Genomic DNA, 41,176 nt, shown 5'->3' on the forward strand with positions numbered 1-41,176 from the left:
TGCCTGTCACGCAGGAGATCGCGGGTTCGATTCCCGTCGGGACCGCCATTTTATTTTTCCTAAAATAGAATATTTGGCTCAGTAGCTCAGTCGGTAGAGCAAAGGACTGAAAATCCTTGTGTCGGCGGTTCGATTCCGTCCTGAGCCATCCTTTTATAAACGCCTTTCTTTTAGGGCGTTTTTTGTTTTGCTTCCAGATGTATTTTGAATGAAATCTTGTTAATAGATTGTTAACGATTTGTAATATACCAATTTTGGCCAGTTCGGCATATAACTCGCTTTTAACCTTACTGGGCCTAGGCCCACTCCTTTTTCTGCAGTTTATTGAACTTACCCCGTTCCTATATTTATTGGTACATGTTGTCACCATTTATACAGTTCCATTACATTATGAAGTCTGTTTCTTGTTTTTTTTCTTAATATGGTAGAGTTATGAGTGATAAAAATCATTATAGAAATCAGTCATATGCATGTGGATATTTAAATTGGACTAATAATTCTTGAAATAAAATTGATTAGTTTCTTAATTGGTGACTGAGCCGTTAAGGAGGACAATATATGTTTAGCTCAAAAGGCAAGGGTATCATCTTGTTGACGGTTTCCGTCATTTTAATGCTTGCAGCAAACCGGGCAACTGCTGCTGGGATATCGGAAACTACAACCACCATTCAGCATGTTTATCTTAACGATGAGTTCGTTGGAAGTGTTACGGATGAAACGGAAATCGAAAAGATCGTAGCTGATAAGGTAGAGGCAGCACAGGAAGATTATCCGGAATTTACATTCGATAAAGAGACACAGCTGATGTTTGTACCTGAAGAGGTATTCGATGAAGAGGTAAAAGAGGATCAGACTGTTAAGGGAATTCAAGATCGGTTGAATGTGAAGGCAGAGGCGTATGAAATCGACATAGATAATCAGGCGGTCGCTTATGTTGCGTCAAAGGAAGATGCCGAGGACGTTATGGAGAAAATCACTCTATTATATGTGAATGAAGAGGAATACGCTGAATATGAATCAGGTAAAAAGGAAAGTGAAAAAGATGCAGATCCGTTAAAAGAGCCGGGAAGTAGAATTCTGGACATCGAATTTTCACTACCCGTCACGTTTAAAGAGACAATGGTATATCCAGACGAAATCAAGAGCGTCGATGAAACCCTTTCCATGTTAGAAGAAGGAAAGGAAGGGACGATGATCTATGAGGCTAAGGAAGATGAGGATCTTGAAGCCATTGCCACTAGGCATGATATGGACCTGGATCAACTGCTGGAGCTAAATCCGGGACAGGATGAGGACAAAGGTGTTAAAGAGGGTGAGCGGCTCTATGTGACCCAACGTATGCCCTATGTGAACGTAAGGGTAGAAAGAGAAATATATAAGGAAGAGAGGATTCCTTTTGAAAAGAAAGTGAAGGAGGATGCCGAACTTCCAAAGGGCGAGCTCATTACTGAACAATTAGGGAATGAGGGGATTCTTTCGTTCACCTATAATGTATCCGAAACAAATGGAAAGAAAATCAGTGAAACGATCGCAAAAAAAGAAGTCACGGAAAAGGCCAAAGCAGAAATTACCAGAAAAGGAACCAAGGTCATTCCTTCACAGGGCAGCGGTACATATTCCTGGCCTGCAGATGGGGGCTATATTTCCAGTAAGCAGGGTCAGCGCTGGGGGAAACTGCATAAAGGTATAGATATTGCCCGGCCAACCACCAGGACGATAACGGCAGCAGATCATGGGATAATCGAAAGTGCCGGAAACTCCGGAGGCTATGGAAATAAGATAACGATCAATCATAATAACGGGTATAAGACAGTGTATGCCCATTTGGAATCAATAGATGTACAAACAGGACAAAAGATTGAAAAAGGCATGAAAATTGGCATGATGGGTTCAACGGGGAACTCGACTGGTGTCCACCTCCATTTTGAAATATATAAAAACGGGTCTCTCGTTAATCCTCTAAACTATATAAGCCAGTAATCGATGGAAGTCTTCGAAATTTATTCGAAGACTTCTTTGCTTCATACATAGATGAGAATAATAGGAAAAAGGTGATTTAATGCCTATAAAATGATAAAGTAGAATAGAGACAATTTGCTTTCATTCCGGTGTTCAGCCCCCCTTTTATTGGGTATATATATGTAACTTTGCTTAAAATTAGGTTGCCGGCGTTGTGCAAGCAGAAGGAAAAGTGAATAAGGTCCCGGATAAGGACATGGTTTTTAATAGATTCAGTTCAGTTATTATAAAGGAGATAAGTACATGGATAAAAAGATTCTGGTAGTGGATGACGAAAAGCCAATTGCTGATATATTACAATTCAATCTGAAAAAAGAAGGCTATGAAGTTTTTTGTGCTTATGATGGCAATGAAGCCCTCAAAATGGTAGAAGAACGGCAACCCGATTTGATTTTACTTGATATCATGCTACCGCAGCGCGATGGCATGGAAGTTTGCCGGGAAGTAAGGAAGAAGTATGAAACGCCAATCATCATGTTAACGGCAAAAGATTCAGAGATTGATAAGGTCTTAGGGTTGGAGCTTGGTGCAGACGACTATGTGACAAAGCCATTTAGTACCCGGGAAATAATTGCCCGCGTTAAGGCGAACCTAAGACGTCAGCAAGCTGTTCCGGTTCCTGATCAAGAAAATGAACCGAAGGAAATTACGATAGGAACGCTCACTATCCATCCGGATGCCTATGTAGTATCCAAGCGGGGCGATACGATTGAATTAACGCATCGCGAATTTGAGTTGCTTCATTACTTAGCGAAGCACATCGGTCAGGTCATGACAAGGGAGCACTTATTACAAACCGTGTGGGGCTATGATTATTTTGGTGATGTGCGGACGGTCGATGTAACGGTGAGACGTCTTCGTGAGAAGATTGAAGACAATCCAAGCCATCCTGGCTGGATTGTAACTAGAAGAGGGGTCGGTTATTACCTGCGTAACCCTGAACAGGAGTAGTTTCTATGAAAAAGGTTGGTTTTTTTCGCTCAATTCATTTTAAATTTGTTCTGATTTATGTATTGCTCATTTTCGTAGCTATGCAAATAATCGGGGTATATTTTGTTGGGGAATTGGAAGAAAATCTTGTCGGGAACTTTACGAAATCAATAAAAGGTCACGTTAACCTGCTTACCTACAGTATTGGTGAAGAAATGGAAAAAGAGAGGGGAGAGGAAGATCCGACCCTCGAAGAAGCGATTGATACGATATTGAAAGACCGGGATAATTCATCGAATGATATTTCGGAAGTACGTGTCATCGACACCCGCAGCAGACGCGTGATCGGGACTTCAGCTCCAAGTAACCAGGATATTGTAGGGAAGAAGACAACGGAGGTCCTTATTAAGAATACGCTCATTTATGGAAAAGAAGATAGTGATATATTTCGGGACAAGAAAACAGGCAGGCGGCTCTGGGTCCTTTCGACACCCATTGAAGCAAATGAGGAGGTCATTGGCGCCGTCTATGTAATAGCAGAGATGGAAAATGTCTTTGAGCAGATGGATGAAATCAATAGCATCTTCATGACGGGTACGGCCATCGCCCTAGCCATTACGGCAATCTTGGGGATCCTGCTCGCACGAACGATCACAAGGCCGATGTCCGATATGAGAAAACAGGCCCTGGTGATGGCGAAAGGGAATTTCTCCAGAAAAGTTAGGGTATATGGCGATGATGAAATTGGCCAGCTTGCCGTCACTTTCAATAATTTGACCAAAAAGCTTCAAGAGTCGCAATCAAGCACAGAAGGAGAGCGGCGCAAGCTTTCTTCTGTACTTTCCAATATGACCGATGGCGTAATTTCAACGGACAGGCGCGGTCGGGTGAACTTGATTAATGAACCGGCTGCACAATTATTGGATGTCTCGAGTGAAACCGTCATGAACCAACCGATCATTGAGGTTTTGGGTCTTGAAGAAGAATATAAATTTGAGGATTTACTGGAAGAGCGAGATTCCGTAATCCTTGATTACAGCAAAAAAAATCGGCCTTTCATTTTGAGGGGGAACTTTTCGGTCATTCAAAAGGAAACGGGATTCGTCAATGGATTGATTACTGTTTTGCATGATATAACAGAGCAGGAAAAAATCGAGGGCGAACGCAGGGAGTTTGTTGCCAATGTATCACATGAACTGCGAACTCCGTTAACGACGATGAGAAGTTACCTGGAAGCATTGGCTGAAGGTGCATGGAAGGACGAGGAAATCGCTCCATCCTTTTTAAGTGTGACCCAAAATGAAACGGAGCGAATGATCAGGCTTGTTAATGATCTGTTGCAGCTTTCGAAAATGGACAGTAAAGATTACAGGCTTAAAACGGGCTGGGTCAATTTCAATAAATTCTATGACCACATCATCGATCGTTTTGAAATGACGAAAAATGATGACATCACGTTTAAACGTGATTTGCCGAAGGAAGCCTATTTTGTGGATATTGATGAAGATAAAATCACCCAGGTTCTCTATAATGTAATCTCCAACTCCTTAAAGTACTCACCTGAAGGGGGTCAAGTGACTTTCCGCGTCAGGGCATCCGATGGCTTTATCATTGTGAGCATTACAGATCAAGGAGTGGGTATCCCGAAAAACGTCATTGATAAAATATTCGACCGTTTCTACCGTGTGGATAAAGCAAGGGCCCGTAACTTAGGCGGGACAGGGCTTGGTTTAGCCATTGCAAAAGAGATGGTCGTGGCGCATGGCGGGAAAATATGGGCGGAAAGTGTGGATGGAAAAGGAACTACCGTGTTCTTTACACTTCCTTACGAACAGGAAGAAGAGGATGATTGGTCATGAATTTTGAACGTGCAAAAAGTATCATACTGATTATTTTGGTCGGGACAAGCATTTTTTTGACATGGAGCATTTGGACGTACGAGCCTGAATATGATCAATTTGATCAATCGAATTATATAAAGATTAAAAGCGATGTCCAGATTGTCAGTGATGTCATTAAACCAGTCAGTATCCTTTTCCATGGAAATGGGCAGCATTTCCAGACTTCCAATCCGGCAGAAATGAATGAAATGGAAAAAGAATTTTCGCAATGGCGTTTCAGAGGCTTAAAAGAGGTATCCGTAAAAAGGCTGCAAAGGAAATTTGACGATTTTGTCCATGAAGATGGGTCGATTGAAATCGAATTTTCCGATGATATACCCATCGCTCTTTATAAAACGGTATTGAATATAACGGATAAGGAAGTGCCTGAATTTTCATTTGATCGAATGATCATTAAACAAAAGGATATCAGCGGTAAGGAATCTCCCGTTTATTTTGTTTCCTATGATCATGAGAAGATTTATCAAGGTATAGTCGACACTAAAAAACTAAGGAATTTCATGGATTCATTTTATAAGGGTTCATACGATAAGCACCCTGAATATATGGCCGAAACGATAAACAGCAAAAGGACGCTGTTCGTCCCGGAAAACCCAGTGGAGATCAACAGACTTGAATATTATATTGACGATTTGGATATTGGAAACTTGAAAAATGCGTTATTTAATTATCCGAAGTTCGTACGCCAGGAATCCGTTTCGGTCGGTGAGGAATACACGGATGGAACAAGACTTATGACGGTCAATAAAGAGAATTACTTAATTTCTTATATCAATCCAGCACAAAAGATCAAGCTATTTGGCCGTTCCAGTGACCTTTTGCAAAAAAGCATCGATTTCATCAATGATCATGCCGGCTGGGAAGATAACAATTACCGCTTTGCCTATATGTCGGAGAATGAACAACGAGTGGTATTCCGCTTATTCATAAACGGTTATCCGGCCTTCAATGAATCGGGAATGACAGAAATCGAGCAAATTTGGGGGAAAGAAGAAATTTATAGTTATGACCGCCCATACTTTTCACTTGACTCAGTCCTCCCGTCAAAAGGAGCGGCAGTGATCTTACCAAGCGGAAAAGAAGTATTGAATAAGCTGAAATCGAAAGATAATATCGATTTCAAAAGCGTGGAGGACATCTCGATTGGTTATAGATTGAATAAATCCCTCGATTCCAAACTTGTAACACTAGTTACACTCGATCCCACTTGGTATTATCGTATCGGCGATAAATGGTTTATTGTGCCTTTTGAAGAAGGAGGCGATCAAAGTGGATTGGAATAATACAAAGTCGATTTTCATCATGGTATTCTTCGTTTTGAATATTTTTCTTCTTTATCAATTCCTTGAAAAGATTAATGACTCCCAATTAGAAAGCTTTACGGAGCCCCTTACGGATGAACTTTTGAAAGAAGACGAGATTTCAATAGAAATACCACTTCCAAAACAAAAGTTGAAGGATCAATTCCTGATTGCCCAAAGCAAGAATTTCGAGAAGAAGGATATACAGCACCTGAAAAACCAAAAAGCAAAAATCATCGATGATAAGAAGCTTGTGGGTACATTTAAGATACCAGTTAGCATGAAATCGGAAATTAATGCTGCAGACCTTGATATATTCCTGAAGGAGTATATTTTAAAAGGTAGTGAGTATCATTTTTGGAGCTATGATGAAATCAGCCAGACCATCATCTGCTATCAAGTGGCAGATAAAAAGATGTTTTATAATAATAGTAAGGGGAAGGTCACTTTATATCTGAATAAGAAGGGTGAAATCGTTTCCTATGAACAGATGTATTTGGAGGGAATTGAAAAATTCAATAAACCTAAAGAATTGGTATCTGCTTTAAATGCTATTGGAGAATTGTATCAGAATGGCGATATTGATCCAAAAAGCAAAGTCACGAATGTGCAACTGGGTTTTTATAATTCGCTGCAGACGACATCTGTGTCACATTTACTTGTGCCAACATGGTGGGTGGTCATTGATGATGAAACGGATCTCTTCGTGAATGCCTTTGATGGAGAGGTCATTGAATTGAATACAGAAGAAAAAATACTGGAGTGAGTAAAGATGACAATGCATTTTAGTGTTCTCGCAAGCGGGAGTACAGGAAATGCCCTTTTCGTGGAAACGGGGGATCAATCATTCCTTGTCGATGCCGGCTTAAGCGGTAAAGCCCTGGAAGCATTGTTTCAGGATATTGGCCGTGATATGTCGAAGCTATCCGGTATCCTCGTTACCCATGAACACAGCGACCATATTAAAGGTCTTGGCGTGGTTGCCAGAAAACATAAACTCCCGATATATGCGAATGCAAAAACATGGAATGCCATGGATCGATCAATCGGTGAAATTGCAACAGAACAAAAATTCACATTTGAAATGGAACAGGTCAAAACGTTCGGCAGTCTTGATATAGAATCTTTTGGCGTTTCACATGATGCGGCAGAGCCGATGTTTTATGTCTTTCATCATGAGGATAAGAAACTTGTGGTCATCACCGATACAGGGTACGTAAGTGATCGGATGAAAGGAATCATCTCGAATGCCGATGCTTATGTATTTGAAAGTAACCATGATGTGTCCATGCTGAGGATGGGAAAATATCCATGGAGCATCAAGCGCCGGATTTTAAGTGATGTCGGACATGTTTGTAATGAAGACGCTGCCCTTGCAATGAGTGAAGTGGCCGGTGATAAGACCAAGCGGATTTACTTGGCCCACTTAAGCCTTGATAACAATATGAAGGATCTAGCAAGAATGTCGGTGGAACAGACGTTAAAAACAAAGGGGATCATCGTTGGCGAACAATTTTCCTTATATGATACTGATCCGAAAAGACCAACGGAACTTGTTACGTTATAAATAAAAGGAATGGACGAGGGGTACCTTGTTCATTCCTTTTTTGTTTTTAAAAAATTCGATTCGCAAGTTACGAATCGGATTAAAAGGGGTATCGTTTGGTTAGAACTGTATAAGTAAAAGGAAAATGGCTGTATACCCTAAAAAAAAGCATACATTTTTTTAGAAAAAATTCGGTAATTGAGTATAATTGAGGGAGGATGCCAAACAATAGAATTGCTATAATTCATTCCTAAAATGAGAGGATGGGGCGGTCTTGGGTTATTATGATCAGAATGATGAGAACCAAAATAAACGGAAAAAAGGCCAAATGGGCTATTTCCTAGCAGGCTTGGGGGGCGTCATCATCGGGGCCTTACTTATTTTACTGGGAAGTGGGCTGTTAAATAACGATGATAACGAAATTACAACGGAGAAATCAACGGAGAATGGGCATGCGGAGCAGTCACAGCAAAACCTTACCCTTGATGTAACAAGTGCTGTCACCAATGCTGTTGATAAGGCCAGTGACGCAGTGGTCGGGATAACTAACATTCAGGAAACGAACTTCTGGGGTCAAGGGAGCAAAGCCGGGGACAGTTCGGCAGAAGCCGGCACTGGTTCTGGAGTCGTCTACAAAAAAGATGGGGGCAAAGCTTATATCGTCACGAATAATCACGTCATTGAAGGCGCTAATGAACTGGAAGTGACATTAAGTGATGGAACTAAATTGCCAGCTGAACTGCAAGGTAGTGACCCATGGACAGATTTAGCTGTCATTGTCGTGAATGGTGATAAAATCAAAACCATTGCCGAATTCGGAAAATCCGGCAAATTGAAACCTGGTGAGCCTGTAATTGCCATTGGCAATCCATTAGGCCTCCAATTCTCTGGATCGATCACACAAGGAATCATCTCAGGTTTGGAGCGTACGATAGAGGTGGATATCAATGAGGACGGGCAAGTCGATTGGAATGCGGAGGTCATCCAGACCGATGCGGCGATTAACCCGGGTAACAGCGGGGGGGCACTCGTTAATATGTCAGGGCAGGTCATCGGAATAAATTCGATGAAGATTGCGGAAAATGCAGTGGAAGGAATCGGTCTTTCCATTCCGATCGATTCAGTTATACCAATTATTAACGATATAGAGGAATTTGGTGAAGTGAAACGTGCCTTCTTGGGTGTGAACTTGGCATCTGTAGAAGAGATTTCCCAATACCATCAACAAAATACATTAAAGTTACCAAGGAAAGTTACATCTGGCGTTGCAATAACAGGCGTTCAAAGCAATTCTCCAGCATCCAAAGCAGGATTGAAGGAATTTGACGTCATTGTTGGAATGGATAATGAAAAAATTCATGACGTCGTGGAATTACGAAAATACCTTTACAACGAAAAGAAAATCGGAGATAAAGTTAAAATCATTTATTACCGTGACGGAAAGAAAGAAACTACGGAAGTCAAACTTTCAAGCAGCGAAATTTAAAAGCAAAAAGGACAGGGGGAAAAATGACCCCTGTCCTTTCTATTTCCTTGCGATTTTCTTATTTTTTGTTACGATTACCTGTGGATATATACTTAAATTAAAGATCTCAAGTAACTTGTGGATAATTGGGAATAGAAGCATTGGGAATAATGAGTGGGAAAGGAGATATGAAAGATGAAATTATATTGCTGTCAGGAACACGTGGACATGGCGCTGGATGAAGTGGTATACGAATGTGAAACTTATCCTGTCTTAACACTGGTTCCAGAAGAAAATCAGTTATCAACAACCTGTGAATATTGTCGAAACGTGGCAATATATCTAGTAGGGAACTAGTATTCCCATACAAGATGTGGATAGATTTTGTGGATATGTGGATAACTTTTGTGGATAACATGTTCGTAACCTGTTCTTAACATGTTCTTAACATTTTCCGAAGAATGAAGCGGCGGGTGGGATGGTTTAGATTCGAGCTTTTGGTTGTATGAAAATCAACATAATTCTTCATCGGATCTGAACTAAGTCCGCTCAATTTCTTCAATACACATTAAAAAATAATGAAAGTTACCGTTGCCGCTTTCAGGGGCAGCGGTTTTTATTATAAAAGCATTAAAAATTGGAAAGGATATGCTTGTTTTGCTTATAGGTCACTGTAAGGTATGATAATAGGTAGGCAAATCCAACAATTGATAGTAAAAACATAATGAAAGCTAGAGGATATATATGAAAATAACGATTATTACTGTTGGCAAGCTAAAGGAAAAATACTTAAAGCAAGGAATTGCTGAATATACAAAAAGGTTAAGCGCCTATGCTAATATAGAACTTGTCGAAGTACCGGATGAAAAAGCTCCGGAGAACCTGAGTGCAGCGGACATGGACATTGTTAAGCAAAAGGAGGGTGAACGAATCCTGGCGAAAGTCAGCCCGGACACCTATGTAATTACGCTTGAGATCACTGGAAAACAGCTTACTTCAGAGCAGCTGGCCACTCATTTGGATCAGCTCGCCACCTATGGAAAGAGCAAAATTGCGTTTATTATTGGCGGGTCGCTTGGGCTTGGCACCGAGGTGTTATCAAGAAGTGATTATGCCCTTTCCTTCTCGAAAATGACCTTTCCGCACCAATTAATGAAACTGGTTCTAGTGGAGCAGATATATCGGGCTTTTCGGATAAATAGAAATGAACCATATCATAAATGAACTGAACTGATTCCTGGGGAATTCCCCGTAAGGGTAATGGGATAACATTTTAAATCTTAATGTAATGAAAAGAGGGTAACGAATGAATAAAGAGTCCATTTATGGTTTAACATTCGAACAATTGACAGCGTGGCTTTCGGACCATGGCCATAAAAAATTCAGAGCTTCCCAAGTCTGGGAGTGGCTTTATAGAACACGTGTGACAAGTTTCTCTGAAATGACGGATGTTAATAAAGAGTGCATAAAATTACTTGAAGAGCACTTTGTCATCCAGACTTTGACTGAACACGTCAAGCAAGAATCAGCGGATGGCACGATTAAGTTCTTGTTTAAATTACAGGATGGAAACCTTATCGAAACGGTCATGATGAGACATAAATACGGAATATCGGTTTGTGTCACCACCCAAGTGGGCTGTAATATTGGCTGCAGTTTCTGTGCCAGTGGATTATTGGCCAAAAGCCGTGATTTATCCAGCGGGGAAATAGTGGAACAGATCATGAACGTTCAACTTCATCTGGATAAATTGGAACATGAGGATGTTGTAAGCCATGTTGTTGTAATGGGGATTGGCGAACCGTTCGATAACTTTGAAAATATGTTAGACTTTTTGAAGGTGCTCATGGACCATAAGGGCCTTGCTATAGCGGGCAGGCGCATTACTGTTTCGACGAGCGGTCTTGCCAATAAGATTTATGAATTCACCGATACCCAATTACAGGTGAATCTGGCCATCTCATTGCATGCGCCGAATAATGAGCTCAGGACACAGATCATGAAAATAAACCGAGGTATCCCGATAGAAAAATTGATGAAATCTCTTGATTATTATTTAGAGAAAACGAATAGGAGAATTACGATTGAATATATCCTATTAAAAGATGTCAATGACCACCAAGAAGAAGCCGAGCAACTCGCCACTCTTCTTGAGGACAAAAAACATCGGCTCTATGTCAACCTGATTCCCTATAATCCTGTAGATGAGCATAGTCAATACCAAAGAAGTGAAAAAGAGTCCGTTCTCGCATTTTATGATACGCTGAAAAAGAGAGGCGTAAATTGTAAAATCCGCCAAGAACATGGAACGGATATTGATGCAGCTTGCGGCCAGCTTAGAAGCAAGCAAATCAAGAAAGCTGAAGCCCAGTAATTCACTAAGAGAAAACAACAAAAGAGGCCGCATATTTTGCGGCCTCTTTTTGTTTTATTATTTAGCTATTTCCTTTACCGAGGCGACTTCATACGTTGTAAGCTCGCTGCCTAGAATTGGAGATTCTTTTTTTGCTTCACCGGAACCTGGCTCAGGCCGTTTATGTGCAGCTTTGAATGCATCGCTATTTCTCCAAGCGGTAAAGTTATCAAGGTTTTCCCAGTACATATTAACGCTCAGTTCATCGTGGTCCGACAAATTCTGCGTTAATAATACTTCAACTTTTACGAAGCCTTCCGTAGTATCAAGTGGACCTGGTGCAGTAAATCCTGGGGCCATGACTGCACCCATCCCTTTTTTGACTCTGATTCTATTCGTTACGATTATCATAAATCAGCACTCCTTTTGGACTTCAGTTTAGAAACTACACCCTATTTCGGCTTTTATATCATACATATTTTAGCATATTGAAAGAAGCAGGGTCCATTTTGAATATCTCAGATCATGATATCCTGATGACCATTGTTTTAATGAAGACGAACGTTTCATTATATTGAAATAAGGCAATTGAATTGGGTTATTACAAGGTTTATCGATGCATATCGCGTATAATAGAACCTTGTATAAGGAAATTACGATTATGGAAACAATAAAGCAACATACTAAACAACAAAAGAGGCTGTCATATGAATGAATTGAGTTTTACTGATTATACATTAAGCGATGAAATTGTAAGGGCATTAGAAAGCTTGGGATATCAACGTCCAACAGAAGTACAGCGTGAGGTGATACCAGTGGCGCTGGAAAAGAAGGATCTTGTCGTTAAATCCCAAACGGGAAGTGGCAAGACCGCTTCATTCGGCATACCGATCTGCGAAATGGTCGATTGGGAGGAGAATAAGCCTCAGGCGCTTATTTTAACACCGACACGTGAGTTGGCTGTACAAGTAAAAGAGGATATTACGAATATAGGCAGATTTAAAAGGATAAAGGCAACTGCGGTTTATGGAAAGCATCCTTTCGCACTGCAAAAAGCGGAATTGAAACAAAAGAGCCATGTAGTCGTCGGAACCCCGGGGCGTGTCCTGGATCATATCGAGAAAGGGACATTTGCCTTGGAACGCTTAACTCATTTGGTCATTGATGAAGCTGATGAAATGCTGAATATGGGCTTCATCGAACAAGTGGAAGCCATTATTAAAGAGCTTCCGAAAGATAGAGTAACCATGCTGTTCTCTGCTACGTTACCTGAGAGTATAAAAAAGCTATGCAAGCAATATATGAAAGATCCCTTGGATATTGAAATCAAAGCAAAGGGTGTAACGACGGAGAAAATTGAACATGCTCTTATTGAAGTGAAGGAAGACGATAAGTTTTCCCTGCTTAGAGACGTCACCATCACGGAAAACCCTGATAGCTGCATCATTTTCTGTCGGACGAAGGATAGGGTAGACCAAGTATGTGAACAGCTGCTGGAACTGGAATATCCGTGTGATATGATTCACGGCGGTATGCTTCAGGAAGATCGCCTTGCAGTGATGAATGAATTCAGAAGAGGTGAATTCCGCTATTTGGTTGCGACAGATGTTGCTGCCCGTGGAATTGACATCGACAATATAACCCATGTGATTAACTATGACCTGCCAATGGAAAAAGAAAGTTACGTACATCGAACTGGAAGAACGGGCCGTGCCGGTAAAAAAGGAAAAGCAATTACTTTTGTGACGCCGTACGAAGATAAATTCCTTGCTGAGATTCAAGAATATATCGGTTTTGAAATCCCTAAGATGACTGTTCCTTCAAAAGAGGAAGTCTCCAATAAAAAAGTGGAATTCGAAGCGAAACTGGAAGCTCGTCCAAAAATCAAAAAAGATAAAAGTGAACAGTTGAATAAACAAATCATGAAACTGTATTTTAATGGCGGCAAGAAAAAGAAACTCAGGGCAGTAGATTTTGTCGGAACCATCGCAAAGATTGATGGAGTGAATGCAGAGGATATCGGGATCATTACGATCCAGGACAATGTGTCTTATGTGGAAATATTGAATGAAAAGGGACCGCTTGTCTTGAAAGTGATGAAAAATACGAAAGTAAAAGGGAAACTTTTGAAGGTTTCAGAGGCTTTTAAAAGGTAAGGTGTTGAATGGAAGGAAGCGGGAAGACCGAAATATCGGTCTTCCCGCTTCTTTTTTATATGTTTTTCTTTCCGTCCCCAGTGTTTCAAAACGAATTCGACCTACCCCAAAATAATTTTACCTACCGTGAAGTTTCTTTTTCTGAATTCTGTTTATCCGTCAAAATAGAGTGGTATATGAGGAAGGATGACGCAATTATTTCGAATCAAATAATACATACAACACGATTTAATCTGAATTCTTAGACATGGAGGGGAATGAGTGGGATGACAAAAGCAAATGAAAACGGAAGAATCGATGAGCAAAGTAAGCAGAGACAGCTGGATCAATATCGAGTGGACGATAATGGGAAAAAGATGACGACTAACCAAGGTTTGCGCATTTCTGAGGATGAGCATTCTTTAAAGGCGGGCACACGTGGTCCAACGTTGATGGAGGACTTTCATTTCCGGGAAAAAATGACTCATTTTGACCATGAGCGTATTCCTGAGCGAATTGTCCATGCCCGTGGATCTGGTGCTCATGGATATTTTCAAGTATATGAACCGATGGCCGAATATACAAAGGCCAAGTTTCTTCAAGACCCTTCAGTCAAGACACCGGTATTCGTTCGTTACTCCACGGTGGCAGGTTCCCGTGGATCGGCAGACTCGGTCCGTGATGTAAGGGGATTTTCGACAAAATTTTATACGGAGGAAGGGAACTATGATTTGGTCGGAAATAATATTCCGGTATTTTTTATCCAGGATGCCATTAAGTTCCCTGATTTAATTCATGCGGTTAAACCGGAGCCTCATAACGAAATACCTCAGGCTGCGTCTGCCCACGATACTTTTTGGGACTTCGTCGCCAACAATGAAGAAACGGCTCATATGGTCATGTGGCATCTTTCTGATAGGGCCATACCAAGAAGTTTCCGGATGATGGAAGGGTTTGGTGTCCACACATTCCGTTTTGTAAATGAACAAGGCGTGGCCCATTTCGTTAAATTCCATTGGAAGCCTGTACTGGGAGTTAAATCCCTTGTCTGGGATGAGGCACAGAAAATTGCAGGGAAGAATCCTGACTTTCACCGCCAAGATCTATGGGAAGCGATAGATACCGGAAATTATCCTGAATTTGAATTTGGGGTGCAAATGATTAAAGAGGAAGATGAATTCAAATTCGACTTTGATATCCTTGATCCCACTAAACTATGGCCGGAAGAACAAATCCCGGTGAAAATAATCGGAAAAATGGTTTTGAATCAAAATACGGATAACTTTTTTGCAGAGACAGAACAGATAGCATTCCATCCGGGGCATGTCGTACCGGGTATTGATTTTTCAAATGATCCGCTGCTCCAGGGACGTTTATTCTCATACACCGATACCCAGCTATCCCGATTGGGAGGACCTAATTTCCATGAGCTTCCGATTAATAGGACGGTTGCCCCCGTTCATAATAATCAACGCGATGGCATGCACCGAATGTCTATTAATCCAGGGCAGGTCAGCTACCACAAAAATTCCCTTGCAGACAACTATCCCGAACCTGCTTCAGAAAAAGAAGGCGGCTATGCACATTATCAGGAAAAAGTCGATGGCAGGAAGGTCCGACAACGCAGTGAAAGCTTCAAGGATCATTACAGCCAGGCTAAATTATTTTGGAATAGCATGACGGAAGTGGAGAAGGAGCATATTATTCAGGCTTTCCACTTTGAAGTGGGAAAAGTGAAAAGTAAGGACGTTCAGCAGCAAATCGTCGAGATGTTCAGCAATGTAGATGTCGAGCTGGCTAAAACGATCGCTATTGGAGTGGGCGTGAATCCTCCAGCCAACAAAAGTGAGGTCAAAATGGATTTGGCTTCTCCGGCTTTAAGCCAGGAGCAAATGAAAGTGAACACGGCCGCAACAAGGAAAGTGGCAATCTTGGCTGCAGATGGTTTCAACGGGTCAGAGGTTAATCAAGTCTTGGAATCATTTAAATCAGCAGGGATAACGGCTGAAATCATCAGTCATAATCGTGGATTGATTACAAGTTCTGAAGGACAGCAGGCCGAGGTGAATCAGACATTCTTGACAGCCGATTCGGTACTTTTCGATGCTGTATATGTGGCAGGAGGCCAGAAGAGTGTCGATGCTCTAAAGGCATCCAAGGAACCAATTTACTTTATCGATGAAGCCTACAGTCATTTCAAAGCGATTGGTGCAGGAAAAGAAGGTGCCGAGATCTTATCGAAGGCAGGCATCGTTTCCAATGATCCAGCTTCAGGCATTGTAGCCGTTACGGATAATAATAGTGGTACTGTCTTTATCGAGGCAATTGCCAAGCACCGTCACTGGAATCGCGCTTAATATTGGATGAAAAACCCCCAGACTTTTGGTCGGGGGTTTTTCAATAAAGGCATTTCTATCAAGCTACTTTGCTTTTTCTTCAAAAAGCGATGCAATGCCGACGATCACCTTGGTGGCCAGGATCATATTATCGACGGAAATAAATTCATATTTACCATGGAAGTTCTCCCCGCCCGTAAAGATGTTGGGGGTTGGCAGGCCCATATACGATAATTGAGAACCGTCCGTACCACCGCGTATTGGCGAAATTTTCGGTTTTATATCGAGTTTCTCCATTGCCTCGTGGGCAATATCCACGATTTCCTTCACGGGCTCGATTTTCTCCTTCATGTTGAAGTATTGGTCGTGTAATTCAAGCTGAATACGGTTTTGCCCATATTTTTCTTTTAAATCTTCGATTACTTTTGTTATATATTCCTTGCGTTCAATGAATTTTTGGCGGTCGAAATCCCTGATGATATAAGAAAGCTTGGTCTCTTCCACATCACCGTTAAAAGAAATCAGATGATAAAATCCTTCATAACCTTCCGTATATTCCGGTGCTTCTGCCAATGGGAGTTTATTATGGAATTCCATGGCGATTTTGGCGGAGTTGACCATTTTTCCTTTAGCCGTACCAGGGTGAATATTCGTCCCTTTGATCAGGATTTTGGCAGATGCCGCATTGAAGCTCTCATATTCAAGTTCTCCAAGTGGTCCACCGTCCACGGTGTAGGCAAATTGGGCATCAAAAGCATCTACGTCAAACTTATGGGGTCCCCTGCCGATTTCCTCATCGGGAGTAAAAGCAACCCGGATTTTTCCATGCTTGATTTCCGGATGCTGGATCAAATAATCCATGGCAGTCATGATTTCGGCAATTCCAGCCTTATTATCGGCTCCCAACAGGGTTGTCCCATCCGTTGTAATCAAGGTATGCCCTATATAGTTCTTAAGCGAAGGAAAATCATCAGGTGAAAGAACGACATCCAATTTTTCATGTAAAGTAAGATTGTTGCCATCATAGTTGTCAACGACTTGCGGTTTTACATCTTTTCCAGTGAAATCCGTTGCTGTATCGACATGGGCCAAGAAACCGATTGTCGGGACATCCTTACTTGAATTGGCTGGCAAGGTTGCCATGACATATCCGTTCTGATCAATTGTCACTTCCTTCATCCCAATGGATTGAAGTTCCTTGACCAATGCATTTGCCAAGGTCAACTGTCCGGGTGTAGAGGGGCATGATGGATTTTCTTCATTCGATTGGGTATCCACTTTCACATAAGAGGTGAATCTTTCAATGATTTCATTTTTCACTTTTCCTTCAACTCCTTTTTCCCTTATCTTACCATGATTGAACGAAATGGAAAAATTATCTTTACCTATGTGAGACATACAGACTTATTTTCCAAATCTTCAACGGTGGTGTCCTCAGCAAAGAACAGCATATCCGAAATGGCATGCCGTTCTTTGCTTTCCTTTTTAAAGTGGATTATTCAAGGCCCATACCGATACGCTTTTCCCATGAACGGGGAAGGTCGCGAAACCATCTTCTTCAATGATGATGTGGTCATCTCTATGACAAGTTAAATCACTCCAGATTTCACCAGCACGATGTTCACCGACGAACATCCTTTTTTCACTGTTGTGATCTCCATTCGAGATTATGACGGCGCACCCCGAGCCATTCAGCTCTTCAACTCCGTGCCGGACCCAGCCTATCGTATTTGGATCATCAAAGTAGTCCGTCTGTTCTCCGTAAGCTTTTTCATATCTAGCATATAATAGGCGATCTAGAATGTCCTTTTTCCCAGGCACCGGAGAAGGCCCGCCGATTCCATAATAGTCCCCGTAAAAGACACATGGATAACCGCAAAGTCTAAGCAAGGTAAGTGCATATGCTGATGGTTTGAACCAGTCCTTTACCCAAGATTCCAGTGATTCATGAGGCTGGGAGTCATGGTTGTCGACAAAAGTGACGGCCTGTGCCGGATTGGTTTGGACGAGGGTATCATTAAAGATGGTTGAGAGGTCGAAGTCAGTTCCTGCGTTTGAGGCCTCATGAAATTTATAATGCAGGGAAACATCGAACAAGTTGAGGTCATGATTGGTTTGCTCTAAGTATGTTTGACAAGCTTTAACATCAGCCTTCCAAAATTCGCCGACCATGAAGAAATGTTCCTTTGTATAAGGGATGAGATCTTGGAGAAATTCATTGATGAATTCATAATCGATATGTTTAACGGCGTCCAAACGAAAACCATCACACTTTAACGTATCAACCATCCATTTTCCCCAGCTAATCATTTCCTGACGAACTTCCGGCAGGCTGTAATCGATGTTGGCAAACATTAAATAATCATAGTTTCCAAATTCATCGATGACATGCTGATTCCAGTGCTTGTTTTCGCCTGTGATTCGATATACACCCATTTTGTCGTTTTCGGCATCATAGTCTGTACCATTAAAATGAGTATGGTTCCACTTAAAATCAGAGTATTTATTTTTACGGCCTGGAAAATCGAATTTTGTCCAGCCTTCCATTTCAAATGGTTCTGAGATATCTTCCATACGGTTTTCTGGATTGACTTCAATCACTTCAAATTTTTCGGTTCCATCGGCTCCTGCTTTATGGTTCATGACTAAATCGATATAAACGCAAAGCCCGTAGTTATGACAGGTGGCTATTGCTTGCAGCAATTCATCTTTGGTCCCGTATTTGGTACGAACTGTACCTTTTTGGTCAAATTCCCCCAAATCGTATCCGTCGTATATTCCATATCCATTATCCCCAACTGATTGCCCTTTCGTAACTGGCGGAAGCCAAACGCAGTCAATTCCTATATCTTTCAACTTGGAGGCTGCAAATTTCAATCTCTCCCAATGAGAACCATCTGCTTCAAGATGCCACTCAAAAAATTGCATCATCGTATGATTTCTTTTCATCCGTTTCCCCCCTGACACCGACCCGTTTTTAACAAAAGTGAAACTGTACGATCGGATAAAGTAATAATGAAAATCTTTACCCCCTAAATTCAATTGATAAACAAGTGAATAACCCTCTTGATTGAGGGTCATTTACCTCTCTATTTTACTATTTTATACCAAATAAGGGTATTTTATATTGATTAGCAGCTAAAAATTAATCAAATGTGAAGGAATAACCCGGAAGAGGCCATACGCCAATTCAATAAAAAAGGTATCCCGAATATTTTGGGATACCTCAGACTATAGAGAATTCGAAGAAAAGCAGTTTGCCTACCGTTTTCTTTAAAGGCTATTTCTCATACTTTGTTGCTATTTACCAAGTAAAGCGGTGTGGTTGATTTCCCCTCCAGATGCTCGCTTTCCGCCGGGCGGGCGGTGGGCATCCTCGGCGTAAACGCCCTGAACTTATCCCTGTGATAGAATCCCCCTGTTTTTTGCCTCAGGATTTTATTGTCAAAGTTATCGAAATGAACACTATGAATTAAATATTTCCATCTAGCCCATGGGGATCAAGCCTCATGAAGTTTTGCAGATTATCCGCTTTGGTGATTGCAAGTTTGTGTTCCCGCCTTCCTTTTAAACCGTTCATTGTCGTTCCACCTTTTCCATGATCTTTGACTGCGTTCAGCTTATAAACAGACTCTTAATAAAACCTTAAAAACATTTTTTATATTCAATAGATAAATAGAGAACAGGCCCCAGTTTTAACCTTTTCTTAATTTTATTGGAATTTAATAGCAGAAAAATGAGTGAATTTACTCATTGAGAATAATTATCATTATCAGTAAAATGAATTCCATGATAATGATAATTATTCTCAATTAATTCAATGCATGGAGGTTCACTATGGTAACGAACACGCTTACGAAAAATGATCAACTATTGGAGCAACAAAATACAAGGGAATCAAATGCCCGATCATATCCTAGAAGATTACCCATGGCGATTGATCAAGCGGAGGGAATTTACTTAACAGACATGGATGGAAAACGATATATTGATTTTCTTGCGGGGGCTGGAACATTAGCGCTTGGGCACAATCATCCGGCAGTGCTGGAGGCAATGGAAAAAATTCTTAAGGACAAGCGTCCTTTGCATACATTGGACTTTACGACGCCGATCAAAGAGCGGTTCGTCGATGAAATTTTTGAATGCCTGCCTGAGGAATTCAGGAGAAATGCAAAAATTCAATTCTGTGGTCCTACTGGAGGAGACGCCATTGAGGCGGCACTTAAACTGGTAAAAACAGCGACAGGCAATAGAAGCATTTTATCCTTCCAAGGTGCTTACCACGGGGCAACGCATGCAACCATGTCAATCAGCGGCAATACAAAACCAAAGGAAAAAATACAAGGGTTAATTCCAGACGTACAATTCCTGCCGTATCCTTATCAATATCGCTGTCCCTTTGGAATAGGCGGAGAAGAAAGCCATAAAATCAGCAGCCAGTATATCGAAAATCTATTGAACGATCCTGAGTCCGGATTATTGCCGCCTGCAGGAATGATTTTAGAGGCAGTACAAGGCGAGGGAGGCTCCATTCCAGCTCCAATTCCATGGCTTAAGGAAATCAGGAGAATAACAAAAGAGAAGGGCATTCCGCTAATTATCGACGAAGTTCAATCAGGCATCGGCCGTACAGGGAAAATGTTTGCCTTTGAACATGCAGGAATCATTCCGGATGTTCTTGTACTATCCAAAGCAATAGGCGGGAGTCTTCCATTATCGGTGGTGATTTATAACAAAGGGCTTGACCTATGGTCACCAGGTGCACATATCGGTACGTTCCGCGGAAATCAAATGGCAATGGCGGCAGGAACAGCTACTTTAAAATACATGAAAGAGACGAATCTTGTGGAGCATGCCGCTAAAATGGGAGAAATCTTAAAGGATATTCTTAAAGATTTGCAAAAAGATATTAAGCAGATCGGTGATGTCAGGGGCCGGGGATTAATGGTCGGTGTGGAAATGATCAATCCTGAAGAACCGCAAAATGCGAATGGAAGCCATCCTGCTGATTCGCCACTTGCCAGTGCCATTCAACAGGAATGTTTTCAAAGAGGGTTGATACTGGAAGTTGGCGGCAGACATGGAAGTGTAGTGAGGTTCTTGCCTCCGTTGATCGTAACGGAATCGCAGCTTCGCGAAGCCACAGCAATTTTTGAACAAGCTGTTCGTGCAGCTGTTGCAAGAGGGTGAATGATCAATGATCGAAATGATAAATAAAACGGATTTTGCTTATTCTCGATTGTTCTTGAATAACGAAGAAGGTTTCAATAACTATAGCCAGTCATTAAAAGTCATTGAAAAAAAGCTGACGGACTTTTTAAAAGGGAATGATTTACCATACTCCGGGAAAAAACCGCATGAAATCGAAGCAAGATTAAATGAGCTGTCCCTTGCTTCTCTAAAGGGGAAGACAATGGAAGCGGTAGCGGATGAGCTGGCAGAGTTTGTTATTAACGACAGCATCAATGTACACAGCCCCACTTGTATCGGACATTTGCATTGCCCGACATTAATACCTGCCGTGGCTGCCGAAATGATTATAGGTACGTTGAATCAATCCATGGATTCATGGGATCAAAGCTCGGCGGCAACTTTCGTTGAAGAGCGTTTAATAGATTGGCTGTGCAGCCAGGTGGGGTTGCCTGAACAAGCGGATGGGATTTTCACAAGCGGTGGAACCCAATCTAATTATATGGGACTGCTATTGGCGAGGGACGCTTATTGTAAGCGTTTCTGGGGTGTGGATGTTCAGCAGCAAGGTTTGCCAGTCGAGGCAAAAAAATTGCGGATCTTATGCTCCGAGGCTGCCCACTTTACGGTCCGTAAATCAGCGGCACAGCTGGGGCTTGGTGAACAGGCTGTAGTCACGATTAAAACGGATTCAAATCACCGTCTGCCCATAGATGAATTAAATCATCAAATGTCGATTTTAGTGGAACAGGGTTTACTGCCATTTGCCATCGTTGCAACTTGTGGAACAACGGATTTCGGTTCAATCGATCCATTACACGAATTGTCCGAAGCGGCAAGGAAGAATGGGATATGGCTGCATGTGGACGCCGCATATGGAGGCGCGATGATTTTAAGTAAGGATTACAAAGAGTTAATCAGCGGAATGGAACGGGCCGACTCGATTACGGTTGATTTTCACAAATTATTCTATCAACCCATCAGTTGTGGTGCTTTTCTTGTCTCTGACAGCAGCTCATTTCAATATATCCAGCATCACGCCGATTACCTGAATCCTCAGGAAGATGAAGCCGAGGGCATGGTTCACTTAGTCAATAAATCGGTTCAAACGACGAGAAGGTTCGACGCATTGAAACTCTGGATGTCATTGAAGGTCGCTGGACTGGATACCTTTGCGGAAATGATCGACTATACTTGTCATCTTGCACGTGAAGTGGCAGCGAAGATCGATAAGCAGGAAGGGTTCACAGTATTAAATAAGGAACCTGAATTGAATGCGGTTGTATTCCGTTATAATCCCGAGGGAGAAAGTGATCAGTTAGTAAATCTATTAAATAAACAGATTCAGCAAGAATTACTGAAAAGCGGACGGGCGTTTTTAGCAAAAACGCGTTTTGACGGACAGGTATATTTAAAAATGACACTATTGAATCCAATGACAAGCCTTGAACACATAGAAGGAATTTTAGACGAAATCCGAGTATTAGGTGAAATGTTCAAGATAATGGAGGAATGAAGATGAATGGTAAGCAAATAGCTGAAAGGGCGACAATGCAAAGCTTTCTGAATTGTTATTTCCGGGAAACCGGAAATTACAGTTTAGAAGAAACGAAAAACTGGCCGAATTTGGAAGGGGCCATTCCGGATTCATTAGTAGTCAGTAAGCTCATGTCCCAAGATATTGCCTTGCTTGTTCCGCTTAAATATTGGTCGGAAACGGGGCGTCATATTTTCAACTTCCCGATTTACTATCAGACGGCATCCAAGCAAGTACATGAATTAGATTACGTGACAATGGTCACGATCGTTTCTAAAGAATTATTGAATGAGCAGGGCCGGACCGATAGTGAAGATGAATTGATGCTGCGTGTCATCCTAAGCAGCCAAAATATTCAACGGTATGTTGAAGCAAGGACGGAAGACATTGATGCACTTCAAAGCCCTGATTTCACCTACATCGAAGCAGAGCAGTCACTTTTATTCGGGCACCTGTTCCACCCGACGCCGAAAAGCAAGCAGGGCATTTCAGAAAAGGAAGAATGGATCTATTCACCCGAATTAAAAGGGGAGTTTCAGCTGCACTACTTCCTGGCAGAACCTTCGATTGTCATCCAGGATTCAAGTGAAGTCCGATCGGCAAGTGAGATCATTAAACAGGAATTAGCCGGTGACTTGGAGATTTCCAGTGAATTCAGAGGCACGTATTGCCAAAAGGAAAGCAAATTTATCATCATCCCGGCACATCCGTTCCAGGCAAAAGTGCTTATCGAAAAAGAAGAGGTCAAGAGGCTGATCGAGCAAGGGACACTAGTTTATGCTGGACCGCTTGGGAAAAAATTCACGGCCACCTCTTCCTTTAGAACGGTATATAATGCCACATCAAGATATATGTACAAATTTTCCGTTCCGGTTAAAATCACGAATTCCTTACGTGCAAATCTGCAAAAAGAATTAGATCGCGGTGTGGAAATTGCTAAATTAATAGATTCTAAAGTGGGCGACGATCTAAAAGAACGGCATCCCTCCTTCCGTATCATCAAGGACCCGGCTTACCTAACGATCAAAACAACCGAGCAAGAATCGGGATTCGATGTCGATATCCGGGAAAACCCTTTTTATGAAAACGATAAACAAGCAAGCCTGATTGCCGGCTTATGCCAGGATAATGCCTATGGTGCACCATCAAGGCTTGGAGCGATCATCCGCAAATTATCAGCTGAAGAAAACCGCAGTACCGAAGAAGTAAGTAAGGATTGGTTCAAAACCTATCTGTCAATGACATTAAAACCGATGCTTTGGCTTTTTGAAGAGTATGGGATTGTTTTGGAAGCCCATCAACAAAACTCCATCATTCAACTTCACGATGGTTATCCAGCCACTTTTTATTATCGTGATAATCAAGGGTATTACTATTGTGAGTCCAAAGTGGACAGGCTGCTGAAGATCTTGCCTGAACTAAGTGAAAAAAGCTTCACGATTTGTTCTGATGAAGTCGCTGAAGAAAGACTGCAATACTATTTCTTTTTTAATCACTTATTAGGCTTAATCAATAATTTTGGTACGGAAGGATTAGTATCAGAGAACAAACTGTTACAGCTCGTTCAGGAACAACTGGAAACATGCAGCAGGGAAAGCGAAGATGAAGGGATGAAACGAGTTGTTTCAAAGTTGCTTCATGCCCGGGAATCATCGTGTAAGGCTAATTTACTGACACGATTCCATGATATGGATGAGCTTGTTGGTTCACTTGAGACACAATCCGTTTATACAACGATTGATAATCCGTTCGCGCAGGGGGTTATGGCCGTCCATGAAAAATAGTTATGAAGAAATGCTGAAGGGCCGTAATCAACAGCTTTCATTTGTCAAAGTTGAATTTGAGAGGGATTTGGATATATTGCATAAATGGATGCATGAAGGTCATGTGATACCCTACTGGAATTTGAATTTCACAAAAGAAAAATTCGCCGTTCATTTAAAAAAGGCATTGGCTGATACACATCAAACACTCTATTTAGGCTGTCTGGACTCCATTCCCATGAGCTATTGGGAATCGTATTGGGTAAAAGGCGATATCATCGAAGATTATTATGAATCCGAAGAGGGAGATCAAGGCATACATTTACTCATAGGTGATCCGGAATATCTAGGAAAAGGACTGGCTTTGCCATTTTTACGTGCAATGGTGAAATACCAATTGCTTTCTGCGAAAACAAAAAAAGTGATGGCTGAACCGGATATTCGAAATGCAAAGATGATTTACTTATTTGAAAAGTGCGGGTTTACCCCAATTAAAGAAATTGAGCTCCCTGATAAAACAGCATTACTTATGTCATGTACACGGGAGAATTTCGAGAGGAAGTGGAAGTATGGAGAAGCAACAATCTATTTATGACCTGGTAGGGATTGGGATAGGTCCCTTTAACCTTGGACTTGCGGCCCTTTTGGAGAAAACCCCGGAGCTGAATGCCGTCTTTTTTGAGAAAAAGCGGGAATTTAATTGGCATGAAGGAATGCTGTTGGAAGGGACAACTCTGCAGGTACCTTTCTTTGCCGATCTAGTCAGCATGGCAGATGTGACAAGCCCATATAGTTACCTGAATTATTTACAGCAGCATGATCGGCTTTATCATTTCTACTTTCTTGAAAAATTCTTGATTCCACGAAAAGAATATAACGAATATTGCCGCTGGACTGCCGATCAACTTGATAGCTGCCGTTTCGGAAAAGCGGTGGAGGCAGTTGAATATATAGGGGATCAAGGTAAACCCTGCTATCAAATCAGTGTAAGGGATGCACAAACACAAAAGATCGAAGTCTATTATAGCCGTCATGTAGTCATGGGAATTGGCAGCGCCCCGACTGTTCCATCGGCCTTTCATCCATATATGGGAGAGAGCATCCTGCATTCGGCCGATTATTTACGGAATAAAGCAAATGTCTTAAAGAAAAAATCCATAACGGTTGTCGGGTCTGGACAGAGTGCAGCAGAGGTCTTTCTGGATCTGCTTAATGAGCAGGGGGAAAATGGCTACCAGCTAAACTGGTATACAAGATCCAAGGGGTTTTTCCCTATGGAATATTCAAAACTCGGTTTGGAATACTTCACTCCGGATTACCTGGATTTCTTTTATCGGCTGCCACAGGAAAAGAAGGATGAAATCCTGCCGAAACAGGATTTATTGTATAAAGGGATCAGTGCTACGACAATTGCAGCAATTTTTGACAAAATGTATGAAAAATCGATTGGAAATGCCGAACTTTCCATTGAACTTCGGGCCATGACGGAAGTTGCAGCCGTTACCCCCGCCGAAAATGGCTGGAGTTTGAAATGCCGACAGTGGGTAGAAGATAGCGAATTTGATGTGGACACAGAGGCGATCGTTTTTGGAACGGGCTATAAATCAGCCCTTCCGGCATTCCTTGAAACCTTGGAGGACCATTTAGTCCGCGATGATTTAGGGCGTCTTGCAATAACGAAAGACTATCGGGTAGGAACGGACATCCCTACACCGAATCACCTCTTCATTCAAAATGGCGAGATACATACACATGGTGTGGGTGCTCCGGATCTAGGCTTGGGAGCATTCCGAAATTCGATTATCATCAATCAATTGGCAGGTAAAGAAGTTTATCCATCCGAGCCAAAGGGTGCATTTCAGTCATTCCGTGTAAAAACACCTGTCATGGCTTACTAAGAGAAGGGAAGGGGAGAATGATATGCAGTTCATAAAAGAGGTGGAACAGGCGGTTTCAGAAAACAATTGGTCGATAGTAAACCAAAACCTGCTGGCCAAGATGATTTCTGAGTATATGTATGAAGATATGATCCATCCAGCAATTCTGAACGAAAATGCAACGGGAAACCTATATGAGTTAAAAATAAATGAGGGGAAATCTTATCAATTTTTGGCATTGCCCCGTCTTTTTGACAGCTATGAAGTACAGGCCGAGTCGATCCAGGTATGTGAAAAGGAAGGCTTTACACAGGCCAATGATGCCATTCAATTCATTTTAGACATCCAGCCATTAATTGGGATGACTGCAGAAACTACAGGACATTTAATCAAGGAATTCCATCATACGCTGCTTGCGGATCTTCAATTGCTATCCAAACCTGAACAAGATGCAGATGGTTTAGTCGAACTGGATTATGCATTACTTGAAGGAGAAATGAGCGGTCACCCTTGGATTGCTTATAACAAGGGAAGAATCGGTTTCGGTTATGATGATTATTTGAAGTTCGCTCCAGAAAACCAGAAGGAAGTTCAGTTATCTTGGATTGCCGTCCATCAAACGAGGGGGGAGTTCAATTCAGTCGAAACGTTATCCTATAAGCAATTGATGGAGAATGAACTGGATGGGGAAACCCAAAAATCTTTTGCAAAGATATTGACGGAAAAAGGGCTGAACGCAGAAAACTATTACTATCTCCCAGTCCATGAATGGCAGTGGAAGAATGTAATCATCCAGAACTTTACGGATGACTTGGCCAAAGGGCTGATCGTAGCTTTGGGAAATGGCCCTGATAAGTATCTGCCGCAACAATCCATCCGGACATTCGTTAATGTATCGAATAAGGATAAACACCACGTCAAGCTGCCGATGAGCATTTTAAATACGCTGGTCTACCGAGGATTGCCAGCTGAACGCACGGTCATTGCCCCAAAAATCACAACGTATATAAAGAACATTTATCAAAATGATTCATTCTTGAAAGAACAATGCAAAGTAGTGCTTCCTGGTGAAGTGGCCAGTTTAAATGTTGATCACCCGTATTATTCCAAACTAGAGAATGTACCCTATCAATATTTAGAGATGCTGGGTGGTATTTGGAGAGAAAGCATATACAGTTATATGGAAGACGGTGAAAAGCCCATTACGCTTGCGTCCCTTTTACATGTGGACAGCAAAGGGAAACCATATGTAGAAAGCCTCATTGAAAAATCGGGATTGACTGCAGATGCCTGGACAGCTCAATTGTTCGACGTCATTCTATCACCATTGCTACATTTTATTTATCAATATGGATTGGTCTTCTCGCCGCATGGTCAAAATACCATTTTAGTTTTGAAGGATTACAAGCCTCACCGTTTGGCCATCAAGGATTTTGTGGATGATGTGAACGTCAGTGATCAGCCGCTTCCTGAATTAAGCAAGCTTCCTAATGATTTAAGGAAAGTACTAAGAAGTGAGACTCCCGAGGGGCTGGTTCAATTCATTTTCACGGGACTATTCATCTGTCATTTCCGATACTTGTCAACACTCCTGATGAAGAGGTCCCTTTTGGATGAGAATGCTTTTTGGGAAGGCGTAGCTCAAACAATCCTTACGCATCAGAAAAAATTCCCTAAGTTACAGGATCGTTTCGATACATTCAATTTCTTTGCGCCAAAATTGACGAAACTCTGCCTGAATAGAAATCGGATGCTTCAATATGGATATAGCGATGGTGAAGACCGTCCGCATGCATCTGAATTCGGGCATGTGAATAATGCCCTTTATGAAAAGTTACCTGCAAAAACGCTATAAAGTTAAACTGGCTCAGACTTTTGGGCCAGTTTTCTTTTGGCTTTTACCAATTGACCGTTGATTTCCGCTCCAGGAACTCGCTTTCCGCGGGCGGTCAGCCCCCGGCTTGCGCCTGCGGTGTCTCCCCTAGACGCGCTTTTCCCGCAGGAGTCTCGTACACCTGTTCCAATCAACTTTGTTATAAAGTTTATAAAGCGGGAATGGTTAATAAATATACGCATAAATAAGATTATGTTATCCTATTTGGTTCGAATTACCTAAAAATTATCTTTGGAATAGGGCTTGCCGTTCATATAATTTGGTGATAAGCTATGTGTAAACGGTTACACAAAATTATTGAGGGTGATATATTGGCAACTATTCGGGATGTGGCAAAGGAAGCTGGGGTTTCTGTGGCAACGGTTTCCAGAGTTATGAATGGCAGTGGTTATGCACATGAGGACACAAAAAAGGTGGTCATGGCGGCTGTTGAAAAATTAAATTATAAACCGAATGAAGTGGCAAGATCCCTCTACAAACGTAAATCCAAATTGGTTGGATTGATTTTACCGGACATTACGAATCCCTTCTTCCCAGAAATGGCAAGAGGTGTCGAGGATTATCTGCAGCAATTTGGATATCGGTTAATTTTTGGAAATAGTGATGAAAAGAGAGATAAAGAAATAGAATATATTGACACTTTTCTGCAAAATAATGTAGTGGGCATGATTGCTTCCACTAGTGTAGAAGCCAATGAAAATTTCGATAATCTGGATATTCCAGTAGTCCTTCTCGACCGTACGGGAGAGAAATTACCAGCTGTTTATTCCGATCAAAAAACAGGCGGTAAACTGGCGGCACGCGTATTGCTGGATAGAGGCAGTACGAATATCGTCCTCATTAGGGGGCCAGTCGAAATAAAGCCTGTATATGAACGGTACATGGCAGCACTGGAGGAATTGAAACAAGCAAAAGTGAACGTGCAAGTCATAGATTCATCCCTAACACTTCAGGGCGGCCAAACTTGCGTGAAGCAGCTGTTCGAGAAATATCCGGAAACGGATGGAATCATTGCTTGTAATGATATTGTTGCAGCTGCCGCACTTCAAGAGATTTTAAAACGGGGAATACGAATACCGGAAGACATACAATTGATCGGCTATGATGATATCTCCTTCACGGCGTTATTGCACCCACCGTTATCGACAATTCGGCAGCCAGCCTATGAGATGGGGGCACAAGCGGCAGAAATGCTAATTAAAAAGATCGATCAAGAAAAAATGGAAGTAACACATAAAAAGCTCCCTGTTTCTTTTGTGGAGAGACAAACAACGAGAAGGAAGGCGGAGAAGACATGATTAGAATTACAGTAGTGGGAAGTTCTTCAATGGATTTAGTGGTGACATCGACTAAGAGGCCAATGGCCGGGGAAACGGTTTTAGGAGAGTCATTTATCACGGTCCCTGGAGGAAAGGGGGCCAATCAGGCTGTTGCAGCCGCACGTCTTGGTGCAGAAGTGTCAATGGTTGGATGTGTAGGGGATGATGTCTATGGAGAGATCATCTTAGAAAACCTGAAAAAAAATCATGTAAATACGGAGTATGTGGAACCGGTTACAGGTTCCGCTTCCGGGACAGCACACATTACCCTTTCGGAAGGGGATAACAGCATTATTGTTGTTAAAGGTGCGAATGATTTCATTACTCCCGAATATGTACAAAAGGCGAAAAAGGTGATAGAGGAATCGGATATCGTGATGGTCCAGCAGGAAATACCAGAGGAAACCGTGGAATATCTGGCTGAAATGTGCAACACGCTTCAAAAGAGATTACTATTGAACCCAGCTCCCGCCCGCAAGCTAAGCGAGGCTGTCATTCAACAGGCGTCATTCCTTACTCCGAATGAGCATGAATTCGAGATTCTATTCAATGGGAGAGATAGAACGAAAGTCTTGACCGAGTATCCAAATAAATTATTCATTACCGAAGGAAAAAATGGTGTCCGTTATTTTGACGGACATGAAGAAAAGGTTGTTCCAAGCTTTGAAGTCGAAGCGGTGGATACAACAGGTGCAGGGGATACATTCAATGCTGCCTTTGCCGTGGCGGTTGCAGAAGGAAAAAGTTTTGACGAATGTTTGTCATTCGCGAACCGGGCAGCCTCCATTTCCGTGACGAAGTTAGGCGCTCAAGGTGGAATGCCGCAAAGGTTAGAGGTCGAGAGGGGCTTTGAAGCATGAAACGTCAAGGAATCATCAACAGTTCAATAGCCAAGGTCCTGGTTGACCTTGGTCATACCGATTATATTGTCGTAGGTGATGCCGGGCTGCCGGTGCCACCAGGAGTTTGCAAGATAGACTTAGCATTGACGCCTGGAACACCATCATTTCAAGATGTCGTCCGGGCGGTTCACGAAGATATGGTTGTTGAAAAAGTTATCGCTGCCACAGAAGTGAAGGTTAAAAACCCGGAACAGCATCAATACATGGAGCAGCAATTCGGAGCAGCGATTGAATATGTTTCCCATGAGGATTTTAAAAGGCTGACAAGTAACGCGAAAGCAATAATCCGGACCGGGGAGACGACGCCATATTCAAATTGCATATTGCAGTCTGGAGTATTCTTTTAAAGAAATGAGATGATGAGCATGCAAATCGAAATGCACAATATTTATAAAGCATTTGGTCAAAACAAGGTATTGGAAGGTGTTCATTTTTCTTTAGAGGCTGGGGAAGTACATGCACTAATGGGGGAAAATGGAGCGGGGAAATCAACCTTGATGAACATTTTGACCGGGCTGCACAAACAAGATCAAGGAACGATTGAGATTAACGGTAAAGAAACCTCATTCAAGGATTCAAAGGAAGCGGAAGAGGCGGGAATGGCCTTTATCCGTCAGGAATTGAATATTTGGCCGGAAATGACTGTGCTGGAGAATCTATTTATCGGCAGGGAAATGGTGAATGCCTTCGGTGTCCTGAAGGAGAAACAAATGAAAGCGCGTGCAAACGAGATTTTTAAAACACTTAATATTTCCCTTCCTTTTGATAAGGAAGCTGGACTTTGTTCTGTCGGGGAACAGCAAATGATTGAAATTGCCAAGGCGCTCATGACGGATGCCGAAGTCATCATCATGGACGAGCCCACAGCCGCTTTAACTGATAGAGAAATAGAGAAGCTCTTTGAAGTGATGAAGGGACTTACCAAAAAGGGAGTATCGCTTGTTTATATTTCTCACCGAATGGAAGAAATATTCGCCATTTGTGACAGGATCACCGTAATGCGTGACGGTAAAACAGTCGATACGAAAAGAATTGCAGATACAAATTTCGATGAAGTCGTTCAGAAAATGGTCGGGCGGGAGCTGGAGGATCGGTTTCCTCATCGTGAAGCGAATGCTGGCGACATAGTCCTTGATGTAAAAGGTTTAACTAAAAAGGGGCTTTTTGAAGATATCCATTTCTCGGTTCGGCAAGGTGAGATTGTCGGTGTAGCCGGATTAATGGGAGCAGGCAGAACAGAAATAATGCGCGCCCTATTTGGTGTCGATCAAATAGACAGTGGTGAAATTACCATTGAAGGCAAAAAAGTTTCCATACGGAAACCAACTGATGCAGTTCGGCACGGCCTGGCTTTCATTACGGAAAATCGTAAAGAAGAGGGGTTGATTCTGGACTTTTCTGTAAGGGAAAATATCGGCTTGCCGAATCTCAAGAGTTTTGCTCCTGGCGGAATCGTAAAAACGGAAGATGAGATGAACTTTGCCGAAATGATGATTAAGCGACTTCATGTGAAGACATCTTCTGCCGAAACGGTCATCGGCAATCTATCCGGAGGAAATCAACAGAAGGTGGTAATAGCCAAGTGGATCGGCACTTCCCCTAAAGTTTTAATCATGGATGAACCGACCCGGGGCATAGATGTTGGTGCGAAACGTGAAATTTATGAATTGATGAATGAATTGACGGAGCGGGGCATAGCCATCATCATGGTTTCGTCAGAACTACCCGAAATCATTGGAATGAGTGATAGAATCCTTGTGGTTCACGAAGGTGAAATTGCTGGGGAATTGTTAAAGCATGAAGCGACACAAGAAAAAATTATGGCATTGGCGACAGGAGGGAACTAGGATGAAACTTGAGGCTACAGGGAAAAGCGGGATCTGGCAGAAATTTGGTCCGTTACTCGCCCTGGTACTTTTATTTATCGTAATAACCGTTTTAAATCCATCATTCATGGAACCGAATAATATTTTGAATTTATTGCGTCAAACCTCCATCAATGCACTTATTGCATTTGGAATGACATTTATCATATTGACAGGTGGCATCGACTTGTCCGTCGGTTCCATTTTAGCTCTATCCAGCGCACTTATGGCTGGTATGATGGTCTCGGGATTAGATCCGATTTTAGCTATACTAGTAGGGATTCTACTAGGTGCAATAATGGGTGTAATCAATGGGATTCTCGTTTCAAAGGGGAAAATGGCCCCTTTCATCGTGACACTGGCAACCATGACGATTTTCCGGGGATTAACGCTTGTGTATACAGATGGAAAGCCGATTACTGGAATCGGCGATTCTGAAATGTTCCAGATGCTTGGGAGAGGTTACTTCCTGGGACTGCCAGTACCGGCCGTGGTGATGGTCATCGCTTTCTTGATCCTATGGTTCCTGCTTCATAAAACATCCTTTGGCCGTAAAACATATGCCATTGGGGGAAATGAAAAGGCTTCCCGTATTTCAGGGATTAAAGTTGACCGAGTCAAGGTGGCCATATATGGTCTGGCCGGTACGATGGCGGCAATCGCTGGTGCCATTTTAACATCCCGTCTTAATTCGGCACAGCCGACTGCAGGCCAATCCTATGAAATGGATGCCATTGCAGCCGTGGTGCTAGGCGGAACGAGCCTTTCAGGCGGTAAAGGGCGGTTGTTCGGTACGCTGGTGGGTGTCCTGATCATCGGTACCTTGAATAACGGCATGAATTTACTTGGTGTATCCTCTTTCTACCAGCAAGTGGTAAAGGGTGCAGTTATATTAATCGCGGTCTTACTTGACCGTAAAAAATCATAAGAAGAGGTGTAATCAATGAAAAAAATAGTATCAATTATCATGGTTCTTTCTTTAATGGTCTTGGCTGCCTGTTCAATGGACTCTGGTTTATCGGATGATAAAAAAGGAAAGAAAGACTCCATGAAAGACGTGAAAGTCGGAGTCAGCATCTCTACTTTAAACAACCCATTCTTCGTTTCCTTAAAAGATGGCATTGAAAAAGAAGCAAAAGAAAAAGGCATGAAAGTCACAGTTGTTGACGCCCAAGATGATACGGCAAAACAAATTAGCGGAATTGAAGATTTAATTCTTCAAAAGGTTGATGTCCTTCTTGTGAATCCTACTGACTCTGCGGCAATATCTTCAGCCGTTCAATCAGCAAATGAAGCGGGCATTCCGGTAATCACGATTGACCGCTCTTCAGACGAAGGTGACATTGAAACATTCATCGCTTCCGACAATGTGGCTGGCGGGGAAATGGCTGCAGAATATCTAGTTAAGGAGCTTGGCGATAAAGCGAAAGTAGTGGAGCTTGAAGGGGTATCCGGAGCTTCCGCAACTCGTGAACGCGGGAAAGGTTTCCACAATATTGCGGACAAGCAGTTAGATGTCCTGACAAGCCAAACGGCGGAATTCGACCGGACAAAAGGGCTTAATGTCATGGAAAATATCCTGCAAGGCAATAAAGACATCCAAGCGGTATTCGCCCATAATGATGAAATGGCACTAGGGGCCATTGAAGCAATCAAGGCAGCAGGAAAAGACATCATCGTGGTTGGTTTTGACGGAAATGATGATGCATTGAAAGCAGTTGAAAACGGTGAACTAAAAGCTACAATCGCCCAACAACCGGCACTTATCGGTGAAGAAGCGGTTAATGCGTCTGAAAAAATCCTAAAAGGTGACAAAGTGGATGACACAATATCCGTTCCATTGAAATTGGTCACAAAAGAATGATTGTCTTTTCAACAAAAAGAGTGCCAGAACTTTTCCGGCACTCTTTTTTGTCGTAAGAAAGAAATGTTTTGAATCCAATTGATGTTATCTAATTGTGGATACCCAGCTTGAATTGATATGAATGAGTGGTATAAGAAAGTGAAAACGCTCTTCTACAAAAGTAAGGCAGTCCTTGTCGGAACCTCCTCCTAAATCAACTGATTGCTAGAGTATACCTTGAGTCAGCATCGCATCCGCCACTTTAAGGAATCCGGCAATATTGGCCCCGACAACTAAGTTGCCAGGCGCACCATATGCCTCTGCGGCCTCTACACTATTTTTATAGATGTTTTTCATGATCTCGTGCAGCTTGGTATCGACATCTTCAAAAGTCCAAGGCATTCTGGCACTGTTTTGGGCCATTTCAAGTGCAGAAACGGCAACACCGCCTGCATTGGCTGCTTTTGCTGGTCCAAAAAGGATGCCGTTATTAAGGAATACATCAATGGCCTCGAGGGTTGAGGGCATATTGGCACCCTCACCAACTGCCTTCACATTGTTTTTGACCAGTAATTTTGCTGCTTCTTCATCGATTTCATTTTGTGTGGCACAAGGCAGTGCGATGTCACATGGTACAGACCAAATACCATAGCTTCCTTCATGGTATACGGCTTCCGGGTGCGTATCGACATACTCGCTCAAACGTTTTCGTTCCACTTCTTTTAGACGTCGAACTGTGTCAAGGTTCAGGCCATTTTCATCATATATATAGCCATTGGAGTCGCTGCATGCAACAACTTTTGCGCCTAGCTGTGTAGCTTTTTCAATGGCATAAATGGATACATTGCCAGATCCGGAGATAACGACAGTGCTGCCATGGAATTGTAACCCTTTGTCTTTTAGCATTTCTTCGACGAAGTAAACCGTTCCATAACCAGTCGCTTCTGTACGGGCCAAACTTCCGCCGTAACTTATGCCTTTACCGGTTAAGACACCAGCATGGTAGCTGCCTTGCATCTTTTTATACTGACCGAACAGGTAACCGATCTCCCTTGCACCGACTCCGATATCTCCAGCCGGTACATCTGTATCAGGTCCGATATAGCGAGCTAGTTCTGCCATGAAACTTTGGCAAAAGCGCATGATTTCCGCGTCCGATTTTCCTTTAGGATCGAAGTCCGATCCGCCTTTTCCCCCACCGATCGGCTGGCCAGTAAGAGAGTTTTTAAAGATTTGCTCGAAACCAAGAAACTTTATGATGCTGGAATTGACAGTGGGATGGAATCGAAGACCGCCTTTGAATGGCCCGATTGCACTGTTGAATTGTACACGAAAACCACGGTTGACTTGAACATTTCCCAGGTCATCAACCCATGTAACACGGAAGGTGATCATTCTTTCGGGTTCAACCAGCCTCTCCAATATTCCGCTTTTCATATATTCAGGATGATTTGCAAAAACGGGGACCAATGAAAGGAATATCTCTTTTACGGCTTGATGGAACTCACTTTCGTGGGGGTTGCGCTCCTTCACCTGTGCATATACTTGACTTACGAACTCTTTGGCAACTTGTAATTCCTTATGCTCGACTTCTTGTGAAGTGGTCATTGTTCTCTCTCCCTTAAGGTAATTTAGTCTTAAAATACAATTGAATAAGATATCAGTCTTTATACGATACTTTCATGATATAATTTAAAAATAAAACAAACAATCTGAATATTAGATAAGTAACATGCTGTTTTGATATGGAAGAGGGAGCTTAGAGTGGAATTAAGGCAAATCGAATATTTCATTGAAGTGGCAAAGCGTGAACATATGACGGAAGCAGCAGTGAACTTGCATGTTGCCCAGTCGGCAGTCAGTCGTCAAATCTACAATTTAGAAGAAGAATTAGGTGTGCCCCTTTTTATCCGGGAAGGCCGAAAGATCAGATTGACGCCTATAGGACATACATTTTTAACGAATATGGAACAAGCTATGGATATAATCGATCGTGCCAAGCGTGAGATGGCTGAAAGTCTGGATCCAGAAAAAGGGACAATCCGCATTGGCTTTCCCAGCAGTTTGGCTTCTTATGTATTGCCAAGGGTCATTTCCGACTTCAGGGAAAGTTATCCGCAGGCAAAGTTCACTTTGAAACAAGGCTCATATCGATACCTGATAGATTCGGTAATAAAAGGTAATATTAACATGGCCTTGATCGGGCCTCTGCCGACGAATGAAAAGAAAATCAAAGGTGAAACGCTATTTATTGAGAACTTAGTTGCCCTTTTACCAGAAAGTCATCCTTTGGCCTTGAAGAAATCACTATGCTTGAATGAACTTAAAGGAAATCCATTCATCCTATCTCCAAAGGGCTATGTTTTAAGGGATCTTGTCATGAAAGCTTGCAAACTGCATGGCTTTGAACCGGAAGTGGCATTTGAAGGAAAAGATACTGATGCTATAAAAGGCCTGGTGGGGGCAGGGTTGGGTATAACCTTGATACCTGAGATTTCCTTGATTGATAGCTTGCCACGTTTTACGGTTAAATTGTCGCTGGAGGAACCGTCTGTTACCAGGGCTGTAGGGGTCATCGTTCCAACTGACCGGGAACTTATGCCAACGGAGAAATTGTTTTACCAATTTTTGAAGGACACTTTTGCAACATTGGAAGGTTTTCAATAAGAATAAGGTGGGTCCCTATTAGAGCCAGATATCCAGCTAGTGAGAGAATCCTTGAATCGGGTTCTTTTTTTTGTCGCAAATGTCTCGAAATATCTTCCATGTAGCACATCCTAAAAAGGAAAATCTATTTTGGAATAATATAATATTAGTGTTTTCTTGTATAATAATGGGTTAAACCTTTATTTTTGAAAACGCTTTTATTTTATTAGAATAAAAATACTTCTTACATTATCAGAAAATTCATGTTATTATACGAGCAGACGTTATAGGAAGCGGTGCGATATACTTAATAGGCTTTTAAAATGAAGACCTTTATTTTTTTTGCATTTTACAAAATTGAATATTCTGATAATTAATAAGGAGTGGAGATATAGTGAGCAGGAAAGAATACTTCAGCGATCGAATGTACAAGGCATCGACAGGGATAGCCAACGCTGTTTTGGTTACATTAGGGATCGGGTTATTGTTTGAATCCATAGGGGGATATTTAGATTGGGAGGTCTTGCTGGCAATAGGCGGGGCCGCAAAGGTCTTGCTGGCACCGGCTTTAGGAGCAGGCATCGCATATCAGCTAGGTGGAAATTCATTAATTATCTTTAGCGCCATGGCTTCAAGTGCTGTTGGGGGTGCTGCCATTCACAGAACTGCTGAGGGTGCTTTCACGATTGTTACGGGTCAGCCGCTAAGTGCTGTCTTGGCAGCAGTAATTGCAACATATATAGGTAAGCGCCTAATCGGCAAAACGAAGTTGGACATCATGGCCATCCCAATGGGAGCAGTTCTTGTCGGTGGAGTTTCGGGGTATGGCCTGGCTCTTGTCACCACTCCGCTCCTAACATGGATAAGCAGCCAAACCACCGCTGCGGTCGCAGGTTCTCCCTTAATCGGTTCAATGGTCATTGCCTTGGTATGGAGCATATTATTGATGACACCGGCGTCTTCCGCTGCACTGGCGATCGCTCTGCAATTAGATCCCGTTTCCAGTGCTGCGGCTCTAATCGGATGTACCGTTCAGTTTGTAGGGTTCACTGTCATGTCTTATAAAGATAATGATATGGGCGGGTTCCTGGCACAGATTGTCGTTACGCCAAAAGTTCAATTTCCTAACTTAATCAAGAAACCATTATATGCAGTTCCGCCTTTTGTGGCGGCAATCATCTGTGCGCCTATCGCTACCTTGGCATTCGATTTTCAAGTGCCGTATGAGCTTGGAGGCATGGGGTTAAGTTCAATGATTGCCCCGATTGCCATCATAACTGGTCAGGGGTTGTACACGTTCCTGGTTTATGTGGCAGTGGGTATGGTATTGCCAGCTTTGATCACACTTGCATTGCATCGGGTATTGAAGATGATGGGTAAAGTTAAGCCAGGAGATCTTCATTTGGAAGTTTCATAATCAAAGTTTCTAGAAACCAGCCTGGTTAAGGAACCGGGCTGGTTTTTATTTATAAAGGGATTAGGGTAAAATGGGGAGGAAAGCATATGCATAGATAGGATGATATATATGGGAAAAGAAATAGATATAAAAGTGAAGGCTAAATTCGTGAGTAAAGTCGGCAAGGGTTTTCCCTTGATTGTTAAAGAGTCGATAGCCAACCTTAATGACCTTAGGGAAGAGGGGTCATTGGTGCGTTTGGTGGATGAAAACAACCGCTTTCTGGCAAAAGGGTATTATGGTAAACAGAATAAGGGCTATGGCTGGGTATTGACCCAAAGAGAAGATGAAAAGATTAATCAGGCCTTCTTTACCGGAAAAATCCAGGCAGCATGCGAATTCCGAAAGTCATTCTTTGAAGATGGGGAGACTACAGCTTTCCGCTTGTTTAATGGGGAAGGTGATGGAATTGGCGGTTTAATCATTGATCATTATGATGGTCACTATGTCATTAGCTGGTATAGCAAAGGAATATATTCCTTTAAAGACTACATCATTAAGGCATTGCAGGAAACGGTCGAGGTTAAATCGATTTATCAGAAGAAACGCTTTGATACAAAGGGGCAGTACGTGGATGAAGACGATTTTGTCATGGGCGAACAGCCGGCATTTCCGCTTCTTGTAAAGGAAAATGGAGTCCACTTCGCTGTTTATCTGAATGATGGGGCAATGGTCGGTGTCTTCCTTGATCAACGCGATGTCAGAAGGAAAATCCGGGATGAATATTCAAAAGGGAAAACGGTGTTGAATATGTTCTCCTATACGGGGGCATTCTCCGTGTTTGCCGCTTTAGGCGGTGCTGTTAAAACAACGAGTGTCGACCTGGCGAATCGCAGTTTACCAAAGACGATCGAGCAGTTCAGTGTGAATGGCATAGATCCTGAAGCTCACAATATCGTGGTGATGGATGTTTTCAAGTATTTTAAATATGCGGTGAAGAAAGCTTTGAAATTTGAAATGGTTATCCTTGATCCGCCCAGCTTTGCCAAATCGAAGAAGTTTACTTTTAGTGCCGGGAAAGACTATACGAATCTATTGAAGGATACCATTTCCATTACGGAAGACAATGGGATCATTATCGCCTCAACTAATTGCAGTACGTTCGATATGAAAAAATTCAAGAGCTTCATTGATGTTGCTTTCAAGGAAATGAATGGAAAATACGAAATCATGGAACAATTCTCATTACCGGCTGATTTCAAAACAATCAGGGAATATAAGGAAGGCAATTATTTAAAAGTAGTCTTCATTAAGAAAATTAAAGGTTGAAAAAGGGCGTCCGCAGTTCCATTAGAGCTGTGGATGCCTTTTTTAATGAAAAATTGTTTCATGTGAAACGAACGGATATTCGGGGTTCAAAGGTTTGGCCGTTCACTTTGCAAGTCTTTCGATAACTGGAAAGAAGGTTTCTTGCGAATGCTGTTAGCGATGCAAAACTGGGCTGCATAGTAGGTAAGCATGATCAGTGGTCCAGAATAGGCAACATCATCGTTGTTTTCATAGAAAAATCCAGTGATTAAAACATAAATTAATACTAAAAATAAATTCCATTTTTACAAATAACTATGATAAAATATGTAAATATATTAAAGAGGAGGTATTTTTTTGAAATGAATAAAAAAATTGGTAAAATTATATCTATTTTTCTTGTTTTTACGGTTTTAGTCACAGGTATGGTTTTTGTAGAAGATATTAAGGTCGAAGCAGCATCTTATAAGAAAACAAACCTCGAGGGGTGGAAAAGATATATTAGAGGTGGTCAATATGCTGGTGGTTTTACAATGAAGGCTTCTTATCAAGAAGAATATTCATCTAAGTCTTCTACAGTCTGGAAGCTTTCTGATAGACAAACGACTATAAGAGTTTCTGATGGTACTTTAGCAGTAAAATTTGGAGCTTTCACGAAATTATATGTTAACGGGACTCAAAAACATCACATTACATTAAGTAGCTATTGTGATTACTTGGGAATTGGTGGACAATCAGCAACTTGTAAAAGAAATGCAACAGATTACACTCTAACAAAGAATAAATCAAAATCAAGCCATACATCTAGTGTAACATTGAGTAATTCATACTACCCATCAGTACATACTTTGAAGAAATCCTATAGTTACTAATCTATTTTTCTAAAATACGGAGGTGCAATATGAAATCCATAAGGAATTTAATATTTTTAGCAATTACTGTAACTATAATTAGTACTAGCATGTTTCTCTTTAATTCAAATTCAACAAGAGCATCTGATGAAAAAGCTGTTTTTAATGACCTTGGAAAATATATAAAAAGCCTAAAAGTAGATGAGAAGAAAAAGAAGCTTAACAAAGAGATTCTAGATAAAAATCAATATTTAATTTTAATAAATTTCTATCAAAACATTGATCCTAAAATGTCCAATGAAGAAGCTGAAGTAACTGCATTGAACCAAATAGTCGAGGAAGCTGCCATAAAGGAGAAAGCTAAAGAATTAAATTTATTTCCTTCTTCAGATGAAGTAAAGGAGAGAGTAAAAGAAGAGAGGTTTAAATTCGAAAATGCCAGTGAAGACGACCCGGATAATAAACAAGTAAAAGAAATGCTTGATAGTTTAATTAAAGGACTTGGGATGACCCATGATGAATATTGGAATTCTTATGTTCCTACAGGCTATGAATTTACAATTAGCCAAGAAAACTTATATAAAAAGGAAACTAAAGCAATAAAAGACGAAGAACAAAAAGCTTCAAAATGGAACAAAAAAAATGAAAAATATATTGATAATTTTAAAATGAAACACAAAGATGAAATATCTCAACTAAAAAAGAAATATAAATAATTAATCGATTCAAAACAAAAAATCTTAGATTTATATAAAATCTAAGATTTTTTGTTTTGTAATTTCTATATCTTATAGGGACG

The 41,176-nt window shown here is 41.7% G+C and carries 33 protein-coding genes and 1 tRNA gene; 30 read left to right on the forward strand and 4 right to left on the reverse strand.

What is annotated here, in order from left to right; translation table 11 throughout:
* Positions 1-75 precede the first annotated feature (75 nt).
* From ACFVSH_RS07240 to rlmN, 11 genes are all read left to right on the forward strand, one after another.
* Positions 76-148 (forward strand) — tRNA-Phe (locus ACFVSH_RS07240).
* Positions 149-558: 410 nt separating this feature from the next.
* Positions 559-1,980, forward strand: a complete 1,422-nt coding sequence (locus tag ACFVSH_RS07245) for a peptidoglycan DD-metalloendopeptidase family protein (protein ID WP_387705401.1) — start codon at positions 559-561, stop codon at positions 1,978-1,980.
* A 282-nt stretch (positions 1,981-2,262) separates the two neighbouring features.
* Positions 2,263-2,970, forward strand: a complete 708-nt coding sequence (gene yycF / locus ACFVSH_RS07250) for a response regulator YycF (protein WP_034316131.1) — start codon at positions 2,263-2,265, stop codon at positions 2,968-2,970.
* Between the two features lie 5 nt (positions 2,971-2,975).
* Entirely contained in the window at positions 2,976-4,808 is a 1,833-nt protein-coding gene (gene walK / locus ACFVSH_RS07255) for a cell wall metabolism sensor histidine kinase WalK (RefSeq protein ID WP_387705403.1), read from the forward strand.
* Entirely contained in the window at positions 4,805-6,133 is a 1,329-nt protein-coding gene (locus ACFVSH_RS07260; protein WP_387705405.1) for a YycH family regulatory protein, read from the forward strand. Before walK ends, ACFVSH_RS07260 begins: the two co-directional genes overlap by 4 nt.
* Positions 6,120-6,917, forward strand: a complete 798-nt coding sequence (locus ACFVSH_RS07265; RefSeq protein ID WP_387705407.1) for a two-component system regulatory protein YycI — start codon at positions 6,120-6,122, stop codon at positions 6,915-6,917. The genes ACFVSH_RS07260 and ACFVSH_RS07265 overlap by 14 nt, the downstream gene beginning before the upstream one ends.
* 6 nt (positions 6,918-6,923) lie before the next feature.
* Positions 6,924-7,718, forward strand: a complete 795-nt coding sequence (locus ACFVSH_RS07270; RefSeq protein ID WP_192207358.1) for an MBL fold metallo-hydrolase — start codon at positions 6,924-6,926, stop codon at positions 7,716-7,718.
* Between the two features lie 253 nt (positions 7,719-7,971).
* Positions 7,972-9,183: a S1C family serine protease gene (locus ACFVSH_RS07275; RefSeq protein WP_260285782.1), complete on the forward strand. Its 1,212-nt coding sequence runs from the start codon at positions 7,972-7,974 to the stop codon at positions 9,181-9,183.
* 174 nt (positions 9,184-9,357) lie between these two features.
* A complete protein-coding gene (locus ACFVSH_RS07280; protein WP_065310847.1) occupies positions 9,358-9,519 on the forward strand; it encodes a CxxH/CxxC protein in 162 nt (53 codons plus the stop codon).
* A 387-nt stretch (positions 9,520-9,906) separates the two neighbouring features.
* A complete protein-coding gene (gene rlmH / locus ACFVSH_RS07285) occupies positions 9,907-10,386 on the forward strand; it encodes a 23S rRNA (pseudouridine(1915)-N(3))-methyltransferase RlmH (protein ID WP_387604929.1) in 480 nt (159 codons plus the stop codon).
* An 82-nt stretch (positions 10,387-10,468) separates the two neighbouring features.
* The gene (rlmN, locus tag ACFVSH_RS07290; RefSeq protein WP_387604930.1) at positions 10,469-11,536 is read left to right on the forward strand and encodes a dual-specificity RNA methyltransferase RlmN; all 1,068 of its coding nucleotides are present in this window, start codon (positions 10,469-10,471) and stop codon (positions 11,534-11,536) included.
* Positions 11,537-11,593: 57 nt separating this feature from the next.
* Here rlmN and ACFVSH_RS07295 read toward each other — a convergent pair whose 3' ends face one another.
* Positions 11,594-11,926, reverse strand: a complete 333-nt coding sequence (locus ACFVSH_RS07295; protein ID WP_063234288.1) for a heme oxygenase — start codon at positions 11,924-11,926, stop codon at positions 11,594-11,596.
* A gap of 296 nt (positions 11,927-12,222) precedes the next feature.
* Here ACFVSH_RS07295 and ACFVSH_RS07300 point away from each other — a divergent pair, with 296 nt between their 5' ends.
* On the forward strand, positions 12,223-13,671 hold the full coding sequence (locus tag ACFVSH_RS07300) for a DEAD/DEAH box helicase (protein ID WP_387604932.1): 1,449 nt from the start codon (positions 12,223-12,225) through the stop codon (positions 13,669-13,671).
* A gap of 266 nt (positions 13,672-13,937) precedes the next feature.
* Positions 13,938-16,007, forward strand: a complete 2,070-nt coding sequence (locus ACFVSH_RS07305) for a catalase (protein WP_387705409.1) — start codon at positions 13,938-13,940, stop codon at positions 16,005-16,007.
* 63 nt (positions 16,008-16,070) lie between these two features.
* Here the strand turns inward: ACFVSH_RS07305 and pepT are convergent, their stop codons facing one another.
* The gene (gene pepT / locus ACFVSH_RS07310; protein WP_387604934.1) at positions 16,071-17,306 is read right to left on the reverse strand and encodes a peptidase T; all 1,236 of its coding nucleotides are present in this window, start codon (positions 17,304-17,306) and stop codon (positions 16,071-16,073) included.
* Positions 17,307-17,471: 165 nt separating this feature from the next.
* Positions 17,472-18,935, reverse strand: coding sequence for an alpha-amylase (locus ACFVSH_RS07315; RefSeq protein ID WP_387705411.1), 1,464 nt, complete (start codon positions 18,933-18,935; stop codon positions 17,472-17,474).
* Positions 18,936-19,823: 888 nt separating this feature from the next.
* Between ACFVSH_RS07315 and ACFVSH_RS07320 the strand changes: the two genes are divergently transcribed.
* The 12 genes from ACFVSH_RS07320 to rbsB all read left to right on the forward strand — a co-directional run bounded on the left by ACFVSH_RS07320 (position 19,824) and on the right by rbsB (position 34,197).
* Entirely contained in the window at positions 19,824-21,176 is a 1,353-nt protein-coding gene (locus ACFVSH_RS07320; RefSeq protein WP_387604936.1) for an aspartate aminotransferase family protein, read from the forward strand.
* A gap of 7 nt (positions 21,177-21,183) precedes the next feature.
* Positions 21,184-22,692, forward strand: a complete 1,509-nt coding sequence (locus ACFVSH_RS07325; RefSeq protein WP_387604937.1) for a pyridoxal phosphate-dependent decarboxylase family protein — start codon at positions 21,184-21,186, stop codon at positions 22,690-22,692.
* Positions 22,693-22,694: 2 nt separating this feature from the next.
* Positions 22,695-24,497 (forward strand): IucA/IucC family protein, encoded by a 1,803-nt coding sequence (locus ACFVSH_RS07330; RefSeq protein ID WP_387604938.1) that lies wholly within the window; start codon positions 22,695-22,697, stop codon positions 24,495-24,497.
* Complete coding sequence (locus ACFVSH_RS07335) at positions 24,487-25,071, forward strand: GNAT family N-acetyltransferase (protein WP_387705413.1); 585 nt, start codon at positions 24,487-24,489, stop codon at positions 25,069-25,071. Before ACFVSH_RS07330 ends, ACFVSH_RS07335 begins: the two co-directional genes overlap by 11 nt.
* A complete protein-coding gene (locus ACFVSH_RS07340) occupies positions 25,046-26,374 on the forward strand; it encodes a lysine N(6)-hydroxylase/L-ornithine N(5)-oxygenase family protein (protein WP_387604940.1) in 1,329 nt (442 codons plus the stop codon). Before ACFVSH_RS07335 ends, ACFVSH_RS07340 begins: the two co-directional genes overlap by 26 nt.
* 22 nt (positions 26,375-26,396) lie before the next feature.
* Positions 26,397-28,208, forward strand: a complete 1,812-nt coding sequence (locus ACFVSH_RS07345; RefSeq protein WP_387705415.1) for an IucA/IucC family protein — start codon at positions 26,397-26,399, stop codon at positions 28,206-28,208.
* Between the two features lie 350 nt (positions 28,209-28,558).
* Positions 28,559-29,545: a LacI family DNA-binding transcriptional regulator gene (locus ACFVSH_RS07350; RefSeq protein WP_387604942.1), complete on the forward strand. Its 987-nt coding sequence runs from the start codon at positions 28,559-28,561 to the stop codon at positions 29,543-29,545.
* On the forward strand, positions 29,542-30,426 hold the full coding sequence (gene rbsK / locus ACFVSH_RS07355; protein ID WP_387604943.1) for a ribokinase: 885 nt from the start codon (positions 29,542-29,544) through the stop codon (positions 30,424-30,426). The genes ACFVSH_RS07350 and rbsK overlap by 4 nt, the downstream gene beginning before the upstream one ends.
* A complete protein-coding gene (rbsD, locus tag ACFVSH_RS07360; protein ID WP_034316088.1) occupies positions 30,423-30,815 on the forward strand; it encodes a D-ribose pyranase in 393 nt (130 codons plus the stop codon). Before rbsK ends, rbsD begins: the two co-directional genes overlap by 4 nt.
* Positions 30,816-30,833: 18 nt before the next feature.
* Entirely contained in the window at positions 30,834-32,315 is a 1,482-nt protein-coding gene (locus ACFVSH_RS07365) for a sugar ABC transporter ATP-binding protein (RefSeq protein WP_387705417.1), read from the forward strand.
* 1 nt (position 32,316) lies between these two features.
* Positions 32,317-33,261 (forward strand): ABC transporter permease, encoded by a 945-nt coding sequence (locus ACFVSH_RS07370; protein ID WP_192207343.1) that lies wholly within the window; start codon positions 32,317-32,319, stop codon positions 33,259-33,261.
* Positions 33,262-33,276: 15 nt separating this feature from the next.
* Positions 33,277-34,197: a ribose ABC transporter substrate-binding protein RbsB gene (gene rbsB, locus ACFVSH_RS07375; protein WP_387604945.1), complete on the forward strand. Its 921-nt coding sequence runs from the start codon at positions 33,277-33,279 to the stop codon at positions 34,195-34,197.
* Positions 34,198-34,401: 204 nt separating this feature from the next.
* Here rbsB and gdhA read toward each other — a convergent pair whose 3' ends face one another.
* Positions 34,402-35,784 (reverse strand): NADP-specific glutamate dehydrogenase, encoded by a 1,383-nt coding sequence (gene gdhA, locus ACFVSH_RS07380; protein WP_387601581.1) that lies wholly within the window; start codon positions 35,782-35,784, stop codon positions 34,402-34,404.
* 156 nt (positions 35,785-35,940) lie between these two features.
* On the opposite strand from gdhA, the gene gltC reads away from it, so the two are divergent.
* From gltC to ACFVSH_RS07405, 5 genes are all read left to right on the forward strand, one after another.
* Positions 35,941-36,843 (forward strand): glutamate biosynthesis transcriptional regulator GltC, encoded by a 903-nt coding sequence (gene gltC / locus ACFVSH_RS07385; protein ID WP_387601578.1) that lies wholly within the window; start codon positions 35,941-35,943, stop codon positions 36,841-36,843.
* A gap of 403 nt (positions 36,844-37,246) precedes the next feature.
* Positions 37,247-38,239, forward strand: coding sequence for a PTS sugar transporter subunit IIC (locus tag ACFVSH_RS07390; protein ID WP_387601599.1), 993 nt, complete (start codon positions 37,247-37,249; stop codon positions 38,237-38,239).
* Between the two features lie 108 nt (positions 38,240-38,347).
* Complete coding sequence (locus ACFVSH_RS07395) at positions 38,348-39,547, forward strand: class I SAM-dependent rRNA methyltransferase (RefSeq protein WP_387601576.1); 1,200 nt, start codon at positions 38,348-38,350, stop codon at positions 39,545-39,547.
* A gap of 341 nt (positions 39,548-39,888) precedes the next feature.
* The gene (locus tag ACFVSH_RS07400; RefSeq protein WP_387705419.1) at positions 39,889-40,398 is read left to right on the forward strand and encodes a hypothetical protein; all 510 of its coding nucleotides are present in this window, start codon (positions 39,889-39,891) and stop codon (positions 40,396-40,398) included.
* 29 nt (positions 40,399-40,427) lie between these two features.
* A complete protein-coding gene (locus ACFVSH_RS07405; protein ID WP_387705421.1) occupies positions 40,428-41,093 on the forward strand; it encodes a SurA N-terminal domain-containing protein in 666 nt (221 codons plus the stop codon).
* The last annotated feature ends 83 nt before the right edge of the window (positions 41,094-41,176 follow it).

This window comes from Peribacillus sp. NPDC058002 (genome assembly GCF_042886655.1).
Taxonomy (GTDB): domain Bacteria; phylum Bacillota; class Bacilli; order Bacillales; family DSM-1321; genus Peribacillus; species Peribacillus aracenensis.

Coding starts and splice junctions, on each gene's coding strand:
- ACFVSH_RS07335 (WP_387705413.1), top strand. CDS start 24,487: ATGAAAAATAGTTATGAAGAAATGCTGAAGGGCCGTAATCAACAGCTT.
- ACFVSH_RS07315 (WP_387705411.1), bottom strand. CDS start 18,935: ATGAAAAGAAATCATACGATGATGCAATTTTTTGAGTGGCATCTTGAA.
- ACFVSH_RS07260 (WP_387705405.1), top strand. CDS start 4,805: ATGAATTTTGAACGTGCAAAAAGTATCATACTGATTATTTTGGTCGGG.
- gdhA (WP_387601581.1), bottom strand. CDS start 35,784: ATGACCACTTCACAAGAAGTCGAGCATAAGGAATTACAAGTTGCCAAA.
- yycF (WP_034316131.1), top strand. CDS start 2,263: ATGGATAAAAAGATTCTGGTAGTGGATGACGAAAAGCCAATTGCTGAT.
- ACFVSH_RS07395 (WP_387601576.1), top strand. CDS start 38,348: ATGGGAAAAGAAATAGATATAAAAGTGAAGGCTAAATTCGTGAGTAAA.
- ACFVSH_RS07365 (WP_387705417.1), top strand. CDS start 30,834: ATGCAAATCGAAATGCACAATATTTATAAAGCATTTGGTCAAAACAAG.
- ACFVSH_RS07330 (WP_387604938.1), top strand. CDS start 22,695: ATGAATGGTAAGCAAATAGCTGAAAGGGCGACAATGCAAAGCTTTCTG.
- ACFVSH_RS07345 (WP_387705415.1), top strand. CDS start 26,397: ATGCAGTTCATAAAAGAGGTGGAACAGGCGGTTTCAGAAAACAATTGG.
- rbsD (WP_034316088.1), top strand. CDS start 30,423: ATGAAACGTCAAGGAATCATCAACAGTTCAATAGCCAAGGTCCTGGTT.
- ACFVSH_RS07320 (WP_387604936.1), top strand. CDS start 19,824: ATGGTAACGAACACGCTTACGAAAAATGATCAACTATTGGAGCAACAA.
- ACFVSH_RS07340 (WP_387604940.1), top strand. CDS start 25,046: ATGGAGAAGCAACAATCTATTTATGACCTGGTAGGGATTGGGATAGGT.
- ACFVSH_RS07245 (WP_387705401.1), top strand. CDS start 559: ATGTTTAGCTCAAAAGGCAAGGGTATCATCTTGTTGACGGTTTCCGTC.
- rbsK (WP_387604943.1), top strand. CDS start 29,542: ATGATTAGAATTACAGTAGTGGGAAGTTCTTCAATGGATTTAGTGGTG.
- rbsB (WP_387604945.1), top strand. CDS start 33,277: ATGAAAAAAATAGTATCAATTATCATGGTTCTTTCTTTAATGGTCTTG.
- ACFVSH_RS07370 (WP_192207343.1), top strand. CDS start 32,317: ATGAAACTTGAGGCTACAGGGAAAAGCGGGATCTGGCAGAAATTTGGT.
- ACFVSH_RS07300 (WP_387604932.1), top strand. CDS start 12,223: ATGAATGAATTGAGTTTTACTGATTATACATTAAGCGATGAAATTGTA.
- ACFVSH_RS07405 (WP_387705421.1), top strand. CDS start 40,428: ATGAAATCCATAAGGAATTTAATATTTTTAGCAATTACTGTAACTATA.
- ACFVSH_RS07270 (WP_192207358.1), top strand. CDS start 6,924: ATGACAATGCATTTTAGTGTTCTCGCAAGCGGGAGTACAGGAAATGCC.
- rlmH (WP_387604929.1), top strand. CDS start 9,907: ATGAAAATAACGATTATTACTGTTGGCAAGCTAAAGGAAAAATACTTA.
- ACFVSH_RS07400 (WP_387705419.1), top strand. CDS start 39,889: ATGAATAAAAAAATTGGTAAAATTATATCTATTTTTCTTGTTTTTACG.
- walK (WP_387705403.1), top strand. CDS start 2,976: ATGAAAAAGGTTGGTTTTTTTCGCTCAATTCATTTTAAATTTGTTCTG.
- ACFVSH_RS07280 (WP_065310847.1), top strand. CDS start 9,358: ATGAAATTATATTGCTGTCAGGAACACGTGGACATGGCGCTGGATGAA.
- ACFVSH_RS07305 (WP_387705409.1), top strand. CDS start 13,938: ATGACAAAAGCAAATGAAAACGGAAGAATCGATGAGCAAAGTAAGCAG.
- ACFVSH_RS07295 (WP_063234288.1), bottom strand. CDS start 11,926: ATGATAATCGTAACGAATAGAATCAGAGTCAAAAAAGGGATGGGTGCA.
- ACFVSH_RS07390 (WP_387601599.1), top strand. CDS start 37,247: ATGTACAAGGCATCGACAGGGATAGCCAACGCTGTTTTGGTTACATTA.
- ACFVSH_RS07325 (WP_387604937.1), top strand. CDS start 21,184: ATGATCGAAATGATAAATAAAACGGATTTTGCTTATTCTCGATTGTTC.
- rlmN (WP_387604930.1), top strand. CDS start 10,469: ATGAATAAAGAGTCCATTTATGGTTTAACATTCGAACAATTGACAGCG.